The organism is Sphingomonas sp. CBMAI 2297 (assembly GCF_029870595.1).
GTDB lineage: Bacteria > Pseudomonadota > Alphaproteobacteria > Sphingomonadales > Sphingomonadaceae > Sphingomonas.
The window spans coordinates 167,502-225,172 of record NZ_JAPDIR010000003.1 but is presented as its reverse complement, the minus strand read 5'-3'; the positions used below and the strand labels follow the sequence as shown (position 1 = coordinate 225,172).

The 57,671-nt window shown below is 68.7% G+C and carries 41 protein-coding genes (2 of these 41 cut by a window edge); 24 read left to right on the top strand and 17 right to left on the bottom strand.

From position 1 onward, the window contains the following. A protein-coding gene (hutH, locus tag OMP43_RS06105; protein WP_280278839.1) for a histidine ammonia-lyase crosses the window boundary here: on the bottom strand, window positions 1-1,355 show its 5' portion. It extends 175 nt beyond the left edge of the window; 1,355 of the gene's 1,530 nt are visible here — the first part of the coding sequence; its start codon is at window positions 1,353-1,355; the stop codon falls past the left edge of the window. Then, window positions 1,352-2,539 (bottom strand): imidazolonepropionase, encoded by a 1,188-nt coding sequence (gene hutI, locus OMP43_RS06100; protein WP_280278838.1) that lies wholly within the window; start codon window positions 2,537-2,539, stop codon window positions 1,352-1,354. The genes hutH and hutI overlap by 4 nt, the downstream gene beginning before the upstream one ends. 184 nt (window positions 2,540-2,723) lie before the next feature. Between hutI and OMP43_RS06095 the strand changes: the two genes are divergently transcribed. From OMP43_RS06095 to OMP43_RS06065, 7 genes are all read left to right on the top strand, one after another. Next, window positions 2,724-4,064 (top strand): formimidoylglutamate deiminase, encoded by a 1,341-nt coding sequence (locus tag OMP43_RS06095; RefSeq protein WP_280278837.1) that lies wholly within the window; start codon window positions 2,724-2,726, stop codon window positions 4,062-4,064. Then, window positions 4,061-4,753 carry a UTRA domain-containing protein gene (locus OMP43_RS06090; protein ID WP_280278836.1) on the top strand — a complete coding sequence of 231 codons (693 nt, stop codon included), beginning with the start codon at window positions 4,061-4,063 and terminating at the stop codon, window positions 4,751-4,753. The genes OMP43_RS06095 and OMP43_RS06090 overlap by 4 nt, the downstream gene beginning before the upstream one ends. 69 nt (window positions 4,754-4,822) lie before the next feature. Then, window positions 4,823-5,707 (top strand): LysR family transcriptional regulator, encoded by an 885-nt coding sequence (locus OMP43_RS06085; protein WP_280278835.1) that lies wholly within the window; start codon window positions 4,823-4,825, stop codon window positions 5,705-5,707. Between the two features lie 71 nt (window positions 5,708-5,778). Further along, window positions 5,779-6,813, top strand: coding sequence for an N-acetyltransferase DgcN (gene dgcN / locus OMP43_RS06080; RefSeq protein ID WP_280278834.1), 1,035 nt, complete (start codon window positions 5,779-5,781; stop codon window positions 6,811-6,813). After that, window positions 6,771-7,760, top strand: a complete 990-nt coding sequence (gene dgcA / locus OMP43_RS06075) for an N-acetyl-D-Glu racemase DgcA (protein WP_280278833.1) — start codon at window positions 6,771-6,773, stop codon at window positions 7,758-7,760. Before dgcN ends, dgcA begins: the two co-directional genes overlap by 43 nt. Further along, window positions 7,757-9,319, top strand: coding sequence for an amidohydrolase family protein (locus tag OMP43_RS06070; RefSeq protein ID WP_280278832.1), 1,563 nt, complete (start codon window positions 7,757-7,759; stop codon window positions 9,317-9,319). The genes dgcA and OMP43_RS06070 overlap by 4 nt, the downstream gene beginning before the upstream one ends. Then, the gene (locus OMP43_RS06065) at window positions 9,319-10,560 is read left to right on the top strand and encodes a dicarboxylate/amino acid:cation symporter (protein WP_208413820.1); all 1,242 of its coding nucleotides are present in this window, start codon (window positions 9,319-9,321) and stop codon (window positions 10,558-10,560) included. Before OMP43_RS06070 ends, OMP43_RS06065 begins: the two co-directional genes overlap by 1 nt. Before the next feature lie 128 nt (window positions 10,561-10,688). On the opposite strand, the gene OMP43_RS06060 is transcribed toward OMP43_RS06065, so the two are convergent. Next, the gene (locus tag OMP43_RS06060; protein WP_280278831.1) at window positions 10,689-11,960 is read right to left on the bottom strand and encodes an amidohydrolase family protein; all 1,272 of its coding nucleotides are present in this window, start codon (window positions 11,958-11,960) and stop codon (window positions 10,689-10,691) included. Beyond that, entirely contained in the window at window positions 11,957-13,963 is a 2,007-nt protein-coding gene (locus tag OMP43_RS06055) for a prolyl oligopeptidase family serine peptidase (protein WP_280278830.1), read from the bottom strand. The genes OMP43_RS06060 and OMP43_RS06055 overlap by 4 nt, the downstream gene beginning before the upstream one ends. 131 nt (window positions 13,964-14,094) lie before the next feature. Between OMP43_RS06055 and dacB the strand changes: the two genes are divergently transcribed. Then, window positions 14,095-15,534 (top strand): D-alanyl-D-alanine carboxypeptidase/D-alanyl-D-alanine-endopeptidase, encoded by a 1,440-nt coding sequence (gene dacB / locus OMP43_RS06050; RefSeq protein ID WP_280278829.1) that lies wholly within the window; start codon window positions 14,095-14,097, stop codon window positions 15,532-15,534. 39 nt (window positions 15,535-15,573) lie between these two features. On the opposite strand, the gene OMP43_RS06045 is transcribed toward dacB, so the two are convergent. From OMP43_RS06045 to OMP43_RS06035, 3 genes are read right to left on the bottom strand one after another with little or no spacing between them, the layout of a single operon-like run. Next, window positions 15,574-16,758 (bottom strand): dipeptidase, encoded by a 1,185-nt coding sequence (locus tag OMP43_RS06045; RefSeq protein WP_280278828.1) that lies wholly within the window; start codon window positions 16,756-16,758, stop codon window positions 15,574-15,576. After that, window positions 16,755-17,759 carry a serine hydrolase gene (locus OMP43_RS06040; protein WP_280278827.1) on the bottom strand — a complete coding sequence of 335 codons (1,005 nt, stop codon included), beginning with the start codon at window positions 17,757-17,759 and terminating at the stop codon, window positions 16,755-16,757. The genes OMP43_RS06045 and OMP43_RS06040 overlap by 4 nt, the downstream gene beginning before the upstream one ends. Further along, the gene (locus OMP43_RS06035) at window positions 17,756-19,303 is read right to left on the bottom strand and encodes a permease (RefSeq protein WP_280278826.1); all 1,548 of its coding nucleotides are present in this window, start codon (window positions 19,301-19,303) and stop codon (window positions 17,756-17,758) included. The genes OMP43_RS06040 and OMP43_RS06035 overlap by 4 nt, the downstream gene beginning before the upstream one ends. Before the next feature lie 261 nt (window positions 19,304-19,564). Between OMP43_RS06035 and OMP43_RS06030 the strand changes: the two genes are divergently transcribed. The 4 genes from OMP43_RS06030 to OMP43_RS06015 are packed head-to-tail and all read left to right on the top strand — an operon-like array spanning window position 19,565 to window position 25,834. Next, on the top strand, window positions 19,565-22,564 hold the full coding sequence (locus tag OMP43_RS06030; protein ID WP_280278825.1) for a TonB-dependent receptor: 3,000 nt from the start codon (window positions 19,565-19,567) through the stop codon (window positions 22,562-22,564). Between the two features lie 37 nt (window positions 22,565-22,601). Next, window positions 22,602-23,771, top strand: coding sequence for a serine hydrolase domain-containing protein (locus OMP43_RS06025; protein WP_280278824.1), 1,170 nt, complete (start codon window positions 22,602-22,604; stop codon window positions 23,769-23,771). A 4-nt stretch (window positions 23,772-23,775) separates the two neighbouring features. Next, entirely contained in the window at window positions 23,776-25,017 is a 1,242-nt protein-coding gene (locus OMP43_RS06020; RefSeq protein WP_280278823.1) for a threonine synthase, read from the top strand. Beyond that, window positions 24,989-25,834, top strand: a complete 846-nt coding sequence (locus OMP43_RS06015) for a metalloregulator ArsR/SmtB family transcription factor (protein ID WP_280278822.1) — start codon at window positions 24,989-24,991, stop codon at window positions 25,832-25,834. The genes OMP43_RS06020 and OMP43_RS06015 overlap by 29 nt, the downstream gene beginning before the upstream one ends. Here OMP43_RS06015 and OMP43_RS06010 read toward each other — a convergent pair. The 4 genes from OMP43_RS06010 to manD all read right to left on the bottom strand — a co-directional run bounded on the left by OMP43_RS06010 (window position 25,813) and on the right by manD (window position 30,182). Further along, the gene (locus OMP43_RS06010; RefSeq protein ID WP_280278821.1) at window positions 25,813-26,736 is read right to left on the bottom strand and encodes a 1-phosphofructokinase family hexose kinase; all 924 of its coding nucleotides are present in this window, start codon (window positions 26,734-26,736) and stop codon (window positions 25,813-25,815) included. The two genes, OMP43_RS06015 and OMP43_RS06010, sit on opposite strands and share 22 nt — an antisense overlap. Then, the gene (locus OMP43_RS06005; protein ID WP_280278820.1) at window positions 26,733-27,737 is read right to left on the bottom strand and encodes a bifunctional aminoglycoside phosphotransferase/ATP-binding protein; all 1,005 of its coding nucleotides are present in this window, start codon (window positions 27,735-27,737) and stop codon (window positions 26,733-26,735) included. Before OMP43_RS06005 ends, OMP43_RS06010 begins: the two co-directional genes overlap by 4 nt. Window positions 27,738-27,817: 80 nt before the next feature. Then, entirely contained in the window at window positions 27,818-28,954 is a 1,137-nt protein-coding gene (locus tag OMP43_RS06000; RefSeq protein WP_280278819.1) for an endo-1,4-beta-xylanase, read from the bottom strand. A 16-nt stretch (window positions 28,955-28,970) separates the two neighbouring features. After that, complete coding sequence (gene manD, locus OMP43_RS05995) at window positions 28,971-30,182, bottom strand: D-mannonate dehydratase ManD (RefSeq protein ID WP_280278818.1); 1,212 nt, start codon at window positions 30,180-30,182, stop codon at window positions 28,971-28,973. Window positions 30,183-30,314: 132 nt separating this feature from the next. On the opposite strand from manD, the gene OMP43_RS05990 reads away from it, so the two are divergent. Further along, entirely contained in the window at window positions 30,315-32,471 is a 2,157-nt protein-coding gene (locus OMP43_RS05990) for an alpha-glucuronidase family glycosyl hydrolase (RefSeq protein WP_280278817.1), read from the top strand. A gap of 34 nt (window positions 32,472-32,505) precedes the next feature. On the opposite strand, the gene OMP43_RS05985 is transcribed toward OMP43_RS05990, so the two are convergent. Next, the gene (locus OMP43_RS05985; RefSeq protein ID WP_280278816.1) at window positions 32,506-33,525 is read right to left on the bottom strand and encodes a cupin-like domain-containing protein; all 1,020 of its coding nucleotides are present in this window, start codon (window positions 33,523-33,525) and stop codon (window positions 32,506-32,508) included. Window positions 33,526-33,579: 54 nt separating this feature from the next. On the opposite strand from OMP43_RS05985, the gene OMP43_RS05980 reads away from it, so the two are divergent. Further along, complete coding sequence (locus OMP43_RS05980; protein WP_280278815.1) at window positions 33,580-34,290, top strand: DUF6445 family protein; 711 nt, start codon at window positions 33,580-33,582, stop codon at window positions 34,288-34,290. Window positions 34,291-34,346: 56 nt separating this feature from the next. Here OMP43_RS05980 and OMP43_RS05975 read toward each other — a convergent pair whose 3' ends face one another. Beyond that, a complete protein-coding gene (locus OMP43_RS05975) occupies window positions 34,347-37,688 on the bottom strand; it encodes a TonB-dependent receptor (protein WP_280278814.1) in 3,342 nt (1,113 codons plus the stop codon). A gap of 272 nt (window positions 37,689-37,960) precedes the next feature. Here OMP43_RS05975 and OMP43_RS05970 point away from each other — a divergent pair, with 272 nt between their 5' ends. The 6 genes from OMP43_RS05970 to OMP43_RS05945 are packed head-to-tail and all read left to right on the top strand — an operon-like array spanning window position 37,961 to window position 47,345. Beyond that, on the top strand, window positions 37,961-39,412 hold the full coding sequence (locus tag OMP43_RS05970; protein ID WP_280278813.1) for a tryptophan 7-halogenase: 1,452 nt from the start codon (window positions 37,961-37,963) through the stop codon (window positions 39,410-39,412). Beyond that, window positions 39,409-40,830 (top strand): tryptophan 7-halogenase, encoded by a 1,422-nt coding sequence (locus OMP43_RS05965; protein WP_280278812.1) that lies wholly within the window; start codon window positions 39,409-39,411, stop codon window positions 40,828-40,830. The genes OMP43_RS05970 and OMP43_RS05965 overlap by 4 nt, the downstream gene beginning before the upstream one ends. Continuing rightward, on the top strand, window positions 40,827-42,344 hold the full coding sequence (locus tag OMP43_RS05960) for a tryptophan 7-halogenase (RefSeq protein WP_280278811.1): 1,518 nt from the start codon (window positions 40,827-40,829) through the stop codon (window positions 42,342-42,344). The genes OMP43_RS05965 and OMP43_RS05960 overlap by 4 nt, the downstream gene beginning before the upstream one ends. Next, window positions 42,341-43,846: a tryptophan 7-halogenase gene (locus tag OMP43_RS05955; protein WP_280278810.1), complete on the top strand. Its 1,506-nt coding sequence runs from the start codon at window positions 42,341-42,343 to the stop codon at window positions 43,844-43,846. The genes OMP43_RS05960 and OMP43_RS05955 overlap by 4 nt, the downstream gene beginning before the upstream one ends. Continuing rightward, on the top strand, window positions 43,843-45,510 hold the full coding sequence (locus OMP43_RS05950; RefSeq protein ID WP_280278809.1) for a glycoside hydrolase family 43 protein: 1,668 nt from the start codon (window positions 43,843-43,845) through the stop codon (window positions 45,508-45,510). The genes OMP43_RS05955 and OMP43_RS05950 overlap by 4 nt, the downstream gene beginning before the upstream one ends. Continuing rightward, window positions 45,507-47,345, top strand: coding sequence for a glycoside hydrolase family 9 protein (locus OMP43_RS05945; protein WP_280278808.1), 1,839 nt, complete (start codon window positions 45,507-45,509; stop codon window positions 47,343-47,345). The genes OMP43_RS05950 and OMP43_RS05945 overlap by 4 nt, the downstream gene beginning before the upstream one ends. Window positions 47,346-47,383: 38 nt before the next feature. Here OMP43_RS05945 and OMP43_RS05940 read toward each other — a convergent pair whose 3' ends face one another. Then, window positions 47,384-49,786, bottom strand: coding sequence for a glycoside hydrolase family 3 N-terminal domain-containing protein (locus OMP43_RS05940; protein ID WP_280278807.1), 2,403 nt, complete (start codon window positions 49,784-49,786; stop codon window positions 47,384-47,386). 140 nt (window positions 49,787-49,926) lie between these two features. Here OMP43_RS05940 and OMP43_RS05935 point away from each other — a divergent pair, with 140 nt between their 5' ends. The 4 genes from OMP43_RS05935 (at window position 49,927) to OMP43_RS05920 (ending at window position 55,258) form a co-directional block, all read left to right on the top strand. After that, on the top strand, window positions 49,927-51,021 hold the full coding sequence (locus OMP43_RS05935) for a LacI family DNA-binding transcriptional regulator (protein WP_280278806.1): 1,095 nt from the start codon (window positions 49,927-49,929) through the stop codon (window positions 51,019-51,021). A gap of 183 nt (window positions 51,022-51,204) precedes the next feature. Then, window positions 51,205-52,608 carry a sugar porter family MFS transporter gene (locus OMP43_RS05930; RefSeq protein WP_280278805.1) on the top strand — a complete coding sequence of 468 codons (1,404 nt, stop codon included), beginning with the start codon at window positions 51,205-51,207 and terminating at the stop codon, window positions 52,606-52,608. Between the two features lie 151 nt (window positions 52,609-52,759). Then, a complete protein-coding gene (locus OMP43_RS05925; protein WP_280278804.1) occupies window positions 52,760-54,535 on the top strand; it encodes an IlvD/Edd family dehydratase in 1,776 nt (591 codons plus the stop codon). 48 nt (window positions 54,536-54,583) lie between these two features. Further along, window positions 54,584-55,258, top strand: coding sequence for a GNAT family N-acetyltransferase (locus OMP43_RS05920; protein WP_280278803.1), 675 nt, complete (start codon window positions 54,584-54,586; stop codon window positions 55,256-55,258). Window positions 55,259-55,504: 246 nt separating this feature from the next. Here the strand turns inward: OMP43_RS05920 and OMP43_RS05915 are convergent, their stop codons facing one another. The 3 genes from OMP43_RS05915 to OMP43_RS05905 form a co-directional block, all read right to left on the bottom strand. Further along, on the bottom strand, window positions 55,505-55,972 hold the full coding sequence (locus OMP43_RS05915; RefSeq protein ID WP_280278802.1) for a MarR family transcriptional regulator: 468 nt from the start codon (window positions 55,970-55,972) through the stop codon (window positions 55,505-55,507). A 107-nt stretch (window positions 55,973-56,079) separates the two neighbouring features. Beyond that, a complete protein-coding gene (locus tag OMP43_RS05910; RefSeq protein ID WP_280278801.1) occupies window positions 56,080-56,967 on the bottom strand; it encodes an SMP-30/gluconolactonase/LRE family protein in 888 nt (295 codons plus the stop codon). Window positions 56,968-56,970: 3 nt separating this feature from the next. Then, window positions 56,971-57,671, bottom strand: the 3' portion of a protein-coding gene (locus tag OMP43_RS05905) for an SDR family oxidoreductase (RefSeq protein WP_280278800.1). It continues 97 nt past the right edge of the window; only the last 701 of its 798 coding nucleotides appear in the window; the start codon falls outside the window, past its right edge — the gene reads right to left on this strand; its stop codon occupies window positions 56,971-56,973.

Sequence of the window (57,671 nt, the reverse complement as noted above, 5' to 3'; positions counted from 1 at the left end):
TGGAAATCGCAGCCTTGGGCAGCGGCGAGCAGCTCGATGCCGATCACGCCGGCGCAGTTCGCCGCCATGTCGAGCAGGCGGCGGGCGCCGTGCGCGGCCATCGAGACATGGTCCTCCTGATTCGCCGAGGTCGGGATCGAATCGACACTGGCCGGCATGGCGCGCTGCTTGTTCTCGGAGACGAGCGCGGCGGCGGTCACCTGGGGAATCATGAAGCCGGAATTGAGCCCCGGCCGGGGAGTGAGGAAGGCGGGCAGGTTCGACAGGGCGGGATCGACCAGCATCGCGATGCGGCGCTCGGCGATCGAACCGATCTCGCAGATCGCCAGCGCGATCATGTCCGCCGCGAAGGCGACCGGCTCGGCGTGGAAATTGCCGCCGGACAGCGCCTCGTCGGTATCCGGGAAGATCAGGGGGTTGTCGGAGACGCCGTTCGCCTCGGTCTCCAGCGTCGTGCCTGCCTGGCGCAGCAGGTCGAGCACCGCGCCCATCACCTGGGGCTGGCAGCGCAGGCAATAGGGGTCCTGCACGCGCGGATCATTGTCGCGGTGCGAGGCGCGGATCGCGGAGCCCTGCATGAGGGTGCGCAGCGTCTCGCCGACCGCGATCTGACCGGGATGGCGGCGCAATTGATGGATGCGCGGGTCGAACGGCGCATCGGTGCCTTTGGCCGCCTCGGTCGAGAGCGCGCCGGTGACGAGGGCGGCCTGGAACAGCGTCTCGGTCTCGAACAGCCCGGCAAGGGCGTTGGCGGCGGAGAATTGAGTGCCGTTGAGCAGGGCGAGCCCTTCCTTGGGGCCGAGGGTGACGGGCGCGAGGCCGGCCTCGGCCAGCGCCTGCGCGGCTGGCAGCACGCGGCCATCGACCTCGATCGAGCCCATGCCGATCATCGTCGCCGCCATATGAGAGAGCGGGGCGAGGTCGCCGCTCGCGCCCACGGATCCCTGGCTCGGCACCACCGGCGCCAGCCCCCGGGCCAGCATCGCCTCGAGCAGCGCCACCGTCGCCGGCTGCACGCCCGAAGCGCCCTGGGCGAGGCTGGCGAGCTTGAGCGCCATCATCAGCCGGACGACCGTGGCGGGCGAGGGCGCGCCGATCCCGGCGGCATGGCTGAGCACGATGTTGCGCTGGAGCGTGGCCAGGTCCTCGGCCTCGATCCGCACGCTGGCGAGCTTCCCGAAGCCGGTGTTGATGCCATAGACGGGCTCGCCCCGCGCCAGGATGCGCGCCACTGCGGCCGCGCTCTCGGCGATGCGCGGCGCGGCGGCGGGGTCGAGCTTCGGTACCGCGCCGCGCCAGATCGCGCGCCATTCGGCCAGCGGCACCGCGCCGGGGATCAGCAGGATTTCGGTCATTGGCCCTTCCAGATGCGGGCATGGAGCGGATTCAGCCCCATGCGATAGACAAGCTCGGCCGGCCGCTCGACGTCCCAGATCGCGAGGTCGCAGGACTTGCCGGGTTCGATGGTGCCGATTTCGTGGTGGAGGCCCAGCGCCCGTGCCGCCTCGCGGGTCACGCCGGCCAGGCACTCCTCCACGGTAAGGCGGAACAGCGTCGCGGCCATGTTCATCACCAGCAACGGGCTGGTGAGCGGCGAGGTGCCCGGGTTGCAATCGGTGGCAAGCGCGATCGGCACGCCCGCGTCACGCAGCGCCTGGACCGGCGGCAATCTGGTCTCGCGGACGAAATAGAAGGCGCCGGGCAGGAGCGTGGCGACCGTGCCCGCCGCGGCCATCGCCGCGATCCCGGCATCGTCGAGATATTCGAGATGGTCCGCGGACAGCGCGCCATGCGAAGCGGCGAGCGCCGCGCCATGCTGGTTGGAAAGCTGCTCGGCATGGAGCTTCACGCGCAGCCCATGCGCCCGGGCGGCTTCGAGGACCCGTCTGGTCTCCTCGGGGGTGAAGCCGATATCCTCGCAAAAGGCATCCACCGCATCCGCCAGCCCGGCCTCGGCCACGGCCGGGATCATCGTCTCGCAGACGAGATCGACATAGCCGGCGCGGTTATCGGCATATTCGGGGGGCAGGGCATGGGCGCCGAGAAAGGTGGTCGCGATCCGGACCTTGCGCTCGCGGCCCAGCGCCCCGGCCGCGCGCAGCATCTTCAGCTCGTCCTCGAGCGACAGGCCATAGCCGGACTTGACCTCGACCGTGGTTGCCCCTTCGGCGATCAGCGCGTCGAGCCGGGGCAGCGCGCTCGCCACCAGCTCGGCCTCGCTTGCCGCCCGGGTGGCGCGCATCGTCGAGACGATCCCGCCGCCGGCCCGTGCGATCTCCGCATAGCTCGCGCCTTGCAGACGCAGCTCGAACTCATGCGCCCGGTCGCCGCCATGGACCAGGTGCGTGTGGCAATCGATCAGCCCGGGGGTGATCCAGCGGCCCGCGCAATCGATCGTCTCGGCGGCGGCGGGCGCTTCGCCGGCCGGGCCGACCCAGGCGATGCGGCCGTCCTTCGCCGCCAGGGCGCCATGCTCGACGACGCCCATCCCGGGGGCCGCCATCGTCGCGATCCGTGCATTGGTCCAGAGTCGGTCCATGCGCGCATCCTTGCCTGCTTGGTTGATTATGTCTAGACATAATGAAAGGCCCGTCGCACACTTTGTTCGTCATCCCGGCGGCGGTCGGGATCTCGCGCGGCTCTTGTCCCGCAATCGCCTGAAGTCCCGGCTTCCGCCGGGATGATGGAGAAGGGGCGGGAATGACGGGAATGGGAAGGCCTGGATGGATCTCTGGTTCGAAACTGCACTGCTCCCCGGCGGCTGGGCCGAGCGCGTTACCGTGCGCATCGCAGACGGGCGTATTGCGCGGGTGCTGCCCGGCACCGATCCGGCGCCCGGCGCCGAGCGCCATCGCGTGGGGGTGCCGGGCCTCGGCAATGTCCATAGCCATGGCTTCCAGCGCGGCATGGCCGGGCTCAGCGAGCGTCGCGGCCGGCCCGACGACGATTTCTGGAGCTGGCGCGAGATCATGTACCGGTTCCTCGACCGGCTCACGCCCGAGGACATCGCCGCGATCACCGCCCTGGCCTATGCCGAGATGCTCGAGACCGGCTACACGCGTGTCGGCGAGTTCCACTATCTCCACAACGATGTGGACGGCGCGCGCTATGCCGATCCCGCCGAGACTGCCGGGGCGATCGTCCACGCCGCGGAGCGGACCGGCATCGGACTGACCCTGCTCCCCGTCTTCTATGCGCACAGCGATTTTGGCGGACTGCCGGCCAAGCCCGGCCAGCGCCGCTTCCTGTCGGATATCGACGGCTTCGCGACGCTGGTCGAGGCGAGCCGCGCCAGGCTGCCCGCCGACGCGGTGCTCGGCGTCGCGCCGCACTCGCTGCGCGCGGTCACGCCGGAAGAGCTGCGGGCGGTCACGGCGCTGACCACGGGCCCGCTCCACATCCATGCCGCCGAACAGACGAAGGAAGTCGAGGCCTGCCTCGCCTGGAGCGGCGCGCGGCCGGTGGAGTGGCTGCTCGACAATCTGGGCATCGACCGGCGCTGGACGCTGATCCACGCCACCCACCTGACCGAAGCCGAGACCGATCGCCTTGCCGCCTCGGGCGCGGTGGCGGGCCTTTGCCCGGTCACCGAGGCCAATCTCGGCGACGGCATCTTCCCTGCCGAGCGCTATCTCGCGGCCGGCGGGAAGATCGCCACGGGCACCGACTCCAACATCCAGATCGACGCCGCGCACGAACTTCGCGCGATCGAATATTCGCAGCGCCTCTCGCTCCGGCGCCGCGCGATCCTGTCGCCGGAGGGCGCCTCGGTCGGCGAGACACTGTTCGGCGCAGCGCTCCGGGGCGCAGGGCAGGCACTGGGTGTCGAAACGGGGATTGCGCCCGGCGCTCCCGCCGATATCGTGAGCCTGAACATGGACCATCCAGGCTTTGCCGGCGCTTCGGCCGACACGCTTCTCGATCGCTGGATCTTCGCGGGCCGTGCCGGTGCGATCGACTGCGTCTGGCGCGCCGGCGCGCTGCAGGTCGTCGGCGGAAAGCACCGGGAGAGCGAGGCTATCGCTAATCATTATCGGAAAACCCTGGAGCGCCTGCTCGGGTGACGCTGCAGGAACGCATCCGCTCGGACATCGAGGAACGCATCCGCTCGGGGGAATTGCGGCCCGGCGACCGCATTCCCTTCGAGCATGAGCTGGTCGTGCGCTATGGCTGCGCCCGCGCCACGGTCAGCAAGGCGCTGGAACGGCTCGCCCATGCCGGGCTGATCGAGCGCCGGCGCAAGGCCGGCTCCTTCGTCGCGCATCCCCAGGTCCATGCCGCGGTGCTGGCGGTGCCCGATCTCGCCCAGCTGATCGCGGCGCGGGGCGAGGCCTATGGCTGGGCGCTCGACACCTGCCGGGTGGTCAATCGCGATCCGGATATCGAGGTCTCGGGCATTCCGGCACCCGCGCTGCTGATCGAGGGCGTGCATTTCGCCGGGGAGCAGCCCTTCGCCCTCGAGCGCCGGCTGATCGCGCTCGACACCGTGCCGGTGCCCCGCGCCGACACGTTCGAGACCGAGGCGCCCGGCTCCTGGCTACTCCACCATGTCCCCTGGACCGATGCGCGCCACCGCATCCGCGCCGTCTCCGCCGGCGGCCCGCTGGCCAGGAAATTGAAGCTCGACGCCCATGCGGCCTGCCTCCAGGTCGAGCGCTGGACCTGGCGCGCGGGCAGGGCGGTGACGTTCGTCCGCCAGACCTTCCCGGGGGATCGCTACGACCTGGTCGCGGAGTTCACGCCGGGGGGATGACAAGATGGGCGGGACAATCACACCGAACCGGGGCCTTTCCCTTTTCGCCCAGTTCGATAGGCTGGCCGGATGAACCTGCGGCACATCGAAATCTTCCACGCCGTCTATGTGAACGGCTCGGTCAGCGGGGCCGCGCGCGCGCTCAACGTGTCGCAGCCCTCGGTTTCCAAGATGCTGCGCCATGCCGAGAGCCTGCTCGGCTTCCAGCTTTTCCACCGCACCAATGGCCGCCTCGTCCCCACCGAGGACGCGCACACCCTGTTCACCGAAGTCTCGGAGATCCAGGACCGCGTCTATGCGCTGCGCGAGGCGGGGCGGAACCTCAAGCGCGGGGCCGGCGGCATGCTGCGCGTCTCGGCGCTGCCGTCGCTTGCCCTCAACGCGCTGCCCACCGCCGTCGCGCGCTTCATGCGGGGGCATGAGGGCGTCCGCTTCGATCTCCAGACCGTTCATCACGACGATCTGCTCCGCAAGCTCTACGAGCGCGAGACCGATGTCGCGATCGCCTATGAAGTGCCCCATGCCGCGCCGATCGGCCATCGCTGGCTGGGCGAGGGCGAGCTGGTGGTGCTCTATCGCGAGGAGGACATGCCCGACGCGCCGCCGCGCATCGAGCTGGAGCGGCTGCGCGGCCGCCCGTTCATCAGCCTCGCCAATAGCGGCCCGATCGGCCAGCTGTTCAGCCAGGAATGCGCGCGGCTCGAGCTCGATCTCGACGAAGTGATCTCGGCCCGTACCTTCTACATCGCCACCGCGCTGGTCGCGCAGGGCGTGGGGATGACGGTGGTGGACAGTTTCACCGCCCAGGCCTCGCTCGTCCCCGGCCTCGCGATGCGGCCGCTCAAGCCGCAACTCACCTTCGACGTGCACGCGATGTTCCTGCTCAACCGGCCGCCCACCGCGCTCGCCACCGATTTCCTCAAGGCGCTCGCCAAGGTGATCGATACGCCATAACGGCTGGCTATGCCGAGGCGCGCATTCGCTATGCGCGGCGCCCGATGCCGGCGGGATAGCGTTATCACCCAATGATACCGGCACCTTACCTCCTCTACCTCGGTCACAGCACCGATTTCGTGGGCATCAAGACCTCGCGCGGCCTGGCCGAATTCCGGCGCGGCGATTGCGTGGGCGAGTTCCGCCACGACGACAGTCCGCTCACGCTCGGCCTGCCGCGCATGACCATCGCGGAAGGCGCGGCGGCGGGCGCGAAGACGCTCGTCCTCGGCATCGCCAATTCGGGCGGCGTCATGGGCGGCGACCTGGTGCGCGACGCGATGGCGGCGCTGGAGGCGGGGATGAACATCGCCGCCGGCCTCCACCAGCGGCTGCGCGACGTGCCCGAGCTGGCCGCGCTCGCCAGGGAGAAGGGCCTGCAGCTCTTCGACGTGCGCGATCCCCCGGCGGACATGCGGGTCGGCACCGGATATGCCAGGGCCGGCCGCCGCCTGTTGACGGTCGGCACCGATTGTTCGGTGGGCAAGATGTACACCACGATCGCGCTCGCCGATGCGCTCAAGGCGCGCGGCGAGAAGGCCGATTTCCGGGCCACGGGCCAGACCGGCATCCTGATCGCCGGGGCCGGCGTGCCGATCGACGCGGTCGTCGCCGATTTCATCTCGGGCGGCATCGAGATGCTGGCGCCCGAGCGCACCGATGGCGGCTGGGACCTGATCGAGGGCCAGGGCTCGCTCTTCCATCCGAGCTTCGCCGGCGTCTCGACCGGCCTGCTCCACGGCGCCCAGCCCGAGGCGATCGTGCTCTGCCACGATCCCAGCCGCGGCCATATGCGCGGCTTGCCGGGCCGGGCGCTGCCGGGCCTGCGGGAATGCCTGGAGGCCAATCTCCAGGTCGCGCGCCTGACCAGCCCGGACGTGCGCGCGGTCGGCGTGTGCCTCAACACTTCCCGCATGGAAGCGGACGCGGCGCGCGCGCTTTGCCGGCAGATCGAGGCGGATCTCGGCCTGCCCTGTACCGATCCAATCGCCTTCGGGGTCGAGGCGATCATCGACGAGTTGCTATGCACCGAACCCTCACGGCCCGCCACGACCGCTTCGCGCTGACCAGGCCCTTCCGCATCGCGCGCGGAGTGAGGACCGAGGCCGATATGGTCACGGTCTCGATCCGCGCCGGGGCGCTGGAAGGCAAGGGCGAGGGCGTGCCCCATGCCCGCCATGGCGAGAGCGTCGAGAATGCGCTCGCGGCGATCGAGGGCGTCCGCCCGGCGATCGAGGCGGGCGCGGGGCGCGAGGAGCTGCTGGCGCTCCTTCCCGCCGGCGCAGCCCGCAACGCGGTTGACTGCGCGCTGTGGGACCTGGAGGCGCGCGGAGCCGGGAGGAGCGTTGCCGCGCTGCTCGGCGCGCCGGAGCCCGAGCCGGTCGCCAGCGCGCGCACCATCGTGATCGACACGCCGATGATGATGGGCTGCGCCGCGCGGCGCCTCGCGCAGGCGCCGCTGCTCAAGGTGAAGGTTGATGGCCGCCTGCCCGATGCGCAGATCCGCGCCGTCCGCGCCGCCGCGCCCGACGCCCGGCTGATCGTCGATCCCAACGAGAGCTGGGACGCCCGGCTGGTCGAGGCGATGCAGCCGGTGCTCGCCGAACTGAAGGTCGATCTGCTCGAACAGCCCGTGGCGGCCGCGATCGATGCGTGCCTCGAGACCTTTCGTCCGCTCGTGCCGATCGCCGCCGACGAGTCGCTCCATACCCGCGAGGATCTCGACCAGGTCGCGCGCCGCTACCAGGTGGTGAACGTGAAGCTCGACAAGGCCGGCGGCCTGACCGAGGGGCTGCGCCTGGCCGAAGCCGCCCGCGCGCGCGGCCTCGGCCTGATGACCGGTTGCATGGTCAGCTCCTCCTTGTCGGTCGCGGCGGCGCTGCACCTCGCCCGCATGTCGGATTTCGTCGATCTTGACGGTCCGATCTGGCTCGCCAAGGATCGCCCCGGTGGGGTCGAGGACCGCGGCGGGACGCTCTATCCGCCACTTCCGGGATTTTGGGGAACGCCATGAAGATCGCGCTGCTGCTGGGGACTGCCGCTCTCTCACTGGGCGCCGCCGCGCCGCTTCCGCCGAAGAAGGTCGATCTGCTGATCCGCGGCGGCACGATCTATACCGGCTCCGATGCGCCCTTTGTCGGCGATGTCGCGGTCAAGGGCGATCGCATCCTTGCGGTCGGCGCGCATGCGAATGTGCTCGCCGCGCGCGTGATCGAAGCGAAGGGGATGATCGTCGCCCCCGGCTTCATCGATCCGCACACCCATATGGGCGACGATCTCGCATCGGCGGATCCGAAGAAGCGCCTGATCCCGGCCTTTCTGATGCAGGGCGTCACCACCGCGTTCATCGGCAATGACGGCGGCGGCAGCCCGGATCTGGCCAAGGTCCTCGGCAGCGCTGCGACCCGGCCGGTGGGCATCAACTATGCCGCCTGGGTCGGCTTCGGCGCGGTGCGCGAGATGGTGGTGGGCGAGGATGCCCGCGATCCCACCCCCGCCGAGCTGGAGCGGATGAAGGGCCTGGTCGCCGGCGCGATGTGCCAGGGCGCGCTCGGCCTTTCCACGGGCCTGTTCTACGCGCCCCAGAGCTTCGCCAAGACCGAGGAAGTGATCGAGCTCGCCAAGGAAGCGGGCAAGCGCGGTGGGAGCTATGACAGCCATATCCGCGACGAGAGCAGCTATACGGTGGGCCTGGCCGCCGCGATCGACGAGGCGATCCGCATCGGGCGCGAGGGCAGGCTGCCCGCGCATATCAGCCACATCAAGGCGCTGGGCGTCGACGTGCAGGGCCAGGCGCCCGCGATCATCGCCAAGATCGACGCGGCCCGGGCCCGCGGCGAGAAGGTCACCGCCAACCAATATCCCTGGTCGGCGTCGGGCACCAGCCTGGTCGCCTCGCTCGTCCCGCTCTGGGCGCAGGACGGAGGTCGCCCGGCGCTGCTCAAGCGCTTCGACGATCCCGCGCTGGCCGAGAAGATGCACGCCGGCATGATCGAGAATCTCCGCAAGCGCGGCGGGGCGGGCAAGCTGTTGATCGTCGAGGGCAAGTACCGGAACCGCTATCTCGATGCGGTCGCGAAGGAGATGAACCTGTCGCCGGTGGACGCCGCGATCGCCGTGATCCGCATCGGCGATCCCGGCACCGTCTCGTTCAACCAGAGCGAGGCGGACATCGCCGCCTTCATGCGCCAGCCCTGGGTGATGACCGGGTCCGATGCCTCGGGCGGCCATCCGCGCGTCTATGGCTCCTTCGCCCGCAAGTACGACAAATACGTCAAGACCGACCATGTGATCACCCTGCGCCAGTTCATCGAGCGAAGTTCGGCGCTGACCGCCGATACGTTCGGGCTGGAGGGCCGCGGCCATCTGCGCGCCGGCGCCTTCGCCGACATCGTGGTGTTCGATCCGCGCAGCTATGCCTCGCGCGCCACCTATGAGCAGCCGGCGCTGCTGGCGGCGGGGGTGCGGACCGTGCTGGTCAACGGCGTGCTCGCGGTCGACAAGGGGGCGATGACCGGCAAGGCCGCCGGCCGCGCGCTGGCGCACAAGCCCACCTCCGGGACGTGCAACTGATGGGCTGGTGGTTCGGCATCGCCCTGTGGAAGCGCGTGCTCGCCTTCCTCGTCCTCGGCGTCGTCTTCGCGCTGCTGGTGCCGCAGGGCGCGCCCTGGGTGCAGTTCGTCGGCGACCTGTTCGTCCGCGCGATCCGCATGCTCGTCGCGCCGATCGTGCTGGTCACCATCGCCTCGGGCATCACCACGCTCGCCGATCCCAAGCGGCTCGGGAGTCTCGGCGGGCGCACGGTCGGCATGTTCGCGCTGACCACCTTCATCGCCGTCTCGGTCGGCATGCTGGTCGCGGCGATCGTCCAGCCCGGCATCGGCGCGCCGCTCGGCACGGCCGAGGCGCATGTGCTCGGCAAGCCGGTCACGCCCTATGAGCAGCTGATCAACATCATCCCGACCAACATCTTCGATGCGCTGGCCAAGGGCGACATGCTGGCGCTGATCTTCACCTCGATCCTGATCGGCTGCGGCACCGTGGTGGCGGGGGAGGCGGGCAAGCCCTTCGCCAACCTGCTGCAATCGACTTCGGCGGTGCTGCTGCGCGTCGTCGGCCTGGTGATGGAGGCGACGCCCTTCGGCGTGTTCGCGCTGATCGCCAATGCCGTCGCGGCGAACGGCGCGGCGGTGTTCGTCCATGTCGGCTGGCTGGCGCTGGCGGTGGTGCTGGGCTCGCTGATCCAGATGCTGGTGGTGCACAGCCTGCTCCTGCGCTTCGTCGCGCGGTTGCCGCTGCTGCCCTTCTTCCGCGGCATCGTCGACGCGCTGGCGGTGGCCTTTTCCACGGCCTCGAGCGGCGCGACGCTGCCGGTGGCGATGCGTGTCTCCGAGCAGAATCTGGGCATCGGCCGCTCGGTCTTCTCCACCGTGCTGCCGCTCGGCGCGAGCATCGGCAAGGACGGCACGGCGATGTATGTCGGCCTGCTCTCGATGTTCGCGCTCCAGGCGTTTGGCGTGCACCTGACGCCGACCGTCTATGCGACGGTGCTGTTCACCGGCGCGCTCGCCGCGTTCGGCACGGCGCCGGTGCCATCGGCCTCGCTGTTCATGCTCGCGGCGGTGCTGAGCGCGGTGGGCGTCTCGCCGGAACAGACTGCCCTGGTGGTCGGATTCGTACTGCCCTTCGACCGGTTGCTCGACATGACGCGGACGGTGCCGAGCGCCTCGGCCAACCTCACCGTGGCGACCCTGGTGGCGCGCTGGGAAGGCGAGCTGGACGAGGAAGTCTATCGCGCGGCGGACCGGGCCTAGGGCAGTTCCCCTCCCTGAAAGGGAGGGGCTGGGGTGGATTTTTGCACGCTATACGGAGCAGTCAGGCGATCGGTTTCGGTATCGCCGAGCCTCCACCCACCCCCACCCCTCCCTTTCAGGGAGGGGAGTCAGTCGAGCGAGACTTCGCGCCCCGCTACCCATACCCGCTTGACCGAGTAGAGGTCGCGAAAGGTCAGGTCCGGTGCCCCGCCGGTCAGCACCAGGTCGGCGCGCATGCCCTTGCGGATCGTGCCCTCGGTCTTCCGGCGCCCCATGATGTCGGCGCTCACCCGCGAGCCGGCCTCGATCGCCTCGGCCGGAGTGAAGCCCAGCTCGTTCAGGATGCGCATCTCGCGCAGCGCGCCGAAGCCGGGATAGACGCCCTCGATGCCCGTGTCCGTGCCCACGCCGATGCGGATCCCGGCCGCCTTCAGCCGGCGGATATTCTCGCGCATGATCTGCCAGCGCTTGCTGTCATAGGGCGCGATCGCCTCGCCCTTGGCCAGCCGCGCGGTCTCACGCTCGCGCTGCTCGGGGGTGAGCATCGCCAGCTCCTCGGGGGCCAGCATGCGCGTCTCGAGCGGCTCATAGGTCGCCAGCGTGGCGACATAGGCCATGTGGTGCTTCCGCATCAGGCCGATCAGCTCGTCGTCGACCAGCGCGTCGCCCACGCCGTGCGCCACCGAGTCCACCCCGGCGCGCGCGGCGATCTTGGCGCCCTCCAGCGTCACCGTGTGCGTCATCACCTTGATCCCCGCCTTGTGCGCATCGGCGACGATCGCGGCGAGGGTCGGCTCGTCCATGCTCGGACGGTCGGGGCGGTTGGGGTCGCCGTAGCGCCAGCCGTCGTTGAACACCTTCACCATGTCGGGCTTGTAGGGCAGCGCCTTGGCCATGGCGGCGTGCGCCTCGGCCGGGGTGGTGACCTGGAGCGTGATCGCGTTGGTGAACTGGCTCTCGGTGCCGTGCCCGTCGGGCACGCCGAGCCGCACCGCGAGGGTGAGGTGCGGGGTGTCCGCCTGGAGCGCGCGGATGCCGGGCATCATCTCCGTAGAGACCGAGAATTCGTTCACGCTGGTCACGCCGGCGCGCAGATAAGGCAGATAGAAGCGGTGGAGCGACGCCGCTTCGGTGAACGCCTCGCGCCGCGTGTGAATGTGCAGGTCGTGCAGGCCGGGGATCAGCGTGAGCCCGGTCGCGTCGATCACTTGCGTCCCCTCGGGCACGCGCAGCTTCTTGCCCACCCGGCTGACCTTGCCGCCTTCGATCAGCACGTCGGCGATCTTCGCCGGCTTGCCGGTGCCCTCGAACACGCGCGCGCCATGGATCAGCGTCGCGCGTTCCTGCGCCTGCGCCCCGTTCGCCCCGGCCAGTGCCGCCGCCGCCATCAGCCACCTCATTTCAGATGCCCGTCGAAGAAGGAAATGGTGCGGCGATAGGCAGTGAGCCAGTCCGCATAGCGGAAGAATTCATGGCGCTCATTGGGGAACACCAGCACCTCGTGCGGGATGCGCCGTGCCGCCAGTTCGCGGGCGAGCAGCAGCGACTGGCCGAAATCGACATTCCGGTCGTCATCGCCGTGCACGAGCAGCACCGGCGAGCGCCAGGTGCCGATCGCGCCCATCGGCGAGCTGTCCCACTGTTTCTGCCGCGCGGCCGCCTGTTGCTCGGGGGACAGGTTGTTCTCGACGTTGCGCAGCATGGTGTGGACGCCGTGGAAGTCCGCGCCCGCCTTGAACAGGTCGCTGTTCCGCGCCAGCGCCAGCGCGGTCAGATAGCCGCCCCAGCTGCCGCCCCAGATGCCGATCCGGTCGGCCGCCACGTCCTTCTGCGCCGCGAGCCAGCGCCCGCCGGCGAGCACGTCGCGATATTCGGAGGCGCCGTCGCGGGCGATCCCCGGCGCATCGCGGAACGCCTGTCCATAGCCGGTGCCGCTGCGATAATTGACCGAGAGCACCGTATAGCCCCGCGCTGCCAGCGCCTGGTTCATCACATAGGCGTTCGAATAATATTGGGCATGGTGGAAGCCGAGCAGCATCTGGCGCCGCGGCCCGCCATGGACGAAGACCAGAGCCGGGCGCGGGCCCTTGCCCTGGCCGCGGAACAGTTGGGCATGCACGGTAACGCCGTCCTCGGCGCGGTAGGTCACCGCCTCGGGCGCCACCGCGCCCTTCAGCTCCGCCGTGTCGCCCAGCGGCGCCAGGCCCTTCGCCAGCACCGGATGGGCCGGATGGCGCGCATCGGCGGCGATCCCCGCCAGCAGCCCGCCCGCGAAGACGGGCAGGCTCTCGCTGCCCTTGCCGTCGGTCACGCGCTTCGCCGCCCCGCCGCTTGCCGGCACCTGCCAGAAATGCCGCCGATCGGCCTCGTCGGCATTGGCGGCGAAGGTGACCATGTCGTCGACGCCGAGCACGAAGGTCTCGACCTCGAACCCGCCGGCGGTCAGCGCCTGGGGCTCGCCGCCCTTGGCCGCGTCGATCGCATAGACGTGCAGGAAGCCGCTTCGCTCCCAAGGGAAGAGCAGCCGGCCGCCCTTGCTCCACCAGAGATTGTGCTGGCGCGTGCCGTAATAGCGGCCGCCCATGCCCTGGGGGGCGGTCCAGACCGTGCGGGCCCTGCCCGTCGCGGCGTCGGCCACCCGGATCGACCAATAGGGGCCGCCGTCCCGCGCCGCGCCGGCGGGTGGATCGAGATACTGGATATAGGCGACCTGGTCCCCGCCGGGCGAAAGCGCCGGCTCCACCGAATAGCCGAGCGCCGGCTCCATATAGGTCAGCCGGCCGCCATCCGCGTCGAGCAGCGCGACGAAGGCGTGATCGTTGCGATTGTCGACGAAGAGCAGCCGCTTGCCGTCGGGCGTCCATTTCAGGTCGCTGACCTCGCCCGGAACCGCGGCGATCCGCGCCGCCTTGCCCGCCTGCCACAGCCACAGCTCGCCGCGCCGGGTGAAGGCGATGCGCTGCCCGTCGGGCGAGAAAACGGGCAGGTGTCCGTCTCCGATCGGTGTGGGATCTCCACCGTCTTCAACGACGAACACCTGCTGCCCCGGCGTGAACGCGGCCGAGGCGGTATTGGGGATCCTGCCGTCGGGGAACTCGTCGTCCCCGCCGCGCACATATGCCAGGCGCCGGCCGTCGGGGCTGAGCGCCGGATCGTAGAGCATCATGCCGTCGTCCCCGGCATGGCGCGTGACCTGCCGGGCCTGCCGCCCCGCATCCGCCACCCACAGGTTGCGCACGCCGGCGCGGTTCTCCACCCAGGCGAAGCGCGGCACGTCGCGTGCGCCGGCCATCTGGCTGGCGACCGGCAGGGCGAGCGCCGCGGCCAGGTCGTCGGTCTGCGCCAGCGCCGGCGGGGCGAACGCCACCACCATCGCGGCCAGGGGTTTCAAGGTGGCCCGCATCAGGTTCATGCCGCGAAGGTGCCGGGCCGATGTTGCCCGTACAATGCCGGCATGCGCCATGGTTATGCCCGGGCGACTCCTCTGAATGATCGCGGGTTTGCAGGCTCGGTGGCGGGAGTTACGCTTGCGGCATGAAGCATTTCGTCCTCGGCATCGCCCTTACGCTCGCCACGCCCGCGTTCGCCCAGCAGACGCTGGAGCAGCGCGTCGCCGCCAAGCTTGCCGAGGCGCCGACCGGCACGCGCTTTGGCCTGGTCGTGGCCGACGACACGGGCCGGGAGATCGTGGCGATCAATCCCGACGGCCGCTTCATCCCCGCCTCGAACACCAAGGTCTACACCACCGCCGCCGCCTTCGCGAACCTGCCCGGCATCAACCAGCCCGATGCCATCGGCGGCGCCGCGGTGCGCCTGGAGGGCGACGATGTGGTGCTGGAGGGGCGCGGCGATGCCCGCCTGTCGAGCGCGGACGACTGCACGGTCGACTGTCTTGCCACGCTTGCCGACGCGGTCGCGGCGAAGACGAGGCAGGTCCGAAACATCGTCGGCGACGACACGATCTTCCCCGACCAGCGCTGGGGCCCGGGGATGAGCTGGAACAACATCCCCAGCTCCTCCGGCACCGGCGCTTCGGCGCTGACGCTCGACGACAATGAGCTCAAGCTCACGGTTTCTCCGGCCAAGGCGGGGGAGGCGGCGAAGGTCGAACTCTGGCCCTATTTCGGCGTCGACAACCAGGCGAGGACCGTTGCGGGCGCGGAGACCGAGTTGAGCTGGGACCGTGATCCCAACGGCAAGCAACTGCGCATCACCGGGACGATCGGCGCGGATGCCAAGCCGCGCACCTGGAAGCTCGGTATCGACGACCCTGCCGACTATGCGGCGTGGCGCCTGAAGGTGCTGCTCGAGGCGCGCGGCGTGAAGGTGAAGGGCAATGCCAGCGCTCGCCACCGGCCGCTGCGGCCGCAGGACGATCCCGAATATCGCGAGAAGAAGGGCCTGCCGCTCGTCCGGTTCGAGCCGACACAGCAAGTCCTGGCCAGGCTGACGCCGCCGCCTCTGGCCGAGGACCTCAAGCATATCAACAAGGTCAGCCAGAATCTTCATGCCGAGCTCGCGCTGCGCCGCGTCGCCTCTCTGCGGGGCAGCGGTTCGATTGCCGACGGCATGGCGCAGGTCGAGAAGGTGCTGGAGACAGCGGGCGTGCCGCGCACCGCCTGGGACTTTTCCGACGGCTCGGGGATGTCGAGCTACAACCGGGTGAGTCCGCGCGGCTCGGTGCTGCTGCTGCGCTGGGTCGCCGCCCAGCCCTGGGGCGCGCAGTTCCGCGACACGCTGCCGATCGGCGGGGTGGACGGCACGCTGGCCCGCCGCTTCAAGGGCACGCCGCTGGAGGGCAAGATCTTCGCCAAGACCGGCACGCTCAACGCCACCAACGCGCTCGCCGGCTATTTCACCGGGGCAAGCGGCAAGACCTATATCTTCGCCTTCTACGCCAACGACGTGCCGCAGGACGCGAGCGCGACCAAATATATGGACGACGCGCTGAACATCGTGGCGGCGGGGAACTAGCCTTCTCCCTCTCCCCTGCAGGGGAGAGGGAGAAGTGGATCACTTCTTCGCCGCGCCGTCCTCCGCCTGCTTCAGCACGCGCAGCACGTTGCCGCTCCAGATCTTCTCGATATCGGTATCGGAGAAGCCCTCGCGGCGCAGCCGGGCGGTGATCTTGGGCAGGGCGGTGATGTCCTCCATGCCGCGCACGCCGCCGCCGCCGTCCCAATCGGCGCCGATGCCGACATGATCGACGCCCATCACCGCGATGCAGTGAAGCAGGCTCTTCATGAACAGCTCGAAATCGGCGCCCTGATAGGGATTGGTCGCGTCCGCCTTGGCCTTGTCGGCGATCAGCTTGCGCTGGTCCTCCGCCGAAAGCGCCCACCAGTCGTCCTGCCGGTTGGAGATCCTGTTCCGTGCCTCGTCATGGTCGCCCTCGACCAGGTAGACGCTGTTCACCTGGAGCACGCCGCCCGCCTTGGCCAGCTTGCGCATGCGCTCGTCGTCCAGGTTGCGCGGGTGGTTGAAGATCGCCCTCGGCCCCGAATGCGAGGCGATGATCGGCACCTTGGACAGCGCCAGCGCCTGGTCGAACACGTCGTCCGACGAATGGCTGACGTCGATCAGCATGCCCAGCCGGTTCATCTCGGCCACCCATTGCTTGCCGAGCGGCGACAGGCCGTTCCACTGCTTCACCTTGTCGGTGGCGCTGTCGCCGAACTGGTTGTTGCGGAAATGGATCGGCCCGGCCATCCGCACGCCCTGGTCGTAATACCATTTGAGCAATGTCAGGTCGGTGCCCAGCGGATAGCTGTTCTCGATCGACTGGAAGACGATGCGCTTGCCCGCCTTGGCGATGCGATAGGCATCCTCGGGCGTGGTCGCGAATTCCATCTTGTCGGCATTGGCGGCGACGACGCGCTGGATCCACATCTCGCGGGTCAGCGCCGCGTTGCGCGCCTTCGCATAGCCCTCGGGCGTCAGCGGCCCCTGGCCGGTATAGATCACGAAGAAGCCGCCATCGAGCCCGCCCTGCTCCATGCGCGGCAGGTCGACCTGGCTCTTGTCGAAGTCGCGGTCGTGCCAGCGATCGAACTTCCAGCCCGGATGCTCGAACAGCTCGGGCGTGTCGAGATGCGTGTCGAGCACCAGCATCTGGTCGTGGGCCAGCCGGTCGGCGGGGCTGGGCGTGTCGCTATCGGGCCCGGACAGGGCGATGGCGAGGGCGAGCAACGAGATCATAGGGCCTCCCAGGCGTTGATGACGGCATCCCCCGTCGCGGGGCGCAGCACGAAGATGCCGCTGTCGAAATGGCGCGTCGGATGGACGCGATTGGTGAGCAGGGTCCAGGCGAGCCCGCGTTCGAAATCGATCCACAGGCCGGTGCCGGTGAAGCCGGTGTGCCCGATCGTCTCGTCCGAACAGGCCTGCCCGCCCGACCAGCCGGCGAACTTGCGCTCCCAGCCGCAGGTGCGGTGCGAATATTGCGGGGTGCGGATCGCCGCGAGCATCGCGGCCGAGAAGCTGCCGGCCAGCACGCCGTGCGCGAAATCGAGCACGCCGGCCACGGTGCCGAACAGCCCGGCATGGCCGGTCTGCCCGCCCATCGCCGCGCAATTCTCGTCATGCACCTCGCCCTTGAGCACGCGGTTTCGCCACATGCAGCGCTCGGTGGCCACCGCCGGCCCCGGCGGCGGCCCATAGCTCAGGCCCGGGCCCAGCGGCCATTCGCCCAGGGGCGCGCCCGTCACCCGCTCGATCGCGATGCCGAGCAGCAGGAAGTTGATGTCCGAATAGACCGGCTCGGGAATATGCTTCCATTCGCGCTGGAGCACGAAGGCGCGCAGCCGCTGGGGGTCGTCGCCATAGGTGTAGATCGGCTCGACCGCGGGAAACAGCGTGCGGTGCGCCAGGCAGTCCCTGAACGTCAACGTGCGCTCATAGGCGCCCGCCAGGTCATATTGGCGCAGGTCCGGGATCGCGCTGGTCAGCGGGGCGTCGAGGTCGATCCGCCCTTCCTCGGCCAGGCGGAGGATCATTGTCGTCGTCGCCACCACCTTGGAGACCGAGGCCAGGTCGAACCAATGGTCGAGCGTCAACGGCTCGGGCTCGGGGACGCGCGCGGCCAGGCCGTCATGCGTGACCCAGCGGCGCCCGTCCGCCGCCACCACGCCCAGCGTGGCGCCCGGGATGCGACCCGCGGCCACCGCTTCGGCGGCCGGGGCGAAGGCAGCCTCGATCATGCCGCCACCGCCTCGCCGTCCGGCCGGGGCCTCGCGCGGACGATGAACGGCACGAAGACCAGCGCGGCGACGCTCATCGTGCCCGCCATGATGAAGAAGCCGTCATAGCCGATCGCCTTCTGGAACACGCCCGAAAGGCCGGCGAGCAGCCTGGGGATCAGGAAGGCGAGGCCCGAGAGCAGCGCATATTGCGTGCCCGGGAAACGCGGATTGACCAGCAGGGACAGGTAGACGACGAACACCGCCCCTTCGAAGCCATGCCCGAACTGGTCGAGCGCCATGGCGAGATAGAGGTCGAAATCGCCCGCGGTCACCTGCACGCCGAGCAGCGAGAACCAGACCGGTCCGCCCGGCGCCTGATAGGCGAGCCAGGCGAAGATCCAGTTGCTGAGCGCGGACATGATCGCGCCGATCACCAGCGCCCAGCCCATCGGCGCCTTGGCCGCCAGCCAGCCGCCCAGCGCGACGCCGAGCATGGACGAGAGCAGCGCCACCGCGCCATCGGCGACGGCGATCGCCTCGAGGCTGTAGCCCAGCGCGTTGAACAGCGGATGCGAGAGCGTGAGCGCCATCACGTCGCCCATGCGATAGACGGAGACGAACAGCAGGATCGGGATCACCACCAGCCCATAGCGCCAGGCGACGTTGAGATAGGGGGCGAGCCCGGAAGTGGTGAGCAGCCGGTGGCTCGGCGGCAGCTTCCTGATCCAGGGCACCGCCGCGCCCAGCGCGACGAAGGGCAGCAGCGCGACCGCGAATACCCAATATTTGACGATGTCCGGATTATCGAGCCCGACCGATCCCAGCGCGGCGAGCAGCGCCCAGCCGACCGCGGCGGCGATGGCCAGGCTGCCGCCGAGCACTACCGCGCTGGCGAGGATGCCGGTGACGAGCGCGGTACCGCGCCCGCCGCCATGCCCGGGATCGGGCCGCATGCAGGCGAGGATGGGGAAGGGGAGGAAGGCCGCCGCCGCGATCACCAGATAGGCGGTGGTCCAGTCGCTCTTCGCCGCGATGTAGATCGCGCCGCTGCCGGCCGCGACCATGGCGCTGCGATAGCCCCACAGGTTGGCCGCCACCATCGGCCCCTGTTCCTCCTGGGTCGGCGCCAGTTCGATGCGCCAGGCATCGGCGGCGACTTCCAGCGTGGTCGTCCAGAAGGCGAGCAGCACCGCGAACAGCGCGGTCACCTGCAGATTGGCGTCGGACGAGGTGAGCGCCATTGCCACCGTCGAGAGGAAGATGCCCAGCTGCGACAGCATGATCCAGCCGCGCCTCTTGCCCCAGAAGCGGCCGAAGCCGGGCACGTCATATTTGTCGAGCAGCGGCGCCCAGGCGAACTTGAAGGTGGGCAGCAGCGCCACCCAGGCGAAGAAGCCGACCGTCACGATGTCCACGCCATGCTTGGCCAGCCGGAGCAGCAGCACGGCGTTGAACATGTAGAAGGGCAGGCCCGCGGCGAAACCGAGCAGCAGATACAGCGCCAGCCTGCCGAAACCCGGGCGGATCGTGGGCGCCGCGGGGGGACTCGGCGCGTCAGTCACGCGGCACCGGACGGTCGAAATGCGGCATCAAGGGCTCCCCTGGGGCTGGTTTCCCTAACGCTCGGACGCCGCGCGCACGCAGTCAATGGCCAGCCTGGCGGGCTTGTGTTGCAGTCGTGTCACGTTTTCGCGCGTAATTGTCACATTTGATGCCCCGGGGTTATGGCGCGGGGAACAGAAACTATGGCGCGCCGCAACATTCTTGGTACCTAATGCCCTCTCACCGCGCGGGATATTGCGGGCTTCAGGGGGTTTTAGGAAATGATCGAAGCAACGGCGTTTAGGAAGGTTCTGGCCAGCAGCACGGCTTTCGCGGCCATGGCGATCGCGCTGCCGGCCTGGGCGCAGACCGGCAATCCGGAGACCCCGCAGGCAGCCGCCCAGCCGGCGCCCGCCGAGGAAGGCGAGATCCTCGTCACCGGCTCGCGCATCCGTCGCGACGGCTTCCAGGCCCCGACACCGCTCACCGTGCTGACCCAGCAGGATATCCAGAACACCTCGCCGACGAACAACATTGCCGACTTCGTCAACCAGATGCCGCAGCTCGCCGGCTCGACCAAGCCGGCCAATTCGCGCCTCAACCTGTCGAACGGTTCGGCGGGCATCAACGCGCTCAACATGCGCAACCTGGGCGAGGGCCGCGTGCTGGTCCTGCTCGACGGCCGCCGCTCGGTCGGCTCGACCATCTATGGCTGGGTCGACATCAACACGATCCCGCAGGCGCTGGTCGATCGCGTCGAGGTCGTCACCGGCGGCGCCTCGTCGGCCTATGGCTCGGACGCCGTCTCGGGCGTGGTGAACTTCATCCTGAACAAGAAGCTCGAGGGCCTGAAGATCGAGGCGGATTCGGGCATCACCACCTATGGCGACGGCGGCAACTACTCGGCCAGCATCGCGGGCGGCAAGTCCTTCGCCGGCGGCCGCGGCCACATCCTGCTCAGCGCCAATATCGCGCACCAGGACGGCATCTTCGAGGTCGGCGACGATCGCGAATGGAATCACACCGGCTATGTGCGCATCCAGGATCCGAACTGGACGAGCACCAGCACGACGCCGCAGTTCATCACCACCCGGCGCCAGATCGGCGCGGCGAACTCGACGCCCGGCGGCCTGATCACCGGCTCGGCCGGCGGCACCGCGAACGGGCTGCGCGGCCTGTATTTCGGCTATGGCGGGGCGGTGAACACCTTCGACTATGGCAGCTTCGCCTATCCGGCGTTCACGCGTGCGTCCGGGTCCTCGGCACCGAGCCTGGTCCAGGGCGGCTCCTGGCAAGTCAATGATTCCGGCACGCGCATCGGCCTGATGCCCAAGGACGATCGCTGGGGCGTGTTCGGCCGGCTGAGCTTCGAGGTCTCGGACGGGGTCGAGCTCTTCGCCGAAGGCTCGTACAACCGGCAGAAGGTCTTCTTCAACGCGGGCCCGAACCTGTCGACCGGCATCGCGATCAACACCACCGGCTGCACCACCGTTCCCGTCCCCGTGACCTGCAATGCCTTCGCGCTGCAGTCGCTGGGCGCGGCGCGGCTTGCCGGCGTCACCGGCATCACGCTGGCGACCACCGCCGCCGACCTGCCGTTCCGCGCGATCGACAATGAGCGCAAGGTGCAGCGCTACGTCGTCGGCGCCGAGGGCAGCTTCGAAGCGTTCGGCAGGACCGCGCACTGGGACGTCTATGCCCAATATGGCCGCTCCGACCTGCGCGAGCAGCTGCGCAACATCATGAACCTGACCCGCATGGCCAATGCGACCGCCGCGGCCTTCGCGCCGGCGGGCAATGCGCGCGGCTATACGACCGGCTCGATCCAGTGCCTGATCAACGTCGATTCCAACCCCGCGAACGACGATCCGAACTGCGTGCCGCTGAACCGCATGGGCGTGGGCGTCGCCAGCCAGGACGCGATCAACTATGTGCTCGGCAATCCCTATCGCGATCAGGTGATGGAGCAGTTCGTCGCCGGCACCAACTGGTCGGTCACGCCGTTCGCCACCTGGGCGGGCGATGTGAGCGTCGCGGTGGGCGGCGAAGTCCGCAAGGAGAAGATCCGCGGCAGCGTGCCGAAGGAATTCCAGCCGGTCGTGACCACCACCGGCACGACCAACGCATGGTCGGTGGGCAACTATCTGCCCTTCACCGGCGAGTACACCGTCAAGGAAGCCTATCTCGAGACGGTGGTGCCGCTGGGCTTCGGCCTCGAGTTCAACGGCGCGGTCCGGGCGACCGACTATTCCAATTCTGGCTATGTCACCACCTGGAAGCTGGGCGCGACCTGGGCGCCGATCCCGGATATCCGCTTCCGCGTGACCCGTTCGCGCGACATCCGCGCGCCCAATCTGAACGAGCTGTACCAGGCCGGCACCGCCAACAGCGACTCGGTGCGCAATCCCAAATACACCTCGGACGGCCTGAACGGTCCGGCGACCTGGGGCTATTCGGGCCTGACCACCGGCAATCCGAACCTGCGTCCGGAAATCGCCAATTCGTGGAACATCGGCGCGGTGGTCTCGCCGCGCTTCCTGCCGGGCTTCACGGCGTCGGCCGACTATTTCCGCATCGACCTGGCCGGGGCGATCGACTCGATCAGCGCGCAGGAGATCGTCAACCGCTGCTCCGACGGCAATGCGGTCTATTGCGCGGCCATCACCAACGACCCGACCCGTTCGGTGCCGGGCGCGCCCTATCTGCTGATCCGCAGCCAGCCGTTCAACTTCGTGCGCAAGCTGGTGCGCGGCATCGACTTCGACGCGGCCTATCGCATCCCGCTGGGCGCCGCGAGCAGCTTCACGCTGAAGGGCGTGGCGACGCGTTATATCGAGAACCTCTCCGATACCGGCATCGCCGGAAGCGTGGCGGTGAACACCGTCGGCGCGAATGGCGGCCAGGCCAGCACGCCGACCTGGATCTTCCGCGGCAGCGCGACCTATGAGACCGACACCTTCTCGGCCACCGTCACCGGTCGCGGCGTCAGCGCGGGCAAATATGTCGCCAACGGCATCGAGTGCACCAGCGGCTGCCCGGTCTCGACCACCAACTTCCCGACCTATGACAACAACCGCGTCTCGGGCCTGTTCTACGTCGACCTCAACCTGTCGCAGACCGTTCGTTTCGGCGGCAACCAGGCGCAGTTCTTCGTCAACGTCACCAACCTGTTCAATCGCTGGCCGCTGCTGGTGCCGGAAACCGGCATGGCGGCGAACACCACCTATTCGGACATGCTCGGGCGCCAGTTCCGCGCGGGCATCCGCATCAGCCTGAAGTGATCCGCGTGCCGGCTCCATCCGCCGTGATGGGGCCGGCATGATCGCCGCCGCGCTCCTGCTCGCGGCGGCATCGGACCCGGTTGCCATGGTCCGGGTAACGTTCAATGCGGGGGGAGAGATGTCGGTCAGCGCGAAAGGGCTGGCCGACATTTCCGCATCCAGGCCCGTCACCGCCGACGATCCGGTGCGGATCGCCTCCATCTCCAAGCTGGTCGTCGCGATCGGGGTGCTGCGGCTGGTCGAGCAGGGCAGGCTCGATCTCGACGCCGATGTCTCGCGCTGGCTCGGCTGGACGCTGCGCAACCCGGCCTTTCCCGACGCGCCGATCACGCTGCGCCTGCTGCTCTCGCATCGCTCCAGCCTCACCGACCGGGTCGATTACGTCCTGCCGCTCGACGCGGACATGCGCGCGGTGCTGGCGGATCCCAAGGCCTGGGATGCCGGCCATGCCCCCGGCAGCTGGTGGGCCTATACCAACTTCAACTTCCCGGTGATCGCCGCGGTGATGGAGCGCGCCACCGGCGAGCGGTTCGACCGGCTGATGGATCGCCTGGTCCTGGCCCCCATGAAGCTCGACGCCTGCTATAATTGGGCGAACTGCCGCCCCGGGACCGCCGCCCGCGCCGTCGTCCAGTATCGCGGGCGCGTCGCCGCCAAGGACGACAATCGCGGCGCGGCGCCGGCCTGCCCGGTCACTCCGGCGCGGGACGACGGCTGCGACCTGTCCGGCTGGCGTCCGGGTGCCAATGGCGCGATCTTCTCGCCCCAGGGCGGGCTGCGCATCTCGGCGCGCGGCCTGGCGCGGATCGGCCGCATGTTCCTGGGCGGCGGCAGGCTGGACGGCGTGCGCATCCTGCGTCCCGCCTCGGTCCGCATGCTGGAGACGCCGCTCTGGACCTGGAACGGCCATGACGGCGATGTCGGCGGCGACATTTCCGTCGCCAACCCGGTCGGCGGCGCCACCTGCAGCTATGGGCTGGCCATGATGTTCACCGCCACCGGCGCGCCCGGCTGCCGCGACGATCCCTTCGGCGACGGCCGCAGGCGCTTCGGCCATTCGGGCGATGCCTATGGCCTGAAATCGGGCCTGTGGATCGATCGCGCCGCCGGCACCGGCGTCGCCTATTTCGCCACCGATGTTCCGGATGTCCCGGGGAAACGATCGGCCTATACGCCGACGGAGGAATCGCTCGCCCATCCGGAGTAGCATCTTGCGCCACGACGCCAATCTGACGACCGACCGCCCCACCTTCGTCACTCATCTCGAATGCTCGATGACTGGCGAGCGCTACGAAGCGGACCGGCTGCACGGCCTTTCCCGCGCCGGCCGGCCGCTGCTGGTGCGCTACGACCTGGCGGAGGTGAAGGCCGCGCTGCCCAGGGAAGCGCTCGCCGGCCGCCCCGCGGACCTGTGGAAATACCGCGAGCTGCTTCCCGTCCGCCGGACGGAGAATCTGGTCAGCCTGGGCGAGATCGCCACGCCGATCATCCCGCTCGACGGGCTGGCGCGCGAAGCCGGCGCGGCGCATCTCTGGGTCAAGGACGAGGGGCGCCTGCCCACCGGCTCGTTCAAGGCGCGCGGGCTGGTCATGGCGATCGCCATGGCGAAGGAACTGGGCGTTTCCACCATCGCGATGCCGACCAACGGCAATGCCGGCGCGGCGGCGGCGGCCTATGCGAGCCGGGTGGGCATCGAGTCGGTGATCTTCTGCCCGGCGGACACGCCCGAAGTGAATGTGCGCGAGATCGCCGCCCAGGGCGCGCGCGTCTACCGCGTCAACGGGCTGATCGACGATTGCGGCAAGCTGGTGGGCCGGGGCGCGCAGGAGCGGGGCTGGTTCGATCTCTCGACGCTCAAGGAACCCTATCGCATCGAAGGCAAGAAGACGATGGGCTTGGAGCTGGCGGAGCAGCTCGCCTGGGAATTGCCCGACGTGATCTTCTACCCCACTGGCGGCGGCACCGGCCTGATCGGCATGTGGAAGGCCTTTGCCGAGATGGAGGCGCTGGGCTGGATCGGGGCGAAGCGCCCGCGGATGATCGCGGTGCAGGCCGAAGGCTGCGCGCCGATGGTCCGCGCCTTCGAGGCGGGGGAGCGCCATGCGACTCGCTGGGAGGATGCGCACACGATCGCGATGGGCATCCGCGTGCCGCAGGCGGTGGGCGATTTCCTGATCCTCGACGCGGTGCGGGAGAGCGGCGGCGTCGCGATGGCGGTGAGCGACGAGAGCATTGCCCGGGCAGTGGACGATGCCGCGCGCAAGGACGGGCTGCTGCTCTGTCCCGAGGGCGGCGCCACGCTCGCGGCATGGCGCAAGGCGCTGGCCGAAGGGCTGGTCTCGCCCGAGGAGAAGGTGGTGCTGTTCAACTGCGCGACCGGGCTGAAATACCCGCTCGCCGATCAGTCGAAGATGCTCGACAAGGATGGGCCGATCGATTTCGGCGCGCTTTGAGATTCCCTCCGCCACCGCCTTCGGCGGCGGTCTCCCTCCCCGGGGCAAGCTCGGGAAGGAACTGGCTCACCTGGACGGGGGCATCCGCCTCCAGTCCGGCCAGCGCGGCGGCGCGAGTGCGCAGCGGCATCAGCCAGTCCGGGACCGCTTCCGTCTCGGTAAAGCTCGAATCGGTGAAGTCGTAGCGCCGGCCGAAGCTGCGCGTCAGCTGCTTGCCCTGCCATTGCCGAAGGCGGAAGGGCGCGAGCCTGGTCGCATCGATGGATCGGATCAGCTCGGCTTCTTCATCCGGCGAAGGGATATTCTTCGCCTGTTCGATGCCGGGCGGCGGGGACTCTTGGAAAAGCGCGGGAAACAAAGAGGACACCGCCAGGATATGGGAAGCCGGTCTATGTTCTTCCAGCCGGAGATATCTTCATACTCGAATGGAATTCCTTTGTCTTTCCCGCAAGATAGCGGTTGCAACCGGCGTTGCGGCGCCCTAGCTGTTCGCCCCGTGAAGAACGAAATGATCGCCGTGGTCGATCGCGCCTCGTCGTTCCTGAAGGCGCTGTCGGGTCGAAGCCGTTTTCTGTTGCTGTGCCACCTTCTCGAGGGCGAGAAGTCAGTGGGCGAGCTCGCGCGCCTCACCGGCGCCCGTGATACCGCGGTGTCGCAGCAGCTCGCGCTCCTGCGCCGCGAAGGGATGGTCGCCGCGCGCCGCGACGGCCAGATGATCTTCTATTCGCTCGCCAGCGACGAGGCGCGCCACATGCTGGAAGCGATGCACAGCCTGTTCTGCCGCACCGATGCGACTCAGGAAACCGTTCCGGCGTAGAGCCGTTCCACATCTTCCTTGCGGGCCAGCTCGGTCGCGGGAGTCATCAGCGTCGCGGCGCCCGCGGCGATGCCGTAGCGTAGCGCCTCTTCGATCGCTTGGCCCCGGGCGGAGGCCAGCGTGATCCCCGCCACCATCGAATCCCCGGCGCCGACCGTGCCCTTGGCTTCCACGGGGATCGCGGGCAGGCGCAGTTCCTCGTCCTTGCCGACGAGCAGCGCCCCGCGTTCGGCGAGCGAGATCACCACCAGTTCGGCAAAGCCGCGATCGTGCAGCGCATGCGCCGCCGCCATCTCGTCCGCCTCTCCGGTGATTTCGCGCCCGAGCAGGTCGGCCACCTCGCGCAGGCTCGGTTTGATCAGCCATGCCCCGGCACCTTCACATGCGGCGAGCGCCGGCCCGGAGGTGTCGACCACCAGCTTTGCGCCCGTGCCATGGCAGCGTTCGGCGATGCGCTTGAGGATCGCCGGGTCGCAGCCCGGCGGCAGGCTTCCGCTCACCACGACATGATCCGCCTCCGCCACCCCGAACAGCGCGTCGAGCAGCCCGGCCAGCTCGTCCGCGCGCAGCTCGGGGCCCGGCAGCACGAAGCGATACTGGTCGCCCGGCCGGCCCTCGTCGACAGTGAAGCTCTGGCGAGTCGTGCCGGCGATCGGCACCGGCAGGATCGGCACCCGTTGCTCCTCGAGCAGCGAGACGATCGTCGCGCCGGTGGGGCCGCCGCTGGGAAACACCGCCATCGCCTGGCCGCCGAGATGCGTCACCACCCGTGCCACGTTGATCCCGCCGCCGCCCGGATCGAAGCGGGGCGCGGTGCATCGCAGCTTGTGCCCGGGGCGCACCTTCTCGGTGCAGGTGGTGACGTCGAGCGCCGGGTTGAGCGTCAACGTCGCGATCGTCATCGGCGCGTCCGGTCCAGCGCGGCGCGCGCGGCGGCGACGATCAGCTCCTGCGGGCGGTTCACGCGGATGCGGTGCCAATGGATCTCGCCGACCGAGCGGCGCGACTGTTCGCGCACCACCGCCTCCGTCGCGTCCGAGGCGTCGTGCGCGCGCGCGGTCACCCGGGCGATCCGGTCGCGTTCGGGCGCCTCCAGCCAGATGCCGGTGAAGGCGGCGCGATAGCGATCGGCCAGCGCCTCGGCCACGTCGCGCTCGCCGCGGCTCATGAACACCGCGTCCAGGATCACGCTGTTGCCGCAGGCGAGGTGATCGTCGGCGGATTCGAACAGGGCCTCATAGGTCTCGTCGTCATTGTGACGCGTGTAATGCCTGGGCGGCAGCCTGGTTTCCGGGCTCACGCCGGCCAGCCGCTTGCGGAACACGTCGGAGCGCAGCACGCGGGCGCCGGGCAGGCGGCCGATCCGGCTGCCGAGCAACCGCGCCAGCGTCGACTTGCCGGTGCCCGAAAGCCCGCCGATCACCACCAGCCGTGGCCGCGCGGGGGCGAGCAGGCTGTCGGCCAGCTCGGCATCGCCGTCCGCGCTCGCGCGCAGCGAGAGATAGAGCGGCAGCAGCGACCAGCCGGCCGCGCCCTGCGGCGCGATATCGAGATAGCGGTTGGCCAGCGTGTTCGCCTCGCCCGCCATGCCGCTGCGCATCACTTCCAGCACGGGCCCCGCGAAATCATGGAGCAGATCCGTCGGCTCGCCCGCCACGGCGCGGACCCGGCCCGCGGCAATGCGGCGGGCGATAGCGTCCTGGTGGCGGGCAAGCTCGGCGCGCTGGGCGTCGCTGGCGGCAGCCAGCGCGAGCGTCTTGCGAAAGGCGGCGCCGTCGCCCTTGGGTGATGCGGCGTGGCGCGCGGCGATATGGTCGGCAACGGCGCGCAGCTGGTCCGTGTCGAGCTCGCCGGCCAGCAGCGCCTCGAAGCTCGGTTCCTGGCTCGCGGCCACCGCCGCCATCGTTCCACCCCCTCGTTCGGATCCTTCGAATCAGCCCCTAGCACGAGTTTTCTGAACGATCTTGGACAAGATCGACCTATCTACCGTGCCGCTGCGCCCGCAAAGGCATCGCGGATCGCCCCGTAGAGCGCCTTGGGCTGATATTCGGCATCATAGGGAGTCGCGCGCTGCCGCGTCCCGTCCCTGCGCGGGGTGAAGCCGTTGAGCCAGGTGAAGCGGTCGCACATTCCCCAGGCGAGCACGTCCCTGAGCTGCGGGTAGGAGAACATGATCTCGAGATAGGCCGCGGCATAGTTGGCGATGATCCCGTCGCGGACCTTCGCATCGGTCGGCAGCGCCTTGTCGTTCACGTCGAATTCGGTGACGGCCAGCTTGTAGCCCATCCCCACCGCGTTATCGAGGAAGCCGCGCCAGGGCTTTTCCTGACGGCTCACCAGCGCCCCCACCGTGGCGCCCCCGGTCAGCCCGATATGCGACTGCACGCCCAGCGTGTCGCAGGGGACGCCGCGCTTGCGGAACCCTTCCAGCAGCTTGAGCACGCCGGTGCGGTGCCCTTCATTGCCCGGCTCCCAGCTCATATAGTCATTATAGACCAGCTCCACCCCCGGCGCATGTTCGCGCGCGGTGTGATAGGCGAAGTCGAGCATGGCCTCGGTCCCGCCGAACGCCCTGGACAGCGACGAGGTGCGCAGCGCGCCCGTACCTTCCTCCACCGTCTCGTTGACCACGTCGAAGCTCACCACCCGGTTCGCATAGAGCTTGCAGAGCGTGCGGATGTGCGTGCCCAGGATGCGCTCGGCTTCCTTTGCGGGCGTGGCGCCGAAATCATGGTCGTTCAGCCATTTCGGAAAATATTGCGTCTTATGCCACAGCAGGGTGTGGCCGCGCATCGCCATGCCGTTCGCCTCGGCATAGTCGAGCATGTCGGAGAAATGATCGAGGTCGAAGGTCTTGGCGTCCGGCCGGACCGCCTGCCATTTGAACTCGTTCTCGGGCACCAGGATGCCGCAGTCGCGCTTGAGCAGCTCGGCATATCTCGGATTGGCGAAGGAACCGCGATCGGCGCCCGGCGGGCTCCAGGAAGAGCAGGAGCCGAAGCGCATTCCCCTGGTCTTCGCCACGGCGTTCAGCCCCTCCGCCGCCTGCGCGACGGCGGGGAAGGGAAGGGCCAGCGCGGCGCCCGCGCCCAGCAACCCACGGCGTGTCAGTTCGATCATCGCAAGCCTCTCCCGCTCACCAGTTGAACAGCGTTCCGTCCTCGAGCCGCGCGACGGGGAGATAGGCGCGCCGATATTCATATTTCGCGGCCAGTTCCTCGTCGATCTCCACGCCCAGCCCGGGCGCGTCGCCCGGATGCATCATCCCGTCCCTGAAGCCATAGGCGTGCGGGAAGACCGCGTCGGTCTTCGCCGTGTGCGGCATCAGCTCCTGGATGCCGAAATTGGGCACCGACAGGCCGAAATGCAGCGCCGCCGCCATGCACACCGGCGACAGGTCGGTCGCGCCGTGGCAGCCGGTGCGCACCTGATGGAGGTCGGCGAACGACGCGATGCGCCGCATATGGGTGATCCCGCCGGCATGGACGATCGTCGCGCGGACATAGTCGATCAGCTGCTCCTCGATCAGCTGCTTGGCGTCCCAGATCGTGTTGAAGATCTCGCCCACCGCCAGCGGTGTGGTGGTCTTCTCGCGGATCAGGCGGAAGCCGGCCTGGTTCTCGGCCGGCGTAGGGTCCTCCAGCCAGAACAGGCGATAGGGCTCCAGCTCCACGCCCAGCCGCGCCGCCTCGATCGGCGTGAGCCGGTGGTGGACGTCGTGGAGCAGGTGCACGTCCCAGCCCAGCACCGCACGCGCCTTTTCGAACAGGGGCGCGACCGAGCGGAGATATTTCTCCGTTGACCACAGGCTCTCCGTCGGCAGCGCGCCGTCCGCCGGCTCGTAGCGCTGGCCCGGCTTGGCGACGCCATAGGTGGATTTGAGCCCCGGCACGCCCGCCTGGAGACGCACCGCCTTATAGCCCTGCTCCACATGCCGCACGGCCTCCGCGATCGTTTCCTCGATCGTCGCGCCATTGGCATGGCCATAGACCATGCAGCCCTCGCGGCTCGCCCCGCCGAGCAGCTGGTAGAGCGGCAGGCCCGCCACCTTCGCCTTGATGTCCCACAAGGCCACGTCCACCGCGGCGATCGCGCACATCGTCACCGGGCCGCGCCGCCAATAGGCGCCCTTGTAGAGATACTGCCAGATATCCTCGATCCGGTGCGCGTCGCGCCCGATCAGGCAGGGGATGACGTGATCCTGCAGATAGGCGACCACCGCCAGCTCGCGCCCGTTGAGCGTGGCGTCGCCGATGCCGGTGGTGCCGTCCGCCGTCTCGATCCTGAGCGTCACGAAATTGCGGTCGGGGCAAGTGACGATCACGCGCGCGGATATGATCTCGGCCATTACGAGCCCTGCTTCCCCTTCCTGTGCGGCGCGTCGTCCCTCGCGCGCCTTCATGCTTGGTAGCGCTACCATTGTTGCCCTGTTACAAGCTTGTCAACGGCGGCGTATGACCGCGCACTGGTAGGAAGAGCGATGCTTCGGAAATTGCTGGCTATTTTGTCTGCGTTTTTGTGTTTCGGCCTTGCGAATCAAGGCCATGCCGAGGACGGATATGATCTCTGGCTGCGCTATCGGCCGCTCGAATCCGCCGCGAGGGCGCGCTACGAACCGCTGATAGCCGGCATCGTCGCGCCCGGCGACAGCCCGACGATCCGGGTTGCCGCCGACGAGCTCCGGCGCGGCTATCGCGGGATGTTCGGCGGGGACCTGCCTGGGGAGGAGGCGGGGCTTCGCGATGGCGCGGTGCTGGTCGTCCGCGCCGGCACGCCGCTGCTGCAGGGGCTCGACCTGCCGTTCGCCCGGCTGGGGGGCGAGGGCTATCTGCTCCGCAGCGCGACCGTGCAGGGCAAGCGCGTGACGATCATCGCCGGCAACAGCGATATCGGCGCGCTCTACGGCGTGTTCCGCTTCCTCGCCCTGCTCCAGGCTGGCCAGCCGATCGACAGGCTCGACATCGTCGACGCTCCCAAGCTCCAGGTCCGCGTCCTCAACCATTGGGACAATCTCGATCGCCATGTCGAGCGCGGCTATGCCGGCCAGTCGATCTGGGACTGGCAGAAGCTGCCGCTGCACAAGGATCCGCGCTACACCGACTATGCCCGGGCCAATGCCTCGATCGGCATCAACGGCACGGTCCTGACCAACGTCAACGCCAATGCCGACATCCTGCGGCCCGACTATCTCCGGAAGGTGAAGGCGCTGGCCGAGGTGTTCCGGCCCTATGGCATCAAGGTCTATCTCACCGCGCGCTTCTCCGCGCCGATCGAGCTGGGCGGGCTCAAGACCGCCGATCCGCTCGATCCCGCGGTCCGCGCCTGGTGGCAGGCGAAGATCGACGAGATCTATGCCGTCATTCCAGATTTCGGCGGCCTGCTGGTCAAGGCCAATTCCGAGGGCCAGCCGGGCCCGGCGGACTATCACCGCACCCATGCCGAGGGCGCCAACATGCTGGCGGACGCGCTCGCCCCGCATCACGGCATCCTGATGTGGCGCGCCTTCGTCTATGCTGCCGAGAATGCCGAGGACCGGCACAAACAGGCCTATACCGAGTTCCAGCCGCTCGACGGCAAGTTCCGCGACAATGTCCTTGTCCAGGTCAAGAACGGCGCGATCGACTTCCAGCCGCGCGAGCCCTTTCATCCGCTGTTCGGCGCGATGCCGAAGACGCCGCTGATGATGGAATTCCAGATCACCAAGGAATATCTCGGCTTCGCCACGCACCTCGCCTATCTCGGCACGATGTGGGAGGAGGTGCTCGAGACCGATACCTTCCGCCCGGCCAGGGGCAGCACCGTGGCCAAGGTGATCGAGACGCCGGTCGATGCCGGCGCTGCCACCGGCATGGCGGGCGTCGCCAATATCGGCAGCGACCGCAACTGGTCCGGCTCGCAGTTCGACCAGGCCAATTGGTACGCCTTTGGCCGCTTCGCCTGGGATCCGGACGCGAAGGCCGAGGCGATCGCGCGCGATTGGGCGCGGATGACCTGGGGCGGCGATCCCGTGGTGACCGGCACGGTGGTCCGCATGATGATGGGCTCGCGCGAGGCGGTGGTCGATTACATGACGCCGCTCGGCCTCACGCACCAGATGGCGACCGGCCATCATTATGGTCCTGGGCCCTGGGTCTCGGATCTCAAGCGGCCCGAATGGAACCCGGTCTATTATGCACAGGCCCGCCCCGACGGCATCGGCTTCGATCGTACCGCCAGGGGCAGCGACGCGCTCGCCCAATATGCGCCGCAGGTTGCGAGGCGCTGGGGCAGCCTGGCGACGGTGCCGGACGAACTGTTGCTCTGGTTTCACCATGTCCCCTGGGACCACCGGATGAAGTCCGGGCGCACGCTGTGGGACGAACTCGTGGTGCGCTACGATGCCGGGGTGGAGCAGGTCCGCCGCATGCAGGCCGATTGGGCGAGGCTGCGCGGCAAGGTCGACGAGACCCGCTGGGCCGAGGTCCGCGATTTCCTGGCGATCCAGCTGGACGAGGCGGTCTGGTGGCGCGACGCCTCGATCGCCTGGTTCCAGTCGATCTCGAAGCGCCCGCTGCCCGAAGGGCACAAGCCGCCCGCGCACGACCTAGATTACTACAAGGCGATCACCACTCCCTATGCGCCGGGGCAGGGGAAATAATTCACTCTCTCCCCTGAAGGGGAGAGAGTGAAACTCAAGGTCTCGCCAATCCTCGCGCCAGATATCGCTTGATATACCGGCGCAGCTGCGGCGTGGGCTCGCCCAGCACGCTGCGATGCTCGGGCGCCAGGTGCGCCGCCGGATCGCCATGTTCCTGGAAGACGAAGGTGTCGAAATATTCGGACCAGGCCGCGCGCCGCTCGGGCGGCAAATAGCTGAGCGCCAGCACCGCATGGATCATCGCGTCGAAGCGCGCATCCTGGTCGGGCGAATCCGGCCACCAGAAGTTCACCAGCACGTTGAACGGTGCGAGCGCCTCCACCTGATGCCACCAGAGCGCCGGGATGTAGATCGCGTCCCCCGGTTCGAGCTCGGCCGTCCGCGCCGCCGCCAGCGCCTCGCGGAAGCGCGGGAAGCGCGCGAAATCGGGGTCGGCCATATCGACCATGCTCAGCGGCTGCCCCGCCACATTGTGATCGAGCGGGCCGATATAGAGGTTCGCCGTCTGGTCGGGCGGGAACAGGGTGAAGCGCCGCTGCCCGGCCGCGACGCAGGCGATATTGTCCGACGCGTCGAAATGGGTGCTGATGCTGGTCCGGTTGCCGATCCAGATGCGCGGCTCGGCGCCCATGCCGAGCAGGGCGGGCAGGGCATTGGCGCCGGCCAGGCCCGGCAGCGCCTGCGTCGTCTCCACTGCGCCGGCATAGACGGCGGGCGCGTCGTCCCGGTCCCGCAATTGCAGCACATAGCGCAGCAGGTCGGCGAACGGCCCCTTGCGCCGCTCGAAATTATAGCCGCGCATGTCCTCGGAATAGAAGAAGCGGCCGCGGATCGCCGGCGGGCCGACAAATGCCTCGGCGAGGGCGCCGCGATCGAAGCCGAGCAGATAGTCGCGCACCGCCTCGTCCGATTGCCCGGCGGCGGCCACCAGCGGCCAGTCCCGCGCCATGCCGCGCAGCACCACGGGCGCATAGTCCTGGATGAGCGTGCCCAATGTGGCGGCGTCCAGCGGCCCCTCGATCTCGCGGATCCGTGCTTCCTCCCGCCTGGGCATTTTTCGCTATCCCGGAAATGCGCTGGTCATATCCGGGTGGTTCGTGTCCCCGGCATGTCCGTGTCGTCGCATGATTTTTCGCTCAATCCGCGTCCCGCCGCCCGCCTTTCGCACCTGGGGCGTGAAGGGGAGCCGCTGCTCTGCCTCGACGGGCTGATGCGCGCGCCCACGGCCCTGGTCGACTATGCCGCGCGCGAGACCCGGTTCGCGCCCGTCCATGGCCCGCAGGGCGGCTATCCGGGCATCCGCGCGCCGGCGCCGCTCGACTATGTCGAGGCGGTGGTCCGCGCGCTCGATCCGGCGGTGCGCGAGGCGTTCGGGCTGGGCGCGGTCCGCCTGGGCCGGGCCGAGTGCAATTTCTCGCTGGTCACGCTCGCGCCCGACGCGCTGGCGCCGTCGCAGCGTGCCCCACACATCGATACCACCGATCCGCTGCAATTCGCCTTCCTGCACTATCTGTGCGGGCCCGAGCTGGGCGGCACCGGCTTCTATCGCCACCGCGCCACCGGCTATGAGGCGATCACGCCCGAGCGCGCGCCGCGCTACGAAGCCGCCCGCGCCGCCGAGCCGGTGCCCGCGCAGGGCTATATCCATGGCGATACCGGGGAATTCGAGCGGATCGCCGCGGTGGACGCCGCGTTCGACCGGCTGCTGGTCTATCGCAGCCGCCAGCTGCATTCCGGGCTGGTTGCCGGCTCCGGTTCGGCCGATCCGCGCCGCGGCCGGCTCACCGCCAACATCTTCCTCACCTATCGCCCGGCCTGAAAAAATCGGCGCCGCCGGCTGGGAACCGGCAGCGCCAGGCTGGGTGTTTCCGTGGATCAGAAGTTGAAGCGCGCGATCGCGGCGAACCGGCGATCGTTCATGTACCAGCCGCGCGGCACTTCCACATATCCCTTCGGGTCGCCGATCTTCGTGATCACCGCCGTGGTGCGGGTGATCTCGTTGGTCAGGTTCGAGCCCTGGACGCCGATCTTGATCTGCGGGGTGATGGTGAAGAAGATCGACGCGTCGAGCTGGCCGGTCGCCTTGTTGATGATCGGGTCGTTCGGCACGATCACGTCGCGAATGGTCAGCACGAAGTCAGACCGCCACGAATAGCTCGCCCGCAGCGACACCGGGCCATAATCGAAGAACGGGGTGATGTTCACCTGGTGCTTCGACAGCCCCTGCAGCGGCAGCAGCGACAGGTCGACCGTGGTGACGCGGCCGGCGGCGACGTCCGGATCGGTCTCCGACAAAGTCGACTGGGGTACCCCCGAACTGTCGATATAGGTGTAGTTCGCCTGCAACCCCAGGCCCTTGAGCGGCCCGGGCAGGAAGTCGAAGGTCTGCTGGTAGCCGACCTCGACGCCCTTGATCTTGCCCTTCTGCGTCGCGTTGATCGGCGTGGTGATCACCACCGGATAGGTCTGGCCGTTGTTGGTCAGGTCCACACGGCGGGTGTTGTTGGTCACCACGCCGTCGAGCACCTTGTAGAAGGCCGACACGGTCAGCGAGCCGACCCGCGAGAAATACCATTCCGCCGTCAGGTCGAAATTGTCGGCCTTTACCGGCATCAGATAGGGGTTGCCGGCAGTGGTGACGCCCTGCAGGCGGAAGCTGCCCGGGATCAGGTTGCCGCTCGAATCGACATTCTGGACCGCGCTCAGATTGGCCTGGAGATAGTTGCGGATATAGCCGGTCTGAGGCGGCGACACGCCCTTGAAATAGGCGGCGCGGAACTGCAGGCCGCCGCCCACCTCGAGCTTGAAGTTCGCGCTCGGCAGCCAATAATCATAGTCGAATTTGACGTGCGACGGGATCAGCGCGCCGTTGACGAAGGCGCGCGCCTGGTCGCGGACCGACTTGTCGAACGAGCAGAAGGGCGAAGCCGTCTGCCCGGACGGCGGCGGCGTGGCGCAGGTCTCGTCGGTCGGCAGCGCCGTGGTGTTGCTGAACGAGATATAGCCATCGGTATTGCGCCTGGTCTTGGTGTAGCGCACGCCGACATTGCCGGTCAGGTGCAGCCCGCCCAGATGCGTGTCGATGCGCGCCATCAGATAGGCGGCATAGTTGCGCTCGCGGATCGGGTTGATCTCGTCGGGCAGGAACGGCGTGCCGGCGATCACGCCGCAGCGATCGGCCAGCGCATTCCAGCCGGCATTGACCACGCGGCCGCCGGCACAGGTGGTCGTGCCCTGCCATTCGCGCGCGATCGCATTGGCATAGCGCACCATCGCGTCATAATCGCTGACGGTGTTGCCCGAATAATAGAGGCGCCCATCGCCGCCGAGCGGGTTGGTCACCTGGCCGCGGAAGAAATTGTTGAAATAATAAGGCGAGTTGGCGTTGAACGGCTGGCCGTCGGTGCGGCTGGCATTGTTGCCGTTCACCGGCATGTCCATCCAGACCGGGCCGTTATTGCCCCATTGCTCGGAGAGCACGCCCCAATTGTAGCGCGAGAAGCGCGACACCTGGTCGCGATCGGCATAGCGCACGCCGCCCTGGATCGACTTCAGGAAGCTGCCCTGGGGCAGCGCATAGTCGAGGTCGAGGCGGAAGGCGTCCGAATTGCCGTCGCTCCGTTCGATATGGTCCATCGCCGCGCGCGGGAAGCTGTTGAACGGATCGGTGAAGCTGGTGTGCCCGGCGCCAAAATAGTTCGGCATATATTGGTTGGGGTTGCCGCCGGCGCGGCAGTCATTGTCCGTGCCCTGCGCGTCCTGCATGTTGGCGGCCGGGCCGCTGCAGACCTGGGGCGGCAGGAAGGCCACGGTCGGGAAGTTCGAGCCGTTCAGCCGGATCGACGCATTCTGATAGGTCGAGTTCCACACCGTGTTGTCGAGCAGGTCGGTGCTCGACTTCACGTGCTGATAGTCGAAGACCACGCCCAGCCGCTCGCTGGCGTTCCACTTCAGGTTGAAGCCGTAATCGTCGGTGACGAGCTTCTCCTGGTGGTCGCGTCGCTGGTTGTTCGATTGCAGGCCGAGCATCGGCACGCGCGGGATCAGGCCGCTGTTGTTCTGGCCGATATTCTGGTCGCCGCGCCAGCCGGTCGGGCCGGTGATGGTGCCGCTCACGAACATGCCGTCGCTGTCGAAGTCGAGCGTGGTGCCCGGCACGCGGCGGGAATCGCCGTTGGACGAGACGTTGTCGGTCGCGATCTCGATCGTGCGCTCGGTCCAGGCCTGGCGCGCGTCGGAGCGCAGGAACTGGGCGACCGCCTCGATGGAGCCGTCATTGCTGCGATATTGGAGCGCGGCCGCATAGCCGTAGCGCTCGCGGTTGAACTCCTGGCGGCCCATCACCGCGCCGCGCGGGAAATAGACCTGGCGCTGGATCGTCGAGCCATTGCCGTTGTTGATGACGTCGCCGTCCGAATAGAGGTTGCGGATGCGGAAGCTCGAGACCTGGAAACGGTCCGACTGGCTCTTCAGCTGCGAATAGGAGAAGTTGCCGAGGATGCCGATCTCGCCGATGCCGGTCTCCCAGCGGTCGCTGACCATGAGCGAGCCGGTCGGCGTCCATTCCTTCTTGTAGTCGCCGTAATTCGCCTCGAGCGAACCGGCGATCACCAGGCCCTTCTTGTTGTCGAACGGCTTGCGGGTGCGCAGGTTGACCACGCCGGCGATGCCGCCCTCGATGCGGTCGGCCGAGGGCGATTTGAACACGTCGACGCCGCCCATCATCTCCGAAGGCACGTCGGCGAAGCTCAGCGAGCGGCCGTTATTGGCGGTGAACGCCTCGCGCCCGTTGAACTCCGAGCGGACATAGGTGAGGCCGCGCACCACGACGCCCGAGCCCTCGACCGAGAAATGGTCGGGGTCGACGCCGGCGGCGAAGCGATTGATCGACACGCCGGGAATGCGCTGCAGCGTCTCGGTCACCGAACGATCGGGCAGGGCACCGATGTCCTCGGCGGTCACCGAATCGACGATCACGTCGGCATTCTTCTTGAGCGACTGGGCGCTCTGCAGCGACTGGCGATAGCCCTGGACGACGATCGTGTCTTCCGTGGTCTGCGCGTCGCCCGAAGCCGGCGCCGCCTGCGTGTCCTGCCCCCAGGCCGGCGCGGCTACCGACAGGCAGGCGAGCGCGGCGGCCGAGACGCCCGCGCGCAGGGCCCCGGTGCGGAACCGGCCCGCCTTGTCGGCATGATGAATAGAATCGTGCTTTCGCATCGCGCTGTCCCCTCCCGTGTTAGCGCTACCATATATTGGCGCGTTTCTTGTTTGGGCCGAACCTAAAGTAGGAGTTATCGAAAGATCAAGCCGTCTTGTGACGTTTCGCTGCAACCCACGGATTTGTGGCTATTTCGCAACGGTTTCGTTGCGTCGCGGCACGAATCCCGCAGCTGCGAAGGAGGGATTCCGGCCTCGAATCGCCCCTGGATACGATTGACGGTTTCAAGACGGGAGCGCTAACATTCGCGACGGAGAGGGGCATCGGAAGCATGCTGGCAGGGCGCATAGTCGTGGTCGGCGGGGGCACCGCGGGGTGGATGACCGCCGCCGCGCTGGCGCACAAGCTCGCCGGCACGCCCGCGCGGATCACCCTGGTCGAATCGGCGGAGATCGGCACGGTCGGCGTCGGCGAGGCGACGATCCCGCACATCCGCCATTTCAACGCGACGCTCGGCATCGACGAGGCCGATTTCCTCGCCGCGACCAGGGGCACCTACAAGCTCGGCATCGAGTTCGTGGACTGGGGCAGCAAGGGCGATTCCTATATCCATCCCTTCGCCGAGTTCGGCGCGCCCATCGGCGGCGTGCCTTTCCACCAGCAATGGTGCGCGGCGCCGGAGGGCGGGGCGTTCGAGGCATATTCGCTGCCCATCCAGGCCGCCCGCCGCGGCCGTTTCCGCCGGCCCGACGGCGATCCCTACAACTATGCCTATCAGTTCGACGCCGGCCTCTATGCGAGGTTCCTGCGCACCTATTCGGAGGCGCGCGGCGTCGTCCGGCGCGAGGGCAAGGTGATCGATGTCGCGCGCGACGGCGAGAGCGGCTTCGTCCGCTCGCTCACGCTCGAGAGCGGCGAGACGCTGGCGGCGGACCTGTTCATCGATTGCTCGGGCTTTCGCGGCCTGCTGATCGAGCAGGCGCTCCATGCCGGCTATGAGGAATGGACGCACTGGCTGCCCTGCGACCGGGCGATCGCGCTGCCCTGCGCCAATAGCGGCCCGATCCCGCCGCTGACCCGCGCGACCGCGCAGGAGGCCGGCTGGACCTGGCGCATCCCGCTCCAGCACCGCACCGGCAACGGCCATGTCTATGCGAGCGGCTTCACCAGCGACGAGGATGCGCTGCGGGTCCTGCTCGGCGCGATCGCCGCCGAGCCGATGGCCGAGCCCAACCGCCTGCGCTTCGTCACCGGCAGGCGGCGCCGGCAATGGGTGGGCAATGTCGTCGCGATCGGCCTGTCCTCGGGCTTTCTCGAGCCGCTGGAATCGACGAGCATCCACCTGATCCAACTGGCGATCGGCCGGCTGCTCGACCTTTTCCCCACCCGCGACTGGGACCCGCTCGACGCGGCCGAGTTCAACCGGCTGATGGCGCTCGAATATGAGCGGGTCCGCGATTTCCTGATCCTGCACTATCACTGCACGCAGCGCGACGATTCCGAATTCTGGCGCCATTGCCGCGCCATGCGCCTGCCGGACTCGCTCGAACACAAGCTCGCCCTGTTCCGCGAGCGCGGCGTGGTGGTCCGGTATCGCGAAGGCACGTTCCTCGAGCCGAGTTGGCTCGCGGTCTATCTCGGCCAGCATGTGACGCCGCGCCACTGCGATCCGCGCGCGGGCGGGGCCGGCGTCGCCGCCGCCATGGCCGCGATGCGGGCCAGGGTCGCCGCGATGGCGGAGGCGATGCCCCTGCACGAAGCCGCATTGGGGATGCCGGCATGATCCGCGGCATCGGCATTGTCGGCGGCGGCGTCGCCGGCTGGATGGCGGCGCTGGCGCTCGTCCGGGCGCTTCCCGGGATCCAGGTCTCGCTGATCGAGACCGAGGGGCCCGACTGGAGCCTGGGGCCCTTCGGCCCGGCCGAGGCCAGCCTGCCGGATTTCCCCGCCTGGCTCGGCGCGCACGGCATCGACGAAGGCGCGCTTCTGCGCGCCGCGCGCGGCAGCTTCTCGCTCGGCACCGCGGTCTCCGGCTGGGCGGCGCGCGAGGCGGATTGGTTCCTGCCCTTCGGCGCGATCGGGGCGCCGCTCGCCACCATCGCCTTCCACCAGCTCGCTGCCCGCATGCGCGAGGCCGGGCAGCGCGTGCGCCTCGCCGATTATTCGCTCGCCGCGATCGCCGCCGCCGCGGGTCGCTTCTCCCGGCCGAGCCCCGATCCGCGCTCGATCCTCTCGAGCTTCGGCTATGGTCTGCATCTCGATCGCGCCGGCCTAGCCGATGCGCTCCGTGCCGCAGCCGGGCTGGAGCCGGCTGGCCGTTTCCGCCGGGCGATCGGCGAGGGGACGGTCGGCGCCGTCGAGCTTCGCGAAGGCGGCCAGGTGACCGCCGATCTCTGGCTCGACTGCTCCGGCCCCGGCGCATCGCTCGCGCGCCGCCTGGACGATCGCTGGGAGGACTGGTCCGCCTGGCTTCCCTGCGATCGCGTCATCGAAACCTGGACCGAGGTGGAAGGCGTGCCGCCGCCCCATGCCCATGCCGGCGCCTTCGAAGCCGGCTGGCAGCGCACCGTGCCGCTGGCCGGCGGGCAGGGTGGGGCGCTCTTCTATGCCGCCGCGCAGCTGCCCGATCAGCCCGGCGCCATTCCGCTCGTCCAGGGGCGCCGCACGGCTGCCTGGACCGGCAATGTCGTCGCGCTCGGCGCCGCGGCGCTGCGGGTCGAGCCGCTCCATGGCTGGAACCTGGCGCTGCTCGCGAACGCGCTCACCCGGCTGGTCGGCCTGCTCCCCGCCGCGCCGGACGGCCCCGAGGCGGCCGAATATAATCGCCTGACCGCGGCGGAGGCCGATAGCGTCCGCGACTTCGCGATCCTCCACTACAAGACCAATGGCCGCACCGGAGAGGCGCATTGGGACGCCGCCCGCGCCATGCCGGTCCCCGAGGCGCTCCGGCGCAAGCTCGATCTCCATGCCAGCCGGGGCCGGGTGCCGCTCGGCGACGAGGAGCTGTTCGGGGCGGACGACTGGATCGCCGCGCTCGACGGCCAGGGCCTGCGTCCGCGCCGTTACGATGCACTGGCCGATGCCATTTCCGAGGCGCGGCTGATCGACCATGCCGGGCGGGTTCGCGCGCTGATCCTCGACGCCGTCCGCGCGATGCCGCATCACGGCGCCATGCTGCGTGCCGAGGGACTGATCGCATGACCGCTCCCGCGCCGATCCGCCGGATCGTCATCGTCGGCGGCGGCACCGCCGGCTGGATGGCGGCCGCCGCGCTCGCCCGGCTGATCCCTGCCGGCGTCTCGGTGACGCTGGTGGAATCGGAAGAGATCGGCACGGTCGGGGTCGGCGAGGCGACGATCCCGCCGATCCGCAACTTCAACGCGCTGCTTGGCCTCGACGAGCACGACTTCCTCCGCCGGACCCAGGGCACGATCAAGCTCGGCATCGAGTTCGTGGACTGGACGCGCGAGGGCCATCGCTATGTCCACCCGTTCGGCGAGTTCGGCTTCGATGTCGAGGGCGTGAAGTTTCACCAGATCTGGCGCAAGCTCCACGCCGGGGGCCGCGCGCGCGCGATCGACGCATACAATGTCTGCGCGCTGGCGATGGCGTCGGGGCGCTACCAGCCGCCGGTCGCCGATCCCGGCTCGATCCTGTCGCGCATGGCCTATGCCTATCAGTTCGATGCCTCGCTCTATGCCCGGTACCTGCGCGCCCATGCCGAGGCGCGCGGCGTCGTCCGGGTCGAGGGCAAGGTCGCGCACATCCCGTTGCGCGCCGAGGACGGCTTCATCGAGGCGGTGATGCTCGAAGGCGATCGCCGCGTCGAAGGCGAACTGTTCGTCGACTGCACCGGCTTCCGCGCGCTGCTGATCGAGCAGGCGCTGGGGGCAGGCTGGGAGAGCTGGGCGCACTGGCTGCAATGCGATCGCGCCGTCGCGGTGCCCAGCGCCAGCCCGGGGCCGGAGATCACGCCCTTCACCCGCAGCACCGCGCACCGGGCCGGCTGGCAATGGCGCATCCCGCTCCAGCACCGCGTCGGCAACGGCCATGTCTATTGCAGCGCCGACATCTCGGACGATGCGGCGCGCAAGACGCTGCTGGCGAACCTCGACGGCGCGCCGCTCCGCGATCCCTTCATCCTCAGGTTCGAGGCAGGCCGTCGCAGGCGGGCCTGGCACCGCAACTGCGTCGCGCTCGGCCTGTCCTCCGGTTTCCTCGAGCCGCTGGAATCCACCAGCATCCACCTGATCCAGTCGGGCATCCACCGGCTGATGGCGCTGCTGCCGGATACCGGCTTCTCGCCCGTGGAGCGCGACGAATATAACCGGCTGGCCGACGTCCAGATGGAGCAGGTCCGCGACTTCGTGATCCTGCACTACCATGCCAATGCGCGGCGGGAGGGCGATCTGTGGCGCCGCGCCCGCGAGATGGCGATCCCGGAGACGCTGGCGCGCAAGCTCGCCTTGTTCCGCAATCGCGGCCGCTTCTTCCGCACCGAGGACGAGCTTTTCGCCGAATCGAGCTGGATCGCGGTGCTGCTGGGGCAGGGGGTGATCCCGGCCGGCTGGGATCCGCTGGCCGACGGGCTCGACGAAGACAAGCTCGCGCTCAGCCTGGAGCGCATCCACGAGATGTTCGCCCGCGCCGCCCGGGCGATGCCGCGCCACGAAGACTGGCTCGCCCGCAACGCGCCCGCAAGGACCCCTGCATGACCGATAACCGCAACATCCGCTCCATCCTGATCGTCGGCGGGGGCACCGCCGGCTGGATGACCGCGGCCACCTTCGCCCGTATCCTCGGCCCCGATTATGCGAAGATCACGCTGGTCGAGTCGGACGAGATCGGCATCATCGGCGTGGGCGAGGCGACCATCCCCCAGATGGCCACCTTCAACCGCATGCTCGGGCTCGACGAGGACCAGTTCGTCCGCGAGACCAAGGGCAGCTTCAAGCTCGGCATCCAGTTCGTGAACTGGGGGCGGATCGGCCATCGCTATTTCCATCCCTTCGGCCGCTACGGGCTCGACATGAAGGGAGTGTCCTTCCACGCTTATTATCTCCGCCTGCGCCAGCTGGGTGAGGCGCCGGAGGTGGACGCATGGTCGCTCCAGGCGATGGCGGCGCGCGACGACAAGTTCATGCGCGGGATCGACGCGGGCAACTCCCCGCTCTCCGACATCGCCTATGCCTATCATTTCGATGCCGGCCTCTATGCGAGGTTCCTGCGCCGCTATGCCGAGGAGCGCGGGGTGGTGCGGCGCGAAGGCAGGATCGTCGATGTGAAGCTGCGCGGGGAGGATGGCTTCGTCCAGTCGGTGACGATGCAGGACGGCAGCGAGATCGAGGCGGATCTGTTCGTCGATTGCTCGGGCTTTCGCGGCCTGATCATCGAGCAGGCGCTGAAGGCGGGCTATACCGACTGGTCGCACTATCTCCCCTGCAACCGCGCCATCGCGGTGCCCTGCGCCAGCGTCGACGCCTGGACGCCCTATACCCGCAGCACCGCGCACAAGGCCGGCTGGCAGTGGCGCATCCCGCTCCAGCACCGGATCGGCAACGGCCATGTCTTCTCGTCGCACCACATGTCCGACGACGAGGCGACGGCGATCCTGATGGCCAATCTCGATGGCGAGCCGCTCGCCGATCCGCGCGTCGTCCCGTTCACCACCGGCCATCGCAACCGGATGTGGGTGAAGAACTGCGTCGCCCTGGGCCTGGCGGGCGGCTTTCTCGAGCCGCTGGAGAGCACGTCGATCTGGCTGATCCAGTCGGGCCTGTCGCGCTTCCTGACGATGTTTCCGGACCGCGACTTCAACCAGGCCGACATCGATCGCTACAACCGGATCATGACGACGGATTACGAGGAGATCCGCGACTTCCTCGTCCTCCACTATCACGCGACGGAGCGCACCGATTCCCCCTTCTGGGACTATTGCCGCACCATGGCGATCCCCGATCGGCTGGCCGAGAAGATGCGCGTGTTCCGCAGCCATGGCCGCGCCTTTCGCGAGAATGAGGAACTGTTCAACGACACCAGCTGGTTCGCGGTGATGCTGGGCCAGCTGATCGAGCCCGGGTCGCACGATCCGGTGGCCGACGCGATGCCCCTCGACGAGACGCGCGCGCGCCTTGCCCATATCCGCGAGGCCGTCGCCAATTCCGCCGCCTACATGCCTAAACACCGCGACTTCATCCGGGAGCATTGCGCCGCATGAGAAGCCTTCCCACCGTGTTCGCCGCGCTGCTCCTCGCCGCGCCCGCTGCCGCCCAGCCGGTCGCGACCTTCTCCGGCTTCTCCACCAGCGGCAGCGACGCGGTGGACCGCATGACGGTCCGCCCCGGCGAATATGCCAACCCGATCCTCCGTGGTTTCTACCCCGATCCCAGCGTCACTCGGGTGGGGAAGGACTTCTACCTCGTCACCTCCACCTTCGGCTGGTTCCCGGGCATCCCGGTCTTCCACAGCACCGATCTCGTTCACTGGACCCAGATCGGCAACGCGATCGACCGGCCGGACATGCTCGACTTCAAGCAGCTCGGCCTCTCGCGCGGCGTGTTCGCGCCGTCGATCCAGGCGCGGGACGGAATCTTCTATCTCCTCAACACCTGCGTCGATTGCGGCGGCAATTTCCTGCTCACCGCGCGGAACCCTGCCGGCCCCTGGTCCGACCCGGTCTGGCTGCCCGAGCTGGAGGGTGGCATCGACCCTTCGATGTTCTTCGACGAGGACGGCCGGACCTGGGTGGTCAACAACGGCCCGCCCGAAGGCGCGCCGCTCTACCAGGGCCACCGCGCCATCTGGATCCAGGAGTTCGACCGCAAGGCGCTGAAGACCTTCGGCCCGCGCAAGGTGCTGGTGAACGGCGGTGTCGATCTGTCGAAGAAGCCGATCTGGATCGAGGGGCCGCATATCTTCAGAAAGGACGGCTGGTATTATCTCAGCTGCGCCGAGGGCGGCACCGCCGAGGGGCACAGCCAGGTGATCCTGCGCTCGAAGTCGGTCACCGGCCCTTATGAGGCGTGGAGCGGCAACCCGATCCTCACCCAGCGGGACCTGCCGCGCGACCGGCCGAACCCGATCACCTCCGCCGGCCATGCCCAGCTCGTCACCACACCCGATGGCAAATGGTGGGCGACCTTCCTCGCGGTGCGGCCGTACGAAGGCGATTTCTACGCCACCGGGCGCGAGACCTTCCTGCTGCCCGTGGAATGGCGGGGCGGCTGGCCGGTGATCCTGCCGCCCGCCACGCCGATCCCCTGGGTCCATGCCCGTCCTCCGTTGCCCCGCGGCACGGGGGCGGAGCCGATCAACGGCATCTATGCCAGGCTCGACTCGTTCAATGGGCCGACGCTGCCGTTCGACTGGATGATGCTGCGCAACCCGCGCGAGCGCTGGTATGCGCTCGGCCAGGACGGCCTCCAGCTCACCGCTCGCCCGGTCGGGCTGGGCGACAACGGCAACCCGTCGTTCCTCGCCCGCCGCCAGCAGCACCAGAATGGCAATGCCGAGACCCTGGTGCGGTTCGCGCCGCAAAAGGACGGCGACCGCGCCGGCCTCGTCGCCTTCCAGAACGACGATTACTGGTTCTTCCTCGGCGTGAAGCAGGTCGGCGGCAAGGCGCTGCTCACCGTCGACCAGCGCGAAGGGCCGGGCAGTCCGAGGCTCGGCAAGACGCTGTTCAGCGCCGCCGCGCCCGCCGGCCAGCTGCGCCTGCGCGTTGACGTGCGGGGCCGCAGCTATGCCTTCAGCTATGCCGCGCCCGGCACGAAACCGGTCTGGAAGCAGCTCGGCACGGTCGAGACGGACAGCCTGACCACCAAGGTGGCGGGCGGTTTCGTCGGTTCGGTCTTCGGGGTGTTCGCGGGGCGGGGGGAGTGAGGGATTCCCGCCGCCTTCCCCTCCCTGAAAGGGAGCGGAGATGGCCGGCCTTCCTCCTTGTCCCCCTCCTTGCCGCTGCCCCGCCGCAGGAAGCGCCCGCTCAGGACATCCCGATCAGCCTCAACCAGCTGGGCTTCGAGCCCGGTGATCCCAAGACCGCGATCGTCGAGGCGGACGGCGCCCCGCGCGACTGGCAGCTGATCGATGCGGCCGGCAAGGTGCTGGCCAGCGGCAAGGCCTGGCCCTTCGGCCCCGATGCCGCCTCGGGCGCGCCCGTCCAGCGTATCGATTTCTCGCGCTTCGGCGTGCCCGGCCGGGGCTATCGCATTCGCGTGGGAACCAGCGAGAGCGCGCCCTTCGCCATCGCCCCGAACCTCTACCGCCCGCTCGCCCGTGACGCGCTCATCTTCTTCTACCATCAGCGCGCCGGCACGCCGATCGAAGCGCGCATCGTCGGGGCGAAATGGGCCCGTCCCGCCGGCCATGCGCGCGAGGTGGCGAAATGCTTCGCCGGCAAGGACGAGCGTGGCACCGAATGGGCGGGCTGTCCCTACACGCTCGACGTCACCGGCGGCTGGTACGATGCCGGCGACCACGGCAAATATGTCGTCAATGGCGGCATATCGCTCTGGACGCTGCTCGCCGCGCACGAGCGCAATCCCGGGGCGCTCGCCCAGGGAAGCGGCCCCGCGCCGGGCCTGCTCGCCGAAGCGCGCTACGAGATGGAGTTCCTGCTCCGCATGCAGGTGCCGGACGGCACCCGGCTGCGCGTCCCCGTCGGCAAGCCGGAACCGGCGCCCGGCAGGGCCGCCCGGGAAGCTTCCCAAGCACCCTTTGCCGAGATCGACGCCTCGGGGATGGCGCATCAGAAGGTGGCGGACGCCAGGTGGACCGCGCTGCCCATGCCGCCCCAGGACGACACGCAGGAACGGCTGCTCTATCCCCCCACCACCGCCGCGACGCTCAACCTTGCCGTCACCGCCGCGCAATGCGCCCGCATCTGGAAAGGGATCGACGCCGGTTTCGCTGCCCGCTGCCTGAGCGCCGCCGAACGCGCCTTCGCCGCCGCCGGGCGCAATCCGGAAGTCTATGCCACCGGCAGCTTCACCGGTTCGGGCGGCTATGGCGACATGGACGTGTCGGACGAATTCTACTGGGCAGCGGCCGAGCTGTTCGTCACCACCGGCAAGCCGGAATATCATCAGGCGGTGACGGCTTCTCCGTACCTCACCGCGCCCGTGGGCGAGCCCGGCTGGCCGCAGGTCGCCACGCTCGGCACCATCACGCTGGCGACGCGCCCTTCCGCACTGCCTCAGGCCGAAGTGCGGCGCCTGCGCGGCCTGCTGGTCGCCGCCGCCGATCGGTTCCTCGCCGATGCGGCGGGCAACGGCTATCGCATCCCCTATCTCGCCACCGGCTATCCCTGGGGCTCGAACGGCGCGCTGCTCAACCGCGCGATGGTGCTGGGCATTGCCGGCGATCTGACCGGCAACCCGAAGTACCGGGCAGGGGTGATCGATGCGATCGACTATATCCTTGGCCGCAATCCCAATTTCACATCCTATGTCAGCGGCCATGGCCTGTTCTCGATGCGCAACCCGCATCACCGCTTCTGGGCGCCCGCGCTCGACCCCGCCCTGCCGGGCCCGCCGCCCGGCACGCTCTCGGGCGGGCCCAACTCGACGGCGATGGTCGATCCGGTGGCGGCGAAGCTGAAGGGACATTGCGCGCCGCAGCGCTGCTGGGCGGATGATGTCCATGCCTATGCGCTCAACGAAGTCGCGATCAACTGGAACGCGCCGCTGCTGTGGGTGGCGATGTGGTTGGGTGCGTAGTCAATTCCTCCCCCGCTGCGCGAGGGAGGATCTTCGTCTCACCGCACCGTCAGCGTGGTGCTCTTCAGGTCCACCGAGTTCGGGCCGGCCGAGATGGTGAACGTGCCCGGCTCCACCACGCGCTTCATCTGCACGTTCCACAGCGACAGGTCCCTGGGCGTCAGCTCGAACGACACGGTCTTCCGCTCGCCGGGCTGCAGCGTCACGCGCTGGAAGCGCTTGAGCTCGATCAGCGGCCGGGTCACGCTCGCCTCGTCGTCGCGCACATAGAGCTGGACGACTTCGTCGCCGGCGCGCTTGCCGGTATTGGCCACGTCCACCTTCACCGTCACCTTGTCGGCGACTCCGATCGTGCCCGCGCCCAGCACCGGCGCACCGATCTCGAAGGTCGAATAGGAGAGGCCATAGCCGAACGGATAGAGCGGCGTCGTGTCGCCGAACAGATAGCCGCGCCGCGCGGTCGGCTTGCGGTTATAGTAGATCGGCAGCTGACCCACGCCGCGCGCGATCGACACGGGCAGCTTGCCGCCCGGGTTGAAGCGGCCGAACACCACATCGGCCAGCGCGTTGCCGGTCTGCTCGCCCAGATACCAGCCCTCGATCAGCGCCGGCGCCTTCTCGGCCAGATAGTTCACCGCATAGGGCCGGCCGTTGAGCAGGATCACCACCACCGGCTTGCCCAGCGCGAAGATCTCGCGGGCGAGCTGGTCCTGCGGCCCGGGCAGGTCGAGCGTGTCGCTGTCGCCCAGATGCTCGTCGGCCCAGGCCTCGCGGCTCAGCGCCTCGTTGCCGCCCAGCACCATCACCACGACATCGGCATCCTTCGCCGCCGCCACCGCGTCGGCGCGCAGCCTGTCATTGGTCGCGGCATCGGTGCGCGTCACCTTGTCCTGCGCCCAGACGCGCCCTTCGGTCAGCCGCACGCCTTCCGAATAATCGACCTGGAACTTGCCCTTGCCCTCGGCCTGCATGGCCTCCAGCACCGAGACGACATGGTTCGGCACGTCCGAATAGCCGCCGATCGGCGTGTCCTTCGCATGGGTGCCGATCACTGCCATCCGCTTGATGCCGGCGGCGTCGAGCGGGAGGAGGCCGTTCGCGTTCTTGAGGAGGACGACCGATTCCCGCGCTGCCTGGCGCGCCAGGGCGATCGCCTCGGGCGTGTTGGTCCGCCTCGCCGCCAGCTTCACATCGGCATAGGGATTCTCGAACAGTCCGCCCTCGAACTTCATCTCGAGCACGCGGCGCACCGCATTGTCGATCTGGCCCTGGCTCACCTTGCCCTCGCGGACGAGCTGGACCAGGAAGTTGAAGCCCTCGCCGTCCGGCGTCTCGACGTCGACGCCCGCATCGATCGCGCGCGCGCCGGCGTCCTTCACGTCCTTGAACATCTTGTGCCGGGTCACGAGCTCGCGGACCGCGAAATAATCGCTCACCACTGCGCCCTTGAAGCCCCATTCGCCGCGCAGCACGTCGTGCAGCAGCCATTTGTTGGCGTGGCTCGGGATGCCGTCGATCTCATTGTAGCTCGCCATCACCGCGCGCACCGGCAGCTGCGTCACTGCGTTTTCGAAGGGCGGGAAGAAATCCTCGCGCAGCGTGCGCTCGCCCAGCGAGGCGGGGCCGACATTGGTGCCGTTGTCCGGCTGGCCGTGCCCGGTCATGTGCTTCAGCGTGACGAACACCTTGTCCCTGGCCAGCGGCAGCGTGGTGCCCTGGAAGCCGCGGATCGCCGCCAGCCCCATTTCCGAGACGAGATAGGGATCCTCGCCATAGGTCTCCTCGATGCGGCCCCAGCGCGGATCGCGCGCCACGTCGACCACCGGCGCCAGCACCAGATTGGCGCCGCGGGCCCGCGCCTCGGCGGCGGCGACCGAGAAGACCTTCTCCAGCAGGCCCGGATTCCAGGTGGAGGCGAGGGCGATCGACTGGGGGAAGCTCGTCGCGCCGGGGGCGACCAGCCCGTGCAGCGCTTCCTCGTGCATGATCATCGGAATGCCCAGCCGGGTGCGCTCCATCGACCATTTCTGCGCGGCGTTGATATAGGTCGCGGTCTCCACCGGGCCGCGATTGGCCGCCACATCGGCGCCGGCATTGGCGGTGCCCGCGGCCACGCCCTTGCGGTCGGACGGGCGCGAGATCATGCCCAGGCCGTTGGGGAAGGCAGCACTCGCCCTGGCCGGATCGAAATCGCCCGCCGGCGTCTGGATCGCGTCCTTCTTCAGCCAGATCGCGACCAGCTGCGCCACCTTCTCCTCCAGCGTCATCCGGCCGAGCAGATCGTCGACCCGCGCATCGATCGGCTGGCCGGCGTCCTTGTAGAGCGGGCGCTCCGTCTTGCCGTCCGCCCTGGCGGCCTGGGCGAGCGCCGCGGGGGCAATGGCGGGGGTCAGCGCCGTGGCGGCGATGGCAAGCGCGGCGATGCGGCGGAAATTGCGCACGTTCCTCTCCTCTGGGTCGCGGCGCTCGGGCGCCGGCTGGTTCCGGTTATGGTAGCGCTATCACTATCAGTCGGAATCCGTAACGGTCAACCGGGTCACGCCGATTGCATTTGTGCTAATCGCGGCATATCCCCGAAACGATGAGCAGACCCAGCCGCAGAAGCCGAGGCACGGTCACCGTACAGGACGTCGCGCGCGCCGCCGGCGTTTCCGCGATGACGGTCTCGCGCGTGGTCAATGGCGGATCCAATGTCAGGGAGACCACCCGCCAGGCGGTTCTCGAGGCGATCGCGACGCTGAACTATTCGCCCAACAGCGCCGCGCGCAGCCTGGCGGCGGGCGAGGCGACCCAGATCGGCCTGCTCTATTCCAACCCCTCGGCGGCCTATCTCTCGCAATTCCTGATCGGCGCGCTCGCCGCCGCCCGCCGCGCCGGCTGCCACCTGGTGCTCGAGGCCTGCGAAGGCGAGCGGGCGGACGAACAGGCCGAGGCGACGCGCCAGTTCGCCTCCACCAGCGTCGAGGGCGTGATCCTGCCGCCGCCGCTGTCCGAGGCTGCGCCGGTCCGCGCGGAGCTGGAGACTGCGGGCATCCCCTGGGTCTCGGTCGCGATGGGCCTGCCGCCCGAGCGCAGCCTCAACGTGCGCATCGACGATGCCGCCGCCGCCGCCGCGATGACCCGGCACCTGATCGATCTCGGCCATCGCCGGATCGGCTTCATCCGCGGCAACCCGAACCAGACCAGCTCCGCCGAGCGCCATCGCGGCTTCGTCGAGGCAGTGGAGGCCGCCGGGCTCGACGTGCAGGCGATGCCGGTGGAGCAGGGTTATTTCACCTTCCGCTCGGGCATCGTCGCGGCCGAGCGGCTGCTCGACCGCAAGGATCCGCCCACCGCGATCTTCGCCTCGAACGACGACATGGCCGCGGCCGCAGTGGGCGTCGCCCATCGGCGCGGGCTGCACGTGCCGCAGGACATCAGCATCGTCGGCTTCGACGACACCTCGCTCGCCACCACAATGTGGCCCGAGCTCACCACTGTCCGCCAGCCGATCGCCGCCATGGCGGAGAGCGCGCTCACTCTGTTGCTCGCCCGGCTGCGGGCCCACCGTGCCGGCACCACCGACAAGCTGGAGGAGCAGGTGCTCGACCATGAGCTGATCCTGCGCGAATCCTCCGGTCCCCCTCCGGGGGCCTCGGCACTCAGGCCGGCGCCCGCGAAGAAGGGCTGGCGGTGATCTGAGCCCCTCCTTCCGGGGAGGGGAGTGGAAGGGGCTTGGCCCCCGGCCCAAACCGGTCCAGCATGACAACGCGGGACAGAGTCTCCGGCGGAAGCAACCCTACTTGCTTTTCCCCTCGGATCGCGTCACCGTTACCGCTAACAATGCCGCCGGACGGGCGCGATGGAGGGGATAGAGCGAATGAATGATACGGCGCAAAGGGCCAATATGGGCCTGATCGGCGCCATCGTCGCGGTGGCGACGATCGGCGGCCTGCTCTTCGGCTATGACAGCGGCGCGGTGAACGGCACGCAGGAGGGGCTCAAGGCTGCCTTCGCGCTGGACGAGGCCGGGCTCGGCTTCACGGTCGGCTCGCTGCTGATCGGCTGCGTGTTCGGCGCCTTCTTCGCCGGCACGCTCGCCGATGCGATGGGCCGCCGCAACGTGATGCGCCTGGCCGCATTGCTCTTCCTCGGCGGCGCGCTGGTCCAGGGCTTCGCGCACGATCACACGATCTTCGTCATCGCCCGCATCATCGGCGGCGTTGCGGTCGGCGCCGCCTCGGTGCTGTCGCCCGCCTATATCTCCGAAGTCGCCCCCGCCAACATCCGCGGCCGGATGACGACGGTGCAGCAGATCATGATCATCTCGGGCCTCACCGCCGCCTTCGTGGTGAACTATTATCTCGCCCAGGCCGCCGGCAGCTCGCTCGGCCATCTCGGCGGGATCGAGGCCTGGCGCTGGATGTACCTGATGCAGGCGATCCCGGCCGCGGTGTTCTTGGTCGCGCTGTTCTTCATTCCGGAGAGCCCGCGCTATCTCGTCGCCAAGCAGCGCAATCCCGAAGCGCTCAAGGTGCTCACCAGCCTGTTCGGCGCGACCGAGGGCGGGCTCAAGCTCGCCGAGATCCAGGCCAGCTTCTCGACCGATCACCGGCCGCGCCTGGCCGACATCTTCGCGCCCGGGGGCTTCCTCGGCATCCGCGCGATCGTCTGGGCGGGCCTGTTGCTCGCGGTGTTCCAGCAGCTCGTCGGCATCAACGTGATCTTCTATTATGGCGCCACCCTGTGGCAGCTCGCCGGCTTCACCGAGAATGACGCGCTGCTGATCAACATCGTCTCGGGCGCCGTTTCGATCGCCGCCTGCTTCATCACCATCGCGGTGATCGACCGGATCGGCCGCAAGCCGCTGCTGCTGATCGGCTCGGCAGGCATGGCGGTGACCCTGTTCGTGATGGTCTATGCCTTCAGCCAGGGCACGCTCGACCCCGCCGGCAAGCTGGTGCTGACCCCGCAGATGGGCATGGTCGCCGTGATCGCCGCCAATCTCTACGTCATCTTCTTTAACGTCAGCTGGGGCCCGGTGATGTGGGTGATGCTGGGCGAGATGTTCCCCAACCAGATCCGCGGCTCGGCGCTGGCGGTCTGCGGCTTCGCGCAATGGGGCGCCAACTATGTCATCGCCCAGACCTTTCCGAGCATGGCGAAGTGGAGCCTCACCGGCGCCTATACCTTCTACGGCGTCTGCGCGGTGATCAGCTTCTTCCTGGTCCAGAAGTTCATCCACGAGACCAAGGGCAAGGAACTGGAGGCGATGGAAGGGTGACCCTTCAAATCCTCCCCTGTTACGGGGAGGGGGACCAGCCGAAGGCTGGTGGAGGGGGCTCTCCACCAGCCATGTCCTTCGCGGAGAGCCCCCTCCACCCCCGCTTCGCGGCGGTCCCCCTCCCCGTGCCGGGGAGGATCGAGAAGGAAATATGACCCGCACCCCCGTCCGCCCCTTCCGCTCGCGCGAGTGGTTCGCAGCGCCCGGCCGTGCCGACATGGCGGCGCTCTATCTCGAGCGTTTCATGAACTACGGCATCACGCCCGAGGAGCTGACCTCGGGCAAGCCGATCATCGGCATCGCGCAATCGGGCAGCGATATCGCCCCCTGCAACCGCATCCATCTGGAGACGGTGAAGCGCGCCCGCGCCGGCATCCTGGCGGCGGGCGGGGTGCCGATGGAGTTTCCGCTCCATCCGATCTTCGAGAATTGCCGCCGGCCGACGGCAGCGCTCGATCGCAACCTCGCCTATCTCGGCCTGGTCGAGATCCTCAACGGCTATCCGATCGATGCGGTGATCCTCACCACCGGCTGCGACAAGACCACCCCTTCGTCCCTCATGGCCGCCTCCACCGTCGACATTCCGGCGATCGTCCTGTCGGGCGGCCCGATGCTCGACGGCTGGCACGAAGGCGAGCTGGTGGGCTCCGGAACGGTGATCTGGCGTAGCCGCCGCAGGATGGCCGCGGGCGAGATCGACGAGGCCGAGTTCCTCCGCCGCGCGATGGAGAGCGCACCCTCGTCGGGCCATTGCAACACCATGGGCACCGCCTCGACGATGAACAGCATCGCGGAGGGGCTCGGCATGTCGCTCCCCGGCTGCGCGATGATCCCGGCGCCGTATCGCGAGCGCGGCCAGATGGCCTATGAGACCGGCAAGCGCATCGTCGAGATGGCCTATGAGGACCTGCGCCCCTCCCGGATCCTCACCCGCGATAGCTTCCTGAACGCGATCCGGCTGCTCACCGCGATCGGCGGCTCCACCAACGCGCAGCCGCATCTCGACGCCATGGCTCGCCATGCCGGCATCGAGATCACGCCGGACGACTGGCGCGCCGGCTATGACCTGCCGCTAGTGGTCAATATGCAGCCGGCGGGCGAATATCTTTCCGAGCGCTTCCACCGGGCCGGCGGCATCCCCGCGGTGCTGACCGAGATGCTGGCGAACGGCGCGCTGAACGGCGATGTGATGACCTGCACCGGCAAGACGCTCGCCGAGAATGTCGCCGGCCGTGCCGTCACCGATCGCCAGGTGATCTTCGAATGGGACCGGCCGCTCAGGCAAAAGGCCGGCTTCCTCGTCCTCTCGGGCAACCTGTTCGACATGGCGATCATGAAGACCAGCGTGATCTCCGAGGATTTCCGCGCCCGCTACCTCTCGCGCCCCGGCCGGGAAGGCGTGTTCGAGGGCCGGGCGATCGTGTTCGACGGCTCGGACGATTATCACCACAATATCAACGATCCGGCGCTGGACATCGACGAGAATTGCATCCTCGTCATCCGTGGCTCGGGCCCGATCGGCTGGCCGGGCTCGGCGGAAGTCGTCAACATGCAGCCGCCCGATCACCTGATCCAGCGAGGCATCATGAGCCTGCCCACGCTGGGCGACGGCCGCCAGTCGGGCACGTCGGACAGTCCCTCGATCCTCAACGCCTCGCCGGAGAGCGCGGCGGGCGGCGGCCTGGCCTGGTTGCGCACCGGCGACACGATCCGCATCGACCTGAATGCCGGCACCTGCGATGCGCTGGTCGCGCCGGACGAGATCGCCCGCCGCAAGGCCGAGCCCGCCCCGCCGATCCCGGAGAGCAATACGCCCTGGGAGGAGATGTATCGCGAGAAGGTCGGCCAGCTGGGCGAGGGCGGAGTGCTCGATTTCGCGCTGAAATACCGGCGGACGAGCGAGAAGGTGCCGCGGCACAATCACTAGCCCAAATTCCTCCCCCTCCGGGGGGAGGAATGAGGTAGGGACTTCGCCATGCACCCGCTCGACAATCCCGCCTGGTCCGCGCTCTGTTCCCGCCAGCAGCATCTCGCGCGCGGCGCGGGGCTCGCCCAGCGCTATGACGGCGACTATGCGACTTTCGCCACCGTGGTGAACCACGGCTACGAACCGCTGGCGGCGCTCGGTGCGCTGGTTGCCCGCACCGGGCCGGCGATCGTGCTGGAGAAGGACCCGCTGCCTCCCGTCCCGGACGCGATCGTCCTGAAGCACCGCATGGGCGTCCAGATGGTCGCGGAGCATCCCGCGCCCGCCGATCCCGATTTCGCCTTTCTCGAACTGGGTGACGCCGACGCGGCCGAGATGCTGGCGCTCGCCCTGCTCACCGAGCCCGGGCCCTTCTTCGCTCGCACCCATCAGCTTGGCGGGTTCATCGGCATCCGGCACGAGGGGCGGCTGATCGCGATGGCGGGCGAGCGGATGAAGCCGCGCGACTTCACCGAAGTCAGCGGCGTGTGCACCCATCCCGATTTTCGTGGCCTGGGCCTTGCCGGCAAGCTGATGCGGGTGGTCGCCGCCCGGATCGTGGCGCGCGGGGAAATACCCTTCCTGCACGCCTATGCGGACAATGCGTCGGCCATCGGCCTGTACGAGCGCCTCGGCTATCGCCACCGCATCGATGTGAACGTGACGGTGCTGGGGCCGGCCTGACGTTCTGAGCGGCACCTTCTCTCTCCCCGGGGAGGGAGAGGGCCAGGGTCAGGATTCAATCGGCAGACTCCGTCATCCCTTCCTCGTCATCCCCGCGCCGGCGGGGACCCAGGGCCAGAGGCAAGGTGGGCGAGGCTCGTCTTGCCGTTTCCGGCAAGCCTCCGCGCGATTGCTTCGAACATCCCCTATCACCCTATGACGGGGGTCTGCTACGGTCTCCTGATCGCTGGGCAGCGGAGCCATTGCTCAATCGCTATCGCCCTCGGCCCCATGGCCGATGTCGATCAGCGCGGTGAGCACGTCGCGGGCGTGGCGGATCTTCTCCGCGCCCATCCGTGCGGCCAGCTCGGCATCGATCGCCATGCGCGCGGCGATCTGCGTGTCGGCGGCGGCGCGGCCGCGCTCGGTCAGCGTCACCGTCAGCCGGCGCCGGTCCGCCGGGTCGACCTGCCGGTCGAGATAGCCGCGCAGCACCAGCGCATCCACCAGCTGGCCGGCCGCCTGTTTGCTCACCCGCAGCTCCCGGATGATCTGGGCGAGGGGCGCCTCGCCCAGCGCCAGCGCGCCGATCACATAGAGCCCGTTGCCGGGGATGTCGTCATGGCCGCTCGCTACCAGCGCCGCCCGCATCGCGGCGCCATAGGTGTGACGCGCGTGGCGCAGCAAGGCGGGCAGGGGAATTGGAAGGGAGGCTTGGTCCGTCATAAGGGACATTTACAGTCCCAATTCTAGATAGTCAATATTATTGACTATAATTGCCTTTCTTCGGGGCTCGCATCTGCCAGGCATGTTGCAGTTCAGCCAATCCTCCCCGCCGGGGCTCAGGCGCCTTCCTGGATCAGCGCGCCGGCCACGCCGGGCACCGAGACGCGAAAGGCGAACAGGTCCCCCGCCTGCGGGGTCGCCGCCTTCTCCGCCGGGGAGAGGTGCTTGTTGGCGGTGGTCGCATAGACCGTTCGCAGATCGGGCCCGCCAAAGGCGATCTTGGTGATCGCATCGACGGGAAACGGCACGGTCTCCAGCAGTTCCCCGGAGGGAGCGTAGCGGCGCACCGCCGATCCCTTGTAGAGCCCCACCCACAGGCAGCCTTCCGCGTCCACGGTCGGCCCGTCGGGATAGCCCTGCTCGTTGGGGATGCGGGCGAATTCCCGCCGGTTGGCCAGGCTGCCGTCCGTGGCCAGGTCACAGGCATGGATCACGCCGCCCAGCGTATCGATATGGTAGAGCGTCCGCCCGTCGGGGCTCACCGCCGGGCCGTTGGTGATCGCGGCGAAGGGGCTCGCGGCGATGCAGCGGCCATCCGCCGCCAGCCGGTAGATCGCGCCGGTATCGGCGGCCTCGCTGTCGTCCATCGTGCCGAACCATAGCCGGCCGGCGGGATCGACGGTGGCGTCGTTCAGCCGGTTTCCCGGCCTTTCCGGTTCGGGATCGACCAGGTGCGCGAAGCCGCCGCCAGCCGGATCGAACCGGGCAAGCCCGGTCTGCAGCCCCGCGACGAAGCCGCCGCTCGCCACGGGCAGCACGAAGCCCACCTGGCCGGGCGCGCTCCAGCTGCGCCTGTCGCCCGTCGCGGGATCGTAGCGATGGATGGCGTGGCCCTTGATGTCGACGAACCACAGGGCGGCGTCGCGCGCCACCCAAACCGGCCCTTCGAGCAGCGGCGCGGCGAGCGACCAGACACTTGCCGGTGCCGAGGTCACCACGCCCATCGCTCAGCGCCAGCCCGCGTCGACGAAATATTCGTGGCCGGTGATCAGCCGTGCGTCGTCCGAGGCGAGGAACAGCGCCATCGCCGCGATGTCGTCGGGCACCAGCCGGCCCTTCAGGCACTGGGCCTTGACGATCTCCGCCTCGCCCTCGGGCGTGTACCATTTCATCTGGCGCGGGGTCTTCACATTGCCGGGCACGATGCAGACCGAGCGGATATTGTCGGGGCCCAGCTCGCGCGCGAAGCTGCGGGTCAGGCCCTCGATCGCGGCCTTGGCCGTCTGGTAGAGCGTCAGCTCCTCCAGCGCGAGATGCCAGGAGATCGAGCCCAGGTTGATGATCACGCCGGCGCCCTTGGCCTTCATCCCCGGGATCACCGCCTGGGCGCAGAAGAACAGGTGCCGCAGGTTCACGTTGAGCCGGTTTTCCCAGTATTCTTCCGTGACTTCCTCGATCGTGTGGCGATCGTCGTTCGCGGCGTTGTTCACCAGGATGTCGAAGCTGCCGAAATCCTCGATCAGCCGCGCGATCCGGGCCTTGGCACCGGCCACGTCGGTCAGGTCGACATGCTCGTAGACCGGCGGCTGCCCCAGGCCGGCGAGGCCGGCGATCAGCGCCTGCGACTCCGTATCGGCGATGTCGAAGAAGGTGACGTCGCAGCCCTGGCGGACAAAGCCCTCGACCATGCCGGCGCCGATGCCCGATC

Coding starts and splice junctions, on each gene's coding strand:
- OMP43_RS06000 (WP_280278819.1), bottom strand. CDS start 28,954: ATGATCGAACTGACACGCCGTGGGTTGCTGGGCGCGGGCGCCGCGCTG.
- OMP43_RS06040 (WP_280278827.1), bottom strand. CDS start 17,759: ATGATCGAGGCTGCCTTCGCCCCGGCCGCCGAAGCGGTGGCCGCGGGT.
- OMP43_RS05915 (WP_280278802.1), bottom strand. CDS start 55,972: ATGTCCCTTATGACGGACCAAGCCTCCCTTCCAATTCCCCTGCCCGCC.
- OMP43_RS05955 (WP_280278810.1), top strand. CDS start 42,341: ATGACCGATAACCGCAACATCCGCTCCATCCTGATCGTCGGCGGGGGC.
- OMP43_RS05950 (WP_280278809.1), top strand. CDS start 43,843: ATGAGAAGCCTTCCCACCGTGTTCGCCGCGCTGCTCCTCGCCGCGCCC.
- OMP43_RS05920 (WP_280278803.1), top strand. CDS start 54,584: ATGCACCCGCTCGACAATCCCGCCTGGTCCGCGCTCTGTTCCCGCCAG.
- OMP43_RS05930 (WP_280278805.1), top strand. CDS start 51,205: ATGAATGATACGGCGCAAAGGGCCAATATGGGCCTGATCGGCGCCATC.
- dgcA (WP_280278833.1), top strand. CDS start 6,771: ATGCACCGAACCCTCACGGCCCGCCACGACCGCTTCGCGCTGACCAGG.
- dgcN (WP_280278834.1), top strand. CDS start 5,779: ATGATACCGGCACCTTACCTCCTCTACCTCGGTCACAGCACCGATTTC.
- OMP43_RS06045 (WP_280278828.1), bottom strand. CDS start 16,758: ATGATCTCGTTGCTCGCCCTCGCCATCGCCCTGTCCGGGCCCGATAGC.
- OMP43_RS05970 (WP_280278813.1), top strand. CDS start 37,961: ATGCTGGCAGGGCGCATAGTCGTGGTCGGCGGGGGCACCGCGGGGTGG.
- OMP43_RS06030 (WP_280278825.1), top strand. CDS start 19,565: ATGATCGAAGCAACGGCGTTTAGGAAGGTTCTGGCCAGCAGCACGGCT.
- dacB (WP_280278829.1), top strand. CDS start 14,095: ATGAAGCATTTCGTCCTCGGCATCGCCCTTACGCTCGCCACGCCCGCG.
- OMP43_RS05935 (WP_280278806.1), top strand. CDS start 49,927: ATGAGCAGACCCAGCCGCAGAAGCCGAGGCACGGTCACCGTACAGGAC.
- OMP43_RS06095 (WP_280278837.1), top strand. CDS start 2,724: ATGGATCTCTGGTTCGAAACTGCACTGCTCCCCGGCGGCTGGGCCGAG.
- OMP43_RS06025 (WP_280278824.1), top strand. CDS start 22,602: ATGATCGCCGCCGCGCTCCTGCTCGCGGCGGCATCGGACCCGGTTGCC.
- OMP43_RS06085 (WP_280278835.1), top strand. CDS start 4,823: ATGAACCTGCGGCACATCGAAATCTTCCACGCCGTCTATGTGAACGGC.
- OMP43_RS06060 (WP_280278831.1), bottom strand. CDS start 11,960: ATGAGGTGGCTGATGGCGGCGGCGGCACTGGCCGGGGCGAACGGGGCG.
- OMP43_RS05925 (WP_280278804.1), top strand. CDS start 52,760: ATGACCCGCACCCCCGTCCGCCCCTTCCGCTCGCGCGAGTGGTTCGCA.
- OMP43_RS05980 (WP_280278815.1), top strand. CDS start 33,580: ATGTCCGTGTCGTCGCATGATTTTTCGCTCAATCCGCGTCCCGCCGCC.
- OMP43_RS05965 (WP_280278812.1), top strand. CDS start 39,409: ATGATCCGCGGCATCGGCATTGTCGGCGGCGGCGTCGCCGGCTGGATG.
- OMP43_RS06005 (WP_280278820.1), bottom strand. CDS start 27,737: ATGGCGGCGGTGGCCGCGAGCCAGGAACCGAGCTTCGAGGCGCTGCTG.
- OMP43_RS06055 (WP_280278830.1), bottom strand. CDS start 13,963: ATGCGGGCCACCTTGAAACCCCTGGCCGCGATGGTGGTGGCGTTCGCC.
- OMP43_RS06065 (WP_208413820.1), top strand. CDS start 9,319: ATGGGCTGGTGGTTCGGCATCGCCCTGTGGAAGCGCGTGCTCGCCTTC.
- OMP43_RS05990 (WP_280278817.1), top strand. CDS start 30,315: ATGCTTCGGAAATTGCTGGCTATTTTGTCTGCGTTTTTGTGTTTCGGC.
- hutI (WP_280278838.1), bottom strand. CDS start 2,539: ATGGACCGACTCTGGACCAATGCACGGATCGCGACGATGGCGGCCCCC.
- OMP43_RS06010 (WP_280278821.1), bottom strand. CDS start 26,736: ATGACGATCGCGACGTTGACGCTCAACCCGGCGCTCGACGTCACCACC.
- OMP43_RS05985 (WP_280278816.1), bottom strand. CDS start 33,525: ATGCCCAGGCGGGAGGAAGCACGGATCCGCGAGATCGAGGGGCCGCTG.
- OMP43_RS05975 (WP_280278814.1), bottom strand. CDS start 37,688: ATGCGAAAGCACGATTCTATTCATCATGCCGACAAGGCGGGCCGGTTC.
- OMP43_RS05960 (WP_280278811.1), top strand. CDS start 40,827: ATGACCGCTCCCGCGCCGATCCGCCGGATCGTCATCGTCGGCGGCGGC.
- manD (WP_280278818.1), bottom strand. CDS start 30,182: ATGGCCGAGATCATATCCGCGCGCGTGATCGTCACTTGCCCCGACCGC.
- OMP43_RS06070 (WP_280278832.1), top strand. CDS start 7,757: ATGAAGATCGCGCTGCTGCTGGGGACTGCCGCTCTCTCACTGGGCGCC.
- OMP43_RS06015 (WP_280278822.1), top strand. CDS start 24,989: ATGGGCCGATCGATTTCGGCGCGCTTTGAGATTCCCTCCGCCACCGCC.
- OMP43_RS05910 (WP_280278801.1), bottom strand. CDS start 56,967: ATGGGCGTGGTGACCTCGGCACCGGCAAGTGTCTGGTCGCTCGCCGCG.